54 protein-coding genes, 2 tRNA genes and 3 pseudogenes (1 of these 59 running past the window's edge) are annotated in these 55,622 nt (G+C 64.4%); 35 read left to right on the forward strand and 24 right to left on the reverse strand.

The window, feature by feature from the left end; all coding sequences use genetic code 11:
- Nucleotides 1-262 (forward strand): annotated as a pseudogene (locus G568_RS0107640) (IS5/IS1182 family transposase); the annotation flags it as partial.
- A 456-nt stretch (nt 263-718) separates the two neighbouring features.
- Here the strand turns inward: G568_RS0107640 and G568_RS0107650 are convergent.
- Nucleotides 719-2,347 (reverse strand): AMP-binding protein, encoded by a 1,629-nt coding sequence (locus G568_RS0107650; protein WP_026757475.1) that lies wholly within the window; start codon nt 2,345-2,347, stop codon nt 719-721.
- Between the two features lie 131 nt (nt 2,348-2,478).
- Between G568_RS0107650 and G568_RS0107655 the strand changes: the two genes are divergently transcribed.
- Complete coding sequence (locus G568_RS0107655; protein ID WP_026757476.1) at nt 2,479-3,129, forward strand: sulfotransferase family 2 domain-containing protein; 651 nt, start codon at nt 2,479-2,481, stop codon at nt 3,127-3,129.
- Between the two features lie 134 nt (nt 3,130-3,263).
- On the opposite strand, the gene G568_RS0107660 is transcribed toward G568_RS0107655, so the two are convergent.
- The 10 genes from G568_RS0107660 to G568_RS0107705 form a co-directional block, all read right to left on the reverse strand.
- A complete protein-coding gene (locus G568_RS0107660; protein ID WP_026757477.1) occupies nt 3,264-5,459 on the reverse strand; it encodes a 3-hydroxyacyl-CoA dehydrogenase NAD-binding domain-containing protein in 2,196 nt (731 codons plus the stop codon).
- Complete coding sequence (locus tag G568_RS0107665) at nt 5,456-5,929, reverse strand: cupin domain-containing protein (RefSeq protein ID WP_026757478.1); 474 nt, start codon at nt 5,927-5,929, stop codon at nt 5,456-5,458. Before G568_RS0107665 ends, G568_RS0107660 begins: the two co-directional genes overlap by 4 nt.
- A complete protein-coding gene (locus G568_RS0107670) occupies nt 5,929-7,140 on the reverse strand; it encodes an acetyl-CoA C-acetyltransferase (RefSeq protein ID WP_026757479.1) in 1,212 nt (403 codons plus the stop codon). The genes G568_RS0107665 and G568_RS0107670 overlap by 1 nt, the downstream gene beginning before the upstream one ends.
- 12 nt (nt 7,141-7,152) lie before the next feature.
- Complete coding sequence (locus G568_RS0107675; RefSeq protein ID WP_026757480.1) at nt 7,153-7,788, reverse strand: glutathione S-transferase family protein; 636 nt, start codon at nt 7,786-7,788, stop codon at nt 7,153-7,155.
- Between the two features lie 139 nt (nt 7,789-7,927).
- Nucleotides 7,928-9,085, reverse strand: a complete 1,158-nt coding sequence (locus G568_RS0107680; protein ID WP_026757481.1) for an acyl-CoA dehydrogenase family protein — start codon at nt 9,083-9,085, stop codon at nt 7,928-7,930.
- The gene (locus tag G568_RS0107685) at nt 9,082-9,294 is read right to left on the reverse strand and encodes a hypothetical protein (RefSeq protein ID WP_026757482.1); all 213 of its coding nucleotides are present in this window, start codon (nt 9,292-9,294) and stop codon (nt 9,082-9,084) included. The genes G568_RS0107680 and G568_RS0107685 overlap by 4 nt, the downstream gene beginning before the upstream one ends.
- Nucleotides 9,295-9,343: 49 nt before the next feature.
- Nucleotides 9,344-11,122, reverse strand: a complete 1,779-nt coding sequence (locus G568_RS0107690) for an acyl-CoA dehydrogenase C-terminal domain-containing protein (RefSeq protein ID WP_026757483.1) — start codon at nt 11,120-11,122, stop codon at nt 9,344-9,346.
- A gap of 22 nt (nt 11,123-11,144) precedes the next feature.
- Nucleotides 11,145-11,546 (reverse strand): MerR family transcriptional regulator, encoded by a 402-nt coding sequence (locus G568_RS0107695; RefSeq protein ID WP_026757484.1) that lies wholly within the window; start codon nt 11,544-11,546, stop codon nt 11,145-11,147.
- Nucleotides 11,547-11,693: 147 nt separating this feature from the next.
- Entirely contained in the window at nt 11,694-12,074 is a 381-nt protein-coding gene (locus G568_RS0107700) for a MerR family transcriptional regulator (protein WP_026757485.1), read from the reverse strand.
- 73 nt (nt 12,075-12,147) lie between these two features.
- Nucleotides 12,148-13,236, reverse strand: coding sequence for a putative manganese transporter (locus G568_RS0107705; protein ID WP_051202843.1), 1,089 nt, complete (start codon nt 13,234-13,236; stop codon nt 12,148-12,150).
- A gap of 200 nt (nt 13,237-13,436) precedes the next feature.
- Between G568_RS0107705 and G568_RS0107710 the strand changes: the two genes are divergently transcribed.
- The 3 genes from G568_RS0107710 to G568_RS0107720 are packed head-to-tail and all read left to right on the forward strand — an operon-like array spanning nt 13,437 to nt 15,698.
- Complete coding sequence (locus G568_RS0107710; RefSeq protein WP_026757487.1) at nt 13,437-13,865, forward strand: PaaI family thioesterase; 429 nt, start codon at nt 13,437-13,439, stop codon at nt 13,863-13,865.
- On the forward strand, nt 13,865-14,374 hold the full coding sequence (locus tag G568_RS0107715; protein WP_026757488.1) for a PaaI family thioesterase: 510 nt from the start codon (nt 13,865-13,867) through the stop codon (nt 14,372-14,374). Before G568_RS0107710 ends, G568_RS0107715 begins: the two co-directional genes overlap by 1 nt.
- Complete coding sequence (locus G568_RS0107720; RefSeq protein WP_026757489.1) at nt 14,367-15,698, forward strand: MATE family efflux transporter; 1,332 nt, start codon at nt 14,367-14,369, stop codon at nt 15,696-15,698. The genes G568_RS0107715 and G568_RS0107720 overlap by 8 nt, the downstream gene beginning before the upstream one ends.
- On the opposite strand, the gene arsC is transcribed toward G568_RS0107720, so the two are convergent.
- From arsC to G568_RS0107740, 4 genes are read right to left on the reverse strand one after another with little or no spacing between them, the layout of a single operon-like run.
- Entirely contained in the window at nt 15,695-16,042 is a 348-nt protein-coding gene (arsC, locus tag G568_RS0107725; protein ID WP_037373851.1) for an arsenate reductase (glutaredoxin), read from the reverse strand. The genes G568_RS0107720 and arsC overlap by 4 nt on opposite strands.
- Nucleotides 16,039-17,097, reverse strand: coding sequence for a quinone-dependent dihydroorotate dehydrogenase (locus G568_RS0107730; RefSeq protein WP_026757491.1), 1,059 nt, complete (start codon nt 17,095-17,097; stop codon nt 16,039-16,041). Before G568_RS0107730 ends, arsC begins: the two co-directional genes overlap by 4 nt.
- Nucleotides 17,094-17,432: a DUF952 domain-containing protein gene (locus G568_RS0107735; protein WP_026757492.1), complete on the reverse strand. Its 339-nt coding sequence runs from the start codon at nt 17,430-17,432 to the stop codon at nt 17,094-17,096. Before G568_RS0107735 ends, G568_RS0107730 begins: the two co-directional genes overlap by 4 nt.
- Before the next feature lie 39 nt (nt 17,433-17,471).
- Nucleotides 17,472-17,855 carry a hypothetical protein gene (locus G568_RS0107740; protein ID WP_026757493.1) on the reverse strand — a complete coding sequence of 128 codons (384 nt, stop codon included), beginning with the start codon at nt 17,853-17,855 and terminating at the stop codon, nt 17,472-17,474.
- Between the two features lie 167 nt (nt 17,856-18,022).
- On the opposite strand from G568_RS0107740, the gene G568_RS0107745 reads away from it, so the two are divergent.
- A tRNA-Gly gene (locus G568_RS0107745) sits at nt 18,023-18,096 on the forward strand.
- A 43-nt stretch (nt 18,097-18,139) separates the two neighbouring features.
- Here the strand turns inward: G568_RS0107745 and G568_RS0107750 are convergent.
- The 3 genes from G568_RS0107750 to G568_RS0107760 form a co-directional block, all read right to left on the reverse strand.
- Nucleotides 18,140-18,937 (reverse strand): ABC transporter permease, encoded by a 798-nt coding sequence (locus G568_RS0107750; RefSeq protein ID WP_026757494.1) that lies wholly within the window; start codon nt 18,935-18,937, stop codon nt 18,140-18,142.
- Nucleotides 18,930-19,697 (reverse strand): ABC transporter ATP-binding protein, encoded by a 768-nt coding sequence (locus G568_RS0107755; protein ID WP_026757495.1) that lies wholly within the window; start codon nt 19,695-19,697, stop codon nt 18,930-18,932. The genes G568_RS0107750 and G568_RS0107755 overlap by 8 nt, the downstream gene beginning before the upstream one ends.
- Before the next feature lie 80 nt (nt 19,698-19,777).
- Entirely contained in the window at nt 19,778-20,791 is a 1,014-nt protein-coding gene (locus tag G568_RS0107760; protein ID WP_026757496.1) for an ABC transporter substrate-binding protein, read from the reverse strand.
- 427 nt (nt 20,792-21,218) lie between these two features.
- On the opposite strand from G568_RS0107760, the gene G568_RS0107765 reads away from it, so the two are divergent.
- Complete coding sequence (locus tag G568_RS0107765) at nt 21,219-23,012, forward strand: ABC transporter transmembrane domain-containing protein (RefSeq protein ID WP_026757497.1); 1,794 nt, start codon at nt 21,219-21,221, stop codon at nt 23,010-23,012.
- A 418-nt stretch (nt 23,013-23,430) separates the two neighbouring features.
- The gene (locus G568_RS0107770; protein ID WP_026757498.1) at nt 23,431-25,323 is read left to right on the forward strand and encodes an acyl-CoA synthetase; all 1,893 of its coding nucleotides are present in this window, start codon (nt 23,431-23,433) and stop codon (nt 25,321-25,323) included.
- A gap of 273 nt (nt 25,324-25,596) precedes the next feature.
- Here G568_RS0107770 and G568_RS0107775 read toward each other — a convergent pair whose 3' ends face one another.
- A complete protein-coding gene (locus G568_RS0107775) occupies nt 25,597-26,079 on the reverse strand; it encodes a MarR family winged helix-turn-helix transcriptional regulator (protein ID WP_026757499.1) in 483 nt (160 codons plus the stop codon).
- Between the two features lie 274 nt (nt 26,080-26,353).
- Here G568_RS0107775 and ectA point away from each other — a divergent pair, with 274 nt between their 5' ends.
- From ectA to G568_RS18480, 4 genes are all read left to right on the forward strand, one after another.
- On the forward strand, nt 26,354-26,887 hold the full coding sequence (gene ectA / locus G568_RS0107780; protein WP_051202845.1) for a diaminobutyrate acetyltransferase: 534 nt from the start codon (nt 26,354-26,356) through the stop codon (nt 26,885-26,887).
- Between the two features lie 76 nt (nt 26,888-26,963).
- Nucleotides 26,964-28,256 carry a diaminobutyrate--2-oxoglutarate transaminase gene (gene ectB / locus G568_RS0107785; RefSeq protein WP_026757501.1) on the forward strand — a complete coding sequence of 431 codons (1,293 nt, stop codon included), beginning with the start codon at nt 26,964-26,966 and terminating at the stop codon, nt 28,254-28,256.
- Nucleotides 28,257-28,263: 7 nt separating this feature from the next.
- The gene (locus G568_RS0107790; protein WP_026757502.1) at nt 28,264-28,656 is read left to right on the forward strand and encodes an ectoine synthase; all 393 of its coding nucleotides are present in this window, start codon (nt 28,264-28,266) and stop codon (nt 28,654-28,656) included.
- An 89-nt stretch (nt 28,657-28,745) separates the two neighbouring features.
- Nucleotides 28,746-30,152, forward strand: coding sequence for an aspartate kinase (locus G568_RS18480; protein ID WP_051202857.1), 1,407 nt, complete (start codon nt 28,746-28,748; stop codon nt 30,150-30,152).
- Nucleotides 30,153-30,268: 116 nt separating this feature from the next.
- On the opposite strand, the gene G568_RS0107800 is transcribed toward G568_RS18480, so the two are convergent.
- Complete coding sequence (locus tag G568_RS0107800) at nt 30,269-31,228, reverse strand: LysR family transcriptional regulator (RefSeq protein ID WP_026757503.1); 960 nt, start codon at nt 31,226-31,228, stop codon at nt 30,269-30,271.
- A 110-nt stretch (nt 31,229-31,338) separates the two neighbouring features.
- Between G568_RS0107800 and G568_RS0107805 the strand changes: the two genes are divergently transcribed.
- From G568_RS0107805 to G568_RS18485, 5 genes are all read left to right on the forward strand, one after another.
- Complete coding sequence (locus tag G568_RS0107805) at nt 31,339-32,205, forward strand: ABC transporter permease (protein ID WP_026757504.1); 867 nt, start codon at nt 31,339-31,341, stop codon at nt 32,203-32,205.
- A gap of 13 nt (nt 32,206-32,218) precedes the next feature.
- The gene (locus G568_RS0107810) at nt 32,219-33,004 is read left to right on the forward strand and encodes an ABC transporter permease (protein WP_026757505.1); all 786 of its coding nucleotides are present in this window, start codon (nt 32,219-32,221) and stop codon (nt 33,002-33,004) included.
- Nucleotides 33,005-33,058: 54 nt separating this feature from the next.
- Nucleotides 33,059-34,201: an extracellular solute-binding protein gene (locus tag G568_RS0107815; protein WP_026757506.1), complete on the forward strand. Its 1,143-nt coding sequence runs from the start codon at nt 33,059-33,061 to the stop codon at nt 34,199-34,201.
- A gap of 66 nt (nt 34,202-34,267) precedes the next feature.
- On the forward strand, nt 34,268-35,350 hold the full coding sequence (locus tag G568_RS0107820) for an ABC transporter ATP-binding protein (RefSeq protein WP_026757507.1): 1,083 nt from the start codon (nt 34,268-34,270) through the stop codon (nt 35,348-35,350).
- 2 nt (nt 35,351-35,352) lie between these two features.
- Nucleotides 35,353-35,835: a GNAT family N-acetyltransferase gene (locus G568_RS18485; protein WP_037373853.1), complete on the forward strand. Its 483-nt coding sequence runs from the start codon at nt 35,353-35,355 to the stop codon at nt 35,833-35,835.
- Between the two features lie 52 nt (nt 35,836-35,887).
- Here the strand turns inward: G568_RS18485 and G568_RS20240 are convergent.
- From G568_RS20240 to G568_RS0107835, 3 genes and pseudogenes are all read right to left on the reverse strand, one after another.
- Nucleotides 35,888-35,992: pseudogene (locus G568_RS20240) on the reverse strand (IS110 family transposase); the annotation flags it as partial.
- 47 nt (nt 35,993-36,039) lie between these two features.
- Nucleotides 36,040-36,660 carry a class I SAM-dependent methyltransferase gene (locus G568_RS0107830; protein ID WP_026757508.1) on the reverse strand — a complete coding sequence of 207 codons (621 nt, stop codon included), beginning with the start codon at nt 36,658-36,660 and terminating at the stop codon, nt 36,040-36,042.
- Between the two features lie 168 nt (nt 36,661-36,828).
- Nucleotides 36,829-38,151, reverse strand: a complete 1,323-nt coding sequence (locus tag G568_RS0107835) for an aspartate aminotransferase family protein (RefSeq protein WP_026757509.1) — start codon at nt 38,149-38,151, stop codon at nt 36,829-36,831.
- 111 nt (nt 38,152-38,262) lie between these two features.
- On the opposite strand from G568_RS0107835, the gene G568_RS0107840 reads away from it, so the two are divergent.
- The 15 genes from G568_RS0107840 to G568_RS0107910 all read left to right on the forward strand — a co-directional run bounded on the left by G568_RS0107840 (nt 38,263) and on the right by G568_RS0107910 (nt 49,901).
- The gene (locus G568_RS0107840; protein ID WP_051202847.1) at nt 38,263-39,129 is read left to right on the forward strand and encodes a MurR/RpiR family transcriptional regulator; all 867 of its coding nucleotides are present in this window, start codon (nt 38,263-38,265) and stop codon (nt 39,127-39,129) included.
- 43 nt (nt 39,130-39,172) lie between these two features.
- Complete coding sequence (locus G568_RS0107845; protein WP_051202848.1) at nt 39,173-40,141, forward strand: TAXI family TRAP transporter solute-binding subunit; 969 nt, start codon at nt 39,173-39,175, stop codon at nt 40,139-40,141.
- 121 nt (nt 40,142-40,262) lie between these two features.
- Nucleotides 40,263-42,875 (forward strand): TRAP transporter permease, encoded by a 2,613-nt coding sequence (locus tag G568_RS0107850; RefSeq protein WP_026757512.1) that lies wholly within the window; start codon nt 40,263-40,265, stop codon nt 42,873-42,875.
- Nucleotides 42,872-43,321 (forward strand): universal stress protein, encoded by a 450-nt coding sequence (locus G568_RS0107855; protein ID WP_026757513.1) that lies wholly within the window; start codon nt 42,872-42,874, stop codon nt 43,319-43,321. Before G568_RS0107850 ends, G568_RS0107855 begins: the two co-directional genes overlap by 4 nt.
- Nucleotides 43,322-43,372: 51 nt before the next feature.
- Complete coding sequence (gene hisD, locus G568_RS0107860) at nt 43,373-44,683, forward strand: histidinol dehydrogenase (RefSeq protein ID WP_026757514.1); 1,311 nt, start codon at nt 43,373-43,375, stop codon at nt 44,681-44,683.
- Nucleotides 44,680-45,438, forward strand: coding sequence for a hypothetical protein (locus tag G568_RS0107865; RefSeq protein WP_157084331.1), 759 nt, complete (start codon nt 44,680-44,682; stop codon nt 45,436-45,438). Before hisD ends, G568_RS0107865 begins: the two co-directional genes overlap by 4 nt.
- The gene (locus G568_RS0107870) at nt 45,435-45,917 is read left to right on the forward strand and encodes a UPF0262 family protein (protein ID WP_026757516.1); all 483 of its coding nucleotides are present in this window, start codon (nt 45,435-45,437) and stop codon (nt 45,915-45,917) included. The genes G568_RS0107865 and G568_RS0107870 overlap by 4 nt, the downstream gene beginning before the upstream one ends.
- A gap of 4 nt (nt 45,918-45,921) precedes the next feature.
- Nucleotides 45,922-46,389 carry an arsenate-mycothiol transferase ArsC gene (locus G568_RS0107875; RefSeq protein ID WP_026757517.1) on the forward strand — a complete coding sequence of 156 codons (468 nt, stop codon included), beginning with the start codon at nt 45,922-45,924 and terminating at the stop codon, nt 46,387-46,389.
- Between the two features lie 5 nt (nt 46,390-46,394).
- Complete coding sequence (locus tag G568_RS0107880; protein ID WP_026757518.1) at nt 46,395-47,288, forward strand: carbon-nitrogen hydrolase family protein; 894 nt, start codon at nt 46,395-46,397, stop codon at nt 47,286-47,288.
- 70 nt (nt 47,289-47,358) lie between these two features.
- Nucleotides 47,359-47,577: a translation initiation factor IF-1 gene (infA, locus tag G568_RS0107885; RefSeq protein ID WP_005978431.1), complete on the forward strand. Its 219-nt coding sequence runs from the start codon at nt 47,359-47,361 to the stop codon at nt 47,575-47,577.
- Nucleotides 47,578-48,153, forward strand: coding sequence for a Maf family protein (locus G568_RS0107890; RefSeq protein WP_026757519.1), 576 nt, complete (start codon nt 47,578-47,580; stop codon nt 48,151-48,153). It begins immediately after the preceding gene.
- Nucleotides 48,150-49,172, forward strand: a complete 1,023-nt coding sequence (locus G568_RS0107895) for a ribonuclease E/G (protein ID WP_026757520.1) — start codon at nt 48,150-48,152, stop codon at nt 49,170-49,172. Before G568_RS0107890 ends, G568_RS0107895 begins: the two co-directional genes overlap by 4 nt.
- On the forward strand, nt 49,169-49,351 hold the full coding sequence (locus tag G568_RS0107900; protein WP_026757521.1) for a DNA gyrase inhibitor YacG: 183 nt from the start codon (nt 49,169-49,171) through the stop codon (nt 49,349-49,351). The genes G568_RS0107895 and G568_RS0107900 overlap by 4 nt, the downstream gene beginning before the upstream one ends.
- A gap of 78 nt (nt 49,352-49,429) precedes the next feature.
- Nucleotides 49,430-49,504: transfer RNA gene (locus G568_RS0107905), tRNA-Phe, on the forward strand.
- A 202-nt stretch (nt 49,505-49,706) separates the two neighbouring features.
- Nucleotides 49,707-49,901, forward strand: a complete 195-nt coding sequence (locus tag G568_RS0107910) for a helix-turn-helix transcriptional regulator (RefSeq protein ID WP_026757522.1) — start codon at nt 49,707-49,709, stop codon at nt 49,899-49,901.
- A gap of 294 nt (nt 49,902-50,195) precedes the next feature.
- On the opposite strand, the gene G568_RS0107915 is transcribed toward G568_RS0107910, so the two are convergent.
- On the reverse strand, nt 50,196-51,224 hold the full coding sequence (locus G568_RS0107915) for an IS110 family RNA-guided transposase (protein WP_026757523.1): 1,029 nt from the start codon (nt 51,222-51,224) through the stop codon (nt 50,196-50,198).
- Nucleotides 51,225-51,745: 521 nt separating this feature from the next.
- Here G568_RS0107915 and G568_RS0107930 point away from each other — a divergent pair.
- The 3 genes and pseudogenes from G568_RS0107930 to G568_RS0107945 form a co-directional block, all read left to right on the forward strand.
- Complete coding sequence (locus tag G568_RS0107930; RefSeq protein WP_026757524.1) at nt 51,746-52,786, forward strand: IS110 family RNA-guided transposase; 1,041 nt, start codon at nt 51,746-51,748, stop codon at nt 52,784-52,786.
- Between the two features lie 481 nt (nt 52,787-53,267).
- A pseudogene (istA, locus tag G568_RS18490) lies at nt 53,268-54,596 on the forward strand (IS21 family transposase); the annotation flags it as partial.
- Nucleotides 54,597-54,733: 137 nt separating this feature from the next.
- Nucleotides 54,734-55,622, forward strand: partial view of an IS256 family transposase gene (locus G568_RS0107945; protein ID WP_026757525.1) — the 5' portion only. It continues 308 nt past the right edge of the window; 889 of the gene's 1,197 nt are visible here — the first part of the coding sequence; it begins with the start codon at nt 54,734-54,736; the stop codon falls past the right edge of the window.

Here is a 55,622-nt window from a genome sequence, read left to right on the forward strand (position 1 = left end):
GTGGAAGACCGTCACCGCGGGTGCAATGGCCAGAAACGAGGCCCTGCGAGCTTCGAAATACCTCGGCCGCGCGATCTGGCGAAACTGGAGTGGATACCACCGCCGAAGCCGCGTCGAGACCAAAATGCACTGCGTGAAAATGCTGGGCCAGCGCCTCATGGCGCGGGACTTCGATCGTCAGGTTGCGGAAGTCCAAGTCCGCATCCTCGTCATGAACGGCTATACCGCGCTCGGCATACCCATAACTGAGCCCGTAGGATGAGTCTGTCTGGGGAAAGGGGGCGTCTGGCCTTCAACCAATTTGTGCAACAGAGTCATGCTGGTGCAGAAGTTTCCATCGGTCAATCTGACTTATTCCGAACTCTCGCGCCTGTCCACGACCGCTTTCATAACCGGACACGCGTCGAGTTCGATCTGGCTGCCGTCATTGGCCGAAATCCCCTCGTGCCCAGAACAGTCATTCGGATACAGCACCCTGCGCGGAATCGAGGCGCGGAGCGCCGCCGCGCATCGGTCATGCCGGAGGCATGCTTTCAGCATGACCCGCCCCCGGGGCACGGCAATTTGGTTGAGGCTTGCGCGACGCTTGGCCGGTTTTCGGGGTTGGCCGGGATAAAGTGCCCCGCACCAGTGGAGGGACGCCGCACCGCGGCCCGTCGAGGCGCGGCTTGTCGGGTGTTGGGGCAGGTCGGTTCCTATATTGGTCGTGGCGGGGCGCTCACTCCTTCTGCAGGGACTGGCGCAGTTCGAATTTCTGGATTTTCCCGGTCGAGGTTTTGGGGAGTTCCTGAAACACCACGTGCTTGGGCGTCTTGAACCCGGCCAGCCGTTCGCGTGCGTAGGCGATCAGCGTGGCCTCGTCGGCGCTATGTCCATCCTTCAGCTCGACAAAGGCGCAGGGAACCTCGCCCCATTTGTCGTCGGGCTTGGCGACCACGGCGCACAGCATGACATCGGGGTGCCCCATGAGAACGCCTTCGACCTCGACCGAGCTGATGTTTTCGCCGCCCGAGATGATGATGTCCTTGGCGCGGTCGGCAATCTGGACGTAGCCATCGGGGTGTTGCACCGCGATATCGCCGGAATGGTAGTAGCCGCCGGCGAAGGCCTCTGCCGTGGCCTTGGGGTTTTTCAGGTAGCCTTTCATCACGCCGTTGCCGCGGAACATGATCTCGCCAAGGGCCTGCCCGTCGCGGGGGGTGGGGTGCATCGTGTCTGCGTCCATGACGGTGACCTCTTCGAAGATTGGCATTGCCACGCCTTGCCGGGCCTTGCGGGCGGCGCGCGCCTCGCCTTTCAGGCCGTCCCATTTCGGTTGCCACGTGTTTTCGGTCCCGGGGCCGTAGGTTTCCGTCAGGCCATAGACATGGGTGACGTTGAAGCCCATCGGCTCAATCGCCGAAAGGGTGGCGGGGGCGGGGGGCGCGCCGGCGGTGAACACCTCGACCACGTGATCGAAATCGCGCCGCTGCTCCGCGGGGGCGTTGATGAGGGTGTTGAGGACAATGGGTGCACCGCCGAAATGGGTGACCTTTTCGTCGGCGATGGCGTCGAATATCGCAGGCGCAGTGATATCGCGGCAGCAGACCACCGTGCCGCCCACCACCGGCATCATCCACGTATGGCACCAGCCGTTGCAGTGAAACAGCGGCACGATGGTCAGGTAGCGCGGATACAACACCATGCGCCAGCTGATCACCTGTCCCATGGCGTTCAGGTAGGCGCCGCGATGGTGATACACCACGCCCTTGGGCCGGCCCGTCGTGCCCGAGGTGTAATTGAGCGCGATGGATTCCCACTCATCCTCCGGCATGATCCAGTCGAAGCCCGGATCGGCGGCGGCAAGCAGGTGTTCATATTCGTCGTAGTGCCCGGTTGCGTGGACGCCAGCAAAGTCGTCGGGCACCTCGATAACCGCAGGAGCCGGGCCCTCCATCCGCTCGAACGCCTCGGCCGCGACGGGCAGGAATTGCGGATCGACCAGCAGCACCTTGGCGCCGCCGTGATCAAGGATATAGGCGACAGTGTCGGCCTCAAGCCGCGTGTTGATGGTATTGAGCACTGCGCCGCAGGCGGGCACGCCAAAATGCGCCTCGGCCTGCGCGGGGATGTTGGGCAGCATCGTCGCCACCACGTCCCCCGGACGCACGCCCAGGGCAGACAGCGCGGAGGCCAGGCGGGTGACCCGGTCTGCATATTCGGTGTAGGTCTTGCGGTGCGAGCCATAGACTACGGCCTCGTGGCCGGCAAAAACCTCTGCCGCACGACGCAGGAATGACAGTGGCGACAGTGGAACGTGATTTGCCGCGCATTTATCCAATCCGGTCTCATTAGCCATCCAGCCCATTGTGGCCCTCCCGCATGCTGTTCTTTCCAACAGACTATGGCGCGCGGGCGGGGCAAGGGAAGGGGGCAATGCAGACCGGCGGCCCGAATGTGGGCTTTTGCTGGTGGCGCTGGTGGCATACCCTGCCGCGCATGATCATTTCACACGGGCGGCGCTACGTCTTTGTTCATATCCCCAAGACAGGTGGCACGGCGCTGGCGCTGGCGCTTGAAGGGCGGGCGATGGCCGATGATATCCTGCTGGGCGACACGCCCAAGGCGCGGCGGCGCAAGGGGCGGATCAAGGGGTTGCAGGCGAGGGGGCGGTTGTGGAAGCATTCGACACTGGCCGATATCGACGGGGTTATCACAGGCGACGAGGCGCAAGCGTTTTTCACCTTCACGCTGGTGCGCAACCCGTGGGATCGCATGGTCAGCTACTATCACTGGCTGCGTGCGCAGAGGTTTGACCACCCGCAGGTGCGGCTGGCGGGGCAGGTGGGGTTTGCGGAGTTCGTGTTGCACCGGCAGACCCGCGCGGCGATCCGGGCGGCGCCCTATGACAGCTACATGCGCGATGCGGCGGGAGTGGAGCGGTGCAGCGCGTATATCCGTCTTGGGTATCTGGAGCAGGATTGCGCCGCGCTATGGGATCACCTGGGGTTCCGGTTGGACATTCCGCGCGTCAATGCATCGGATCGTGATGCGGATTTCCGGCGCTACTACAGCGATGAGGCCGCGCAGGCAGTCGCGGAGGATTGCGGGGCGGATATCGCGCGGTTTGGCTACCGCTTCGACGGGTAGGGCGCGCGCTTGCCCACTTTTGGCAAAAAGGAAACCGCGCCCCTTGTGGGGGCGCGGTTGCTTGCTTTTCAAAGTGGGGGCGCTGCCCCCACGCCCCCGGAGTATTTGGGGCAAGATGAAGCAACGTGCGCGTCTCAGGCTGCCTGTGCCTCGGGGCCGAAGCGGCCATAGAAGCTCTGGTTCTTGTCGGCCATCTCACGCAGAAGTGCCGGGCAGGTAAAGCGCGGCCCGACCTCTTTGGTCAACTGGTCGCAACGCTCGGCCGCGTAGGGCGTGCCGAGGATGTCGAGCCACGAGAACGGCCCGCCCGACCACGGCGCGAAGCCCCAGCCGAGGATCGCGCCGACGTCGCCTTCGCGGATATCCTCAAGCACGCCTTCCTCCAGCGCGCGCACGGCCTCGAGCACTTGCGCGAACATCAGGCGGTGCTGCACCTCGATGAGGTCGGGCTGTTTCTCAAGGCGGGGATACTTGTCGGCCAGGCCGGACCAGTATCCAAGGCGTTTGCCCTTTTCGTCATAGTCAAAGAACCCGGCCTTGGATTTGCGGCCAAGGCGGCCTTCGCCCTCCATGAAGAAGATGATCTGGTCCACCTCGTCATCGGGGTAGTCATCGCCCATGGCGGCCTTGGTGGCGCGGGCGATCTTGGCGCCCAGGTCGATCGAGGTTTCGTCCACCAGTTGCAGCGGCCCCACTGGAAAGCCCAACTGCCGCGCCGCGTTGTCCACCAGCGCGGGCGCGACGCCTTCCTTGACCATGCGCATCCCTTCGTTGATGTAGGGAATGATGCAGCGGTTGGCGTAGAAAAAGCGGGCATCATTGACGGCGATCGGCGTCTTGCGGATCTGGCGCACGTAGTCCAGCGCCTTGGCCACCGCGCGATCGCCGGTTTGCTTGCCCTTGATGATCTCAACGAGCGCCATCTTCTCGACCGGCGAGAAGAAATGGATGCCGATGAACTGCTCGGGCTTGTCGCTGGCCTTGGCCAGCTCGGTGATCGGCAGGGTCGAGGTGTTGGAGGCAAAGATGCAGTCGGGGCCGACCACGTCCAGCGTGCGCCGGGTGACCTCGGCCTTGATCTTGGGGTCTTCGAACACCGCCTCGATGATCAGGTCGCAGCCTTCAAGCGCCGCGTAATCGGTGGTGGCGGTGATGCGGTCAAGGGTGGCGGTTTTCTTTTCCTCGGTCGCCTTGCCGCGCTTGATGCCCTTGTCCATGTAATCGGCGGTATAGGCCTTGCCCTTGTCGGCGGCTTCCTGATCCTGGTCGATCAGCACCACCTCCATGCCCGCCTGCGCCGAGACGAGGGTGATGCCCGCGCCCATCATGCCCGCGCCCAGAACGCCCAGCTTTTGCACGCGCTGATCAGGGGCCTCGGGCCGGTTGGCGCCCTTTTCCAGCGCTTCCTTGTTGAGGAACAGCGACCGGATCATCGCCGCCGATGACGGGTTCATCAACACGTTGGTGAACCAGCGCGCCTCGATCTTGAGGGCGGTGTCGAAGGGCACCAGCGCGCCTTCGTAGACCGCCGACAGCAGGGCCTTGGCGGCCGGGAAGGCGCCCTGCGTGCGACCGTTGACCATGGCGCTGGCGCCGACGAAGGTCTGGAAGCCCGCCGGGTTGTAGGGGGCGCCGCCGGGCATCTTGTAGCCCTTGGCGTCCCACGGCTTGACCAGGTCGTCATCCTTGGCGTTCAGGACCCAGTCGCGCGCGGCGGCCATCGGGTCTTCGACGACCTCGTCGATGATGCCGGCGCCCTTGGCCTTTTTCGGATCGACCAGCTTGCCCTCGAGCAGGTAGGGGGAGGCCCCCATCGCGCCCAGCTTGCGCACCAGCCGCGTCGTGCCGCCGGCACCGGGGAAGATGCCGACCATGATCTCGGGCAGGCCGATCTTGGCCTTGGGATTGTCGGCCGCGAATACGCGGTGCGTGGCCAGCGGCAGTTCCAGCCCGATACCGACGGCGGTGCCGGGCAGGGCGCTCGCGATCGGCTTGCCGCCCTTGTTGGTCTTGGGGTCCATGCCCGCGCGCTCGATCTTTCTCAGGGCGCCGTGCATCTGCATGATCCCCTCGAAGAGGCCGCGCGCAGGCTCGTCGCCCGCGTCCTCTTTCATCTTGGCCAGCGCATTGAGGTCCATGCCGCCCGCGAAGTCCTTCTTGGCGGAGGTGATGACGATCCCCTTTACCGCATCGTCGGCCAGCGCGTCGTCGATCAGCCCGTCCAGCGCCATCAGCGCCTCGGTGCTGAGCACGTTCATTGATTTTCCGGGGCAGTCCCAGGTGATGACGGCGACGCCATCGGCGTCTTTTGTCATTGTGAAATCAGTCATTTATCGTCTCCCTTGTAGGGTGTTCCGTCTTTGCGGGTGAAGGCTGCACCTTCCGCGGACATGGTCACTTTGAGGTCTATATCGCTATACCACGCGGCCTCTTCCGGAGTGCGGGTGCCGATCACCAGAAAGCGGGCCTCCTCGGCGGTGTGGTTGACGAGGTGATGGCCGTTGCCGTCGCCCGCCGGGAAGGTGGCGCAATCGCCGGCCTGCATGTGGTGTTCGCCGTCATCGTCGATGAGCGTGCACGCCCCGTGTATTACCATCACGAATTCGTCCTGCCGTTCGTGCCAGTGGCGCAACGAGGATTTCGCGCCCGGTGCGAGGATCACGATATTCGCACCGAACTGCGTGAGCCCGCCCGCGTCGCCAACGCGCAGCGAGGAGCGCCCCGCCATTTCGGCATCATAAGGCGCCGGATAGATCGAGCCGGTGCGCGGTGTGACGCGGCTTAGGTCGATCTTTGGCATCACACCCTCTCGATGATGGTTGCGGCGCCCATGCCGGACGCAACGCACAGCGTGGCCAGCCCGGTGCCCTTGCCGGTGCGCTCCAACTCGTCCAGCAGCGTGCCGATGATCATGGCGCCGGTCGCGCCGAGCGGATGGCCCATGGCGATGGCGCCGCCGTTCACGTTGACCTTGTCATGATCCACGTCGAAGGCCTGCATGAAGCGCAGCACGACGGCCGAGAATGCCTCGTTCACCTCGAACAGGTCGATGTCGGAAATCGACATGCCGCTTTCGCGGAGGATCTTTTCGGTCGTCGGCACCGGGCCGGTCAGCATGATGGTCGGGTCGGTGCCGATCTTGGCGGTGGCGCGGATGCGTGCGCGCGGCTTGAGGCCCCATTTCTCGCCAAACTCGCGGCTGCCGATCAGCAGGCCGGCGGCGCCATCGACGATGCCACTGGAGTTGCCGGCGTGGTGGACGTGCTCGATCCGCTCAAGGTGCGGGTACTTGAGCTGTGCAACCTTGTCGAAGCCCGGCATCGTCTCGCCCATGTCCTTGAACGAGGGCTTGAGCGCGCCAAGGCTTTGCATGTCCGTCTCGGGGCGCATGTGTTCGTCGTGCTCAAGTATGGGCAGGCCGTTCTGGTCGCGCACGGTGAGGATGGAGCTCGCAAACCGGCCGTCGTCCCACGCTGCCTTTGCGCGGCGCTGCGATTCCACCGCAAGGCTATCCACGTCGTCGCGGCTGAAGCCATACTCGGTTGCGATGATGTCGGCGCTGATGCCCTGCGGCACGAAATAGGTGTCCATGGCAAGGCTGGGGTCCACGGCGATGGCCGCGCCGTCGCTGCCCATGGGCACGCGGCCCATCATCTCGACCCCGCCGGCGATATAGCCATCGCCCGCGCCGCCGCGTACCTGGTTGGCGGCCAGGTTCACGGCCTCCATGCCGCTGGCGCAGAAACGGTTGATCGCCAGGCCGGGGATCGATTGATCGAGCGAAGAGCCCAGAACCGCGCTGCGCGCAAGGCAGCCGCCCTGTTCCATCACCTGCGTGACGTTGCCCCAGATCACGTCCTCGACGGCGTGCCCCTCAAGGTTGTTGCGCTCGCGCAATGCATCCAGAACGCCGGTGCTGAGCCGTACCGAGGTCACCTCGTGCAGGGCGCCATCCTTGCGGCCCTTGCCGCGCGGCGTTCGAAGGGCGTCGTAGATATAGGCATCTGTCATGATTGGTCCTCCTCAGGCCCGGTCGGAAGGGTTGCCGGGCATCAAGTCATACGGGTGTTTCCAGCCCGGCTGTTCGCTGATCCGGGTCAGCCAGGCGTCTATGTGGGGCCAGTCGGCCCGATCGAAGCCAAACGGTTCGGTGTAAAAGAGATACCCGCAGCAGGCGATATCGGCGGTGGTGATCCGGTCCCCGACCAGCCAATCCTTGTCCGACAGCTCCTTGTCGAGCACCTTGTAGGCGGCGCGCAGGCGCCCTTGCAGAAAGGCGATCACGTCGTCGGAGCGTTTTTCGGGCGGCAGGAAATTCATGATGAAGCGGGTGGTGCCGGCCTGTCCGGACAGTTTGTGATTGTCCCACAAGATCCAGCGCAGGATCTCGCGCCGCTCGTTGGCGGAGTGGCCGCCCAGCTTGGAGGCGCGGGTGCTGATGAAATCCTGGATGACGCCCGATTGGCTCAGTACCAGATCGCCGTCGACCATCACGGGCACCTCGCCCATCGAATTGATCGCCAGGAATTCCGGGCTGCGATGCTCGCCTTTGAAGAAGTCCACAAAGACCGGCTCCCACTCGAGCCCCGCCAGTTGAAGGGTCAGCGCCGCCTTGTAGGCATTGCCGCTCTCGCCGAAGCAATAGAGCTTGATAGTCATGTTCCGTCCTCCGTTTTGGTGGGGGTTTCACACCCCCACACCCCCGTGGAGTATTTCCGGCAAGATGAAGCATGTGAGATTTCATCTTGCCTAAAATACTCCCGCCGGAGGCGTCCCTCGTGTGCCGATAGCGCATCGTTCATGACGATTTCCCTTGGGTGAAACTGCGCGCGATCAGTTCTTTCATGATTTCGTTGGTTCCACCATAGATCCGCTGAACGCGGGCGTCGGTCCACATTTCCGCGATCGCGTATTCCTGCATGAACCCGTAGCCGCCATGCAGTTGCAGGCACTCGTCCAGCACCTCGCCTTGCGTGTCGGTTGTCCAGTATTTCGCCATGGCCGCCTTTTCCACCGACAGCGCGCCGCGCAGGTGTTCGCAGATGCATTCATCGAGGAAAGCGCGGGCCACTTTCGTGCGGGTGAGGCATTCGGCCAGCTTGAAGCGCGTGTTCTGGAATTGCGTCAGCGGCCCGCCGAACGCCTCTCTCTCGTTGCAATAGGCGATCGTGCGCTCGACCGCGCCTTCCATCGCTCCGACCGCGCCACATGCGATGATCAGCCGTTCTTGGGGCAGTTGGCTCATCATTTGGGGAAACCCTTGGCCCTCGGCGGCGCCGAGGATGTTTTCGGGCGGTATTTCGACGTTGTCGAAGAACAGCTCGGACGTATCGGCGGCGTGCATGCCCACCTTTTCAAGGTTGCGCCCGCGCGTGAACCCGTCGGCTTGATCCGTTTCGACCACGACCAGCGACGTGCCCTTGGCGCCCGCGGCCGGGTCGGTCTTGGCCGCGACGATGATGAGGTCGGCATGTTGCCCGTTCGAGATGAACGTTTTCTGCCCGCTTAGCCGGTAGGAGTTTCCCTCGCGCACCGCGCGGGTCTTGATCGCCTGCAGATCCGAGCCAGTACCTGGCTCGGTCATGGCCAGAGCACCCACCATTTCGCCGCTGACCATCTTGGGCAGCCAGCGTTGCTTTTGCTCTTCGGTGCCGTAGGCGAGGATGTAATGCGCCACGATGCCGGAATGGATGGGGTTGCCCCAGCTTGCGAAATTGGCACGGGGGTGTTCCATGCAGATCACCGCCTCGTGCCCGAAATCGCCGCCCGCGCCGCCGTATTCCACGGGGATGGAGGGGCACAGCAGGCCCAGTTCGCCCGCGCGGTTCCATGCATCGCGGTCCATCTCGCCTTGCTTGCGCCAGCGCTCGAACTGGGGGGTCCATTCCTCGGCGATGAAGCGCGCGGCCATATCGGCCAGCATCCGGTGCTCTTCGGTCATCCATTGCGATGTCATTTCTTGCGCGCCTCCAGTTCGGAATTGAACAGCCGCAAGCGGTGCGTGAAGCTGTCCTCGTCTATGACACTGTTGAAGTTTTCGAACAGGAAGGACAGCAATTCGCCCTCATCAAGGCCCGCTTGGGACGATAGCGCGCGGAGGCGGCGATAGCCGTCTTCGGTCATCGCGACGGGAAACCGGCGGGTCAGGCGAAAGCGCTTGGGCATTGATCCTCCGACGCTTGGGGCGCGCGGTATGCGGCCGCCCCTTTGGGTTTCAGAACTGTTCGGCGTCCAGCGCCATGACCGTGCTGCCGCCGGAGTTGATCCGCGCCAGGTGCATTGCCGTGGCGGGCAGGCGGCGCGCCATGTAGTAGCGCCCGGTGGCCAGCTTGGTTTCATAAAATGCGGTGTCGCCCGCGCCTGCGTCCAGTGCCTCTTGCGCGGCCTTGGCCATTTGCGCCCACATCAGGCCAAGGCAAACGTGGCCAAAGAGGTGCATGAAATCATACGAGCCCGAGAGCGCATCGTTGGGGTTCTTCATGCCGTGCTGCATGAAGTACATGCCGGCGGCTTGCAGGTCTTTCGAGGCGGCCTTGAGCGGGTCGAGGAAATCGGCCTTGAGGGCCTCGTTGTCTTCGTTTTCCTTGATGAAGCTTTTCACCAGGTCGAAAAACGCCATCACGTGCTTGCCGTTGTCTGTGGCCAGCTTGCGGCCCACGAGATCCAGCGCCTGGATGCCGTTGGCGCCCTCGTAGATCATCGCGATGCGGGCGTCGCGGGCGTACTGCGACATGCCCCATTCCTCGATATAGCCGTGCCCGCCGTAGACCTGTTGCGCGAGGATCGTCATGTCGAACCCCTCGTCGGTGAGGAACCCCTTGATCACCGGGGTCATCAGGCTGATCAAGCCATCGGCGTCTTCGTCGTCCATTCGGTGGGACCGGTCGATCAGCATCGCCCCCCACAGCATGAAGGCGCGCGCCCCCTCGACAAAGCTTTTCTGATCCAGAAGCGCCCGGCGGATATCGGGGTGCACGATCAGCGGATCGGCCGGCCCGTCGGGGTTTTCCGGCCCGGTCACGGCGCGCCCTTGCAGGCGGTCCTTGGCGTAATCGACAGCGTTCTGATACGCGATACCGGCCTGAGCAAGACCCTGCATGCCAACGCCGATGCGGGCCTCGTTCATCATGGTGAACATGGCGCGCATGCCCTTGTGCTCTTCGCCCAAAAGGTACCCGGTCGCCTCGTCATAGTTCATCACGCAGGTGGCGTTGCCGTGAATGCCCATCTTGTCCTCGATCTTGCCGCAGGACACGCCGTTGCGATCGCCAAGCGTGCCGTCGTCCTTCACAAGGAACTTGGGCACGATGAACAGCGATACGCCCTTGATCCCGTCGGGGCCGCCGGGGATCTTGGCCAGAACCAGGTGCACGATATTGTCGGCCAGGTCGTGTTCGCCCGCCGAGATAAAGATCTTTTCGCCCGACAGCTTGTAGCTGCCATCGTCCTGCGGCACGGCCTTGGTGCGCATCAGGCCCAGGTCGGTGCCGCAATGCGGTTCGGTCAGGTTCATCGTGCCGGTCCATTCGCAGGACACCATCTTGGGCAGGTAGGTTTCCTTTTGCGCCTCCGTGCCATGCGCCAGGATGGCCGAGGCCGCGCCGTGGGTCAGGCCCTGGTACATGGTGAACGCCTGGTTCGCGGCCGAGAACATCTCGCCCACGGCGGTGCCCATGACATAGGGCATGCCTTGGCCGCCGTATTCCTCGGGCATGTCCAGCCCCGTCCAGCCGCCTTCGCGCACCTGATCGAAGGCCGCCTTGAACCTGTCGGGCGTGCGCACGACCCCGTTTTCAAGCCGACACCCTTGCGTATCGCCCACCTGGTTGAGCGGGGCCAGCACCTCGGAAGTCAGCTTGCCGGCCTCGTCGATCACCGCGGCGGTAAAGTCGGCCTCAAGGTCGTCATAGCCGGGGACATCGGATTGCGAAACCTTGAGAAGATCGTGCAGGACGAACTGCATGTCCTTGATCGGTGCGGAGTAACTGGGCATCGGTGTCTCCCTTCGGGCGGGCCTATTCGGCGGCGCGTTTCGGTTGGCGGATCGAGGCAAGCATCTTCTCGCCCCATGTCATCTGTTCGCGCAGGTCCGCGATCGCGGTGTTGATCTCGTCGCGCTGGCGCTCAAGATCGCGCAACCGCTCCTGCGCGATGTCGTAGGTGCGCATCAGCTGTGTCTGCTGCGCGTCGCCCATATCGTACAGGTCCAATAGTTGACGAATTTCTTCCAGGCTAAAGCCAAACCGCTTGCCGCGCAGGATCAGCTTGAGCCGCGCGCGGTCGCGCTTGGTGAACAGGCGCTTCTGCCCCTCGCGTATGGGGGCAAGTAGCTCTTTCGCCTCGTAGAAACGCAAGGTGCGGGGCGTTACATCGAACGCATCGCACATCTCGCGAATTGTCATGGTATGGTCCGGCATCGTCTTCTCCGCTGGCGTCTGTCAAATGCAGAGGTGTGTCTGTTGCGCCGTCGATACAACACCTCGCCTGCTTGACGTAACCACAACGCCACGTCACTTTCACGGTTGACGTAGCATAACGTAACGTCAACTTCGCGCAGGCAAGGATCAGCCTTCGCGCCGGTGTAGCTCGTCGGCGGTGTCGTCGCGCAGGCGCTTCAGCTCTTGCATGGCCTCTTCAAGCTGTGCGCGCTGCTCGGCAAGTTCGGTAAGCTGCCGGTCGGCCATCGTGATCCATGCACGCATCTGCGCGACGGTGCCTTCCTTCTCATAGATCAGGAGCCACTGGCGGATTTCCTCAAGCGGGTAGCCGAACTTGCGCCCGCGCAGGATCAAGGTCATGCGGGCAATCTCGCGCGGGCCGTAAAAGCGGGTACGCCCTTCGCGTTCGGGCTGGAGAAGCTCGATATACTCGTAATAGCGCAGCGTGCGCGGCGTCACGTCGAATTTCGCGCACATTTCCTTGAACGACAGGCGAGGCTGCGACATCGTTGGGCCCTTCTTCCGGTTGCCCTTATCCTGCATCGGCACGGCGGCTTTGGCCAGCCCCCGTGCCACCCGATCAGGACATAAAGCCAGGCGCCAGGAAGTAAAACCCGTAGGCGACAATCAGGGCCGGAATGGCCGAGTAGACAGTCGCCAGAACCGCCGCGCGCGGATTGAGTGCGATCGCGGGGAACAACGCGTCGCCATCGTTTGAGATCGCGTTCCCCATCAGCACCGAAAACGGAACCACGCCGTTGATATACAGCGTTGTCACAAGGATTTGCGGGCCGCAGCCGGGAACGAACCCGATCAGTATGCCGATCAGGGGCATGACCGGCATCACCGTCTGGAACATCACTTCAAGGTCCAGACCTGCAAATTCGACCGCGTATTCGTAGGCCATGAAGGCCCCGATCACCCAGACCCCGATGAAACTGGTTTCCTCGGCCATGCGCGTTGTGGGGGTGTCCTTTGCGTTCGTCATCGCCTGCAACGGTGATGTCGCCCAGATCGCCAGTCCGGCAGCGGTGCCAGCAAGGCCCAGTACCAATGGCAATGTCGCACCGAACAGGGCGCTGGTATCGATATTGATCAGGTCCGCAACGCCGATAACGAGGCCGGGCACCGCGAGCAGCAGGTAGATCACGTCGCGCGGGCGGAGTTTGCCGAAAAGGTAAGGCGCCTCGCAGTGTCCATTTGGCGTTGCGTTCAGCTCGTCGCCGCGCAGCCAATCGATCACCCACCCCGAGATGACCCCGACAACCAGCGACAAGGGCAAGACAACCACCGCCGCGTCGGGGCGGGTCGCGATCAGCAGGAAGGCCGCATCGCCCATTGTCGCGGTCAACGCGGCCACTACCGCGCCAAACCGGACGTTGCCGGACGAATAGGCGGCCACCACGACGACGGCCCCGCCGCAGCCCGGCGTTGCCCCCATGAGCGCCGCGATCGGCGCCTGTGCCCGGCGGGTCGCCTTGAGCGCCTCGCCGATGTCGAAACGGAACAGTCTTTCGGACCCGTAGAACAGCAACAGCGTCGCCGCCACGAAGACCGAGACGCCGAAATACGCATCGACCATCAGGCCACGTGTCACCACGCCCAAATGGCCGGGAGCCAGTGCCGCGAGCATCAGTGCCGTCGCGATCAGCAGGCGTTTCGGTTGCATCGGGGGGCGGCTTGTCGAAACTCCCGGCGCTTCGCGCGTCAGTTCTACGGCAGAAGCGGCTGTGGTGTCGGTGGGCGGCATGGGGTCCTCGCGCGATGTTGGCTTTTATTGCGAATGATTATCAATAACGGAAAATAGCACTTGCATCCCAAAAGGCAAGCCCGAATAACTCGGGCGTATCCGGCATAGGAGTACCCGCAATGACCAAGGGTCCCGACAAGACGAAAATGGCGCGTCAGTTCACCGAGGCGATCCCGCACGCCAAGGCGCTGGGGATGGAGTTTACCCACCTCGCCGACGGCGTGGCCGAGATGCGTCTTCCCTATGACAGCCGTTTCATTGGCGACCCCGAAACCGGTGTTATGCATGGCGGCGCGGTCTATGCGCTGCTTGATACCTGCTGTGGCGCGGCGGTGATGAGCCACCCCGCCAACCCCGGCGCCACGGCCACAATCGGGTTGAGGGTCGACTACATGCGCGCCGCAACCCCGGGGGAGGCGATACGGACGCGCGCCGAATGCTATCACGTCACCCGCTCGGTCGCCTTTGTGCGGGCCACGGCGTTGGACGATGACGACGATCGCCCGGTTGCCACCGCGACGGGCACCTTTACCGTGGAGGGCACATAATGGCACGTCCCCGCCCCGAACCCGTTCAGGTGGTCAAGCAGCGCCGCGATGCGGCCTTGCGCGCGTTGGTGCATGGCGTGCCGTATATCCAATACCTCGGCATCGAGTTCGACCGCCGCGGCGATGAGCTGACGGCGGTTCTGCCGTTCGATGAGAAGCTGATCGGCAACCCGCTTTTGCCCGCGATCCACGGCGGCGTGACCGCCGCCTTTCTCGAGGTGACGGCGGTGATCGGCCTGAGTTGGGCAACCCTTTGGGAAGAGATCGAAAGTGGCAAGCTTGATCCCGAGCAATTGATCGACGGCAAGCTGCCGCGCCTGCCCAAGACCATAGATTTCACCGTGGACTACCTGCGGTCGGGGCTGCCGCGCGATGCCTATGCGCGCGCGCAGGTCAACCGCTCGGGGCGGCGCTATGCGTCGGTTCATGTCGAGGCGTGGCAGGACAACAAGGCCCGAGCATTCGCGCAGGCCACGGGTCATTTCCTCATGCCCGCGCGCGATGGCTGAACCCGTCGCGGCATCGCCCGCCGACATCACGCATGCGCGGGTTCTCAAGATCGCGCTGCCGATTGTGCTGTCGAATGCGACGGTGCCCATCCTCGGCGCGGTGGATACCGGCGTGGTTGGCCAGCTGGGGCAGGCGGCCCCGATCGGCGCGGTCGGTGTCGGGGCGATTGTCATCACCGCCATATACTGGATCTTCGGGTTCCTGCGGATGGGCACCACCGGCCTGACCAGCCAGGCGCAGGGCGCGGGGCGGCGCGGCGAGGTGGCTGCGTTGCTGACCCGTGTGCTGATGATCGGGATGGCCGGGGGGCTCTTGGTTATCGCGCTCCAGGGGCCGATCTTCGGGGGTGCGTTCGTCGTTGCCCCCGCCAGCGCCGAGGTCGAGGAACTGGCGCGGTCCTACATGGGCGTGCGGGTGTTCAGTGCCCCCGCCGCCATCGCGATCTACGGCGTGACCGGGTGGCTGATCGCGTTGGAGCGTACGCGCGCCGTTCTGGTCATACAGGTCTGGATGAACGGGCTGAACATTCTGCTGGATCTATGGTTTGTCCTTGGCCTGGGTTGGGGTGTGCAGGGCGTGGCGCTGGCGACTTTCATGGCGGAATGGTCGGGGCTGGCGCTGGCGCTTTGGATGTGCCGCGATGCGTTCCGCGTGCCGGCCTGGCGCGATTGGCCCCGCGTGTTCGACGGGGCGGCCCTGAGCCGGATGGCGGCGGTGAACACCGATATCCTGATCCGCTCGCTACTGTTACAGGCGATACTCGTGTCTTTCATGCTACTTGGTGCGGGGTTTGGCGATGTGACGCTGGCAGGCAACCAGGTGTTGCTGCAATTTCTGCATATCACCGCCTATGCATTGGACGGCTTTGCCTTCGCGGTCGAGGCGTTGGTGGGGCAGGCCCTGGGCGCGCGCAACGCCTTCAGCCTGCGCCGCAGCGCGCTATTGGCCAGCATCTGGGGCGGTGGCAGTGCGCTGGCGCTGGCGGTGGTGTTCGCGGTGGCGGGGGGGATGATCATCGACATCATGACCACCGCAGAAGAGGTGCGCGCCGCGGCACGCAGTTACCTGCCCTACATGGTGGCGGCGCCGATCGTGGGCTTGGCGCCTTGGATGCTGGACGGGATATTCATCGGGGCTACCCGGTCGCGCGACATGCGCAACATGATGGCGGTGAGTTTCGTGATCTACCTGGTGGGCGTGCTGACGTTGGTGCCGATGATGGGCAACCATGGCTTGTGGCTGGCGCTGTTGATCTCGTTTGTCGCGCGGGGGCTGACGTTGGGGTTGCGCTACCCTGCGCTGGAGCGGTCGGCACAGGGCTAGGCGGATGCAACATCGAGAACCCGTTCGGGCGGGCGGCCTATGACTGCCGCGCCGCCCGCAATGGCAATGGGCCGCTCGATCAGCTTGGGCCGGGCTGCCATGGCGGCGATCAGGGTGTTCGCGTCATCGCTTGCAGACAGGCCCATGGCGGTGAACTCGGGCTCTTTGACGCGCATCATGTCGATCGGCTGCAGGCCAAGCATGCCGATCAGGGCGCGCAGTTCCGCCTGATCCGGGGCGTCTTCCAGGTAGCGGCGCACATCGATTTGATGTCCGGCATCCTCAAGCAGCTTGAGCGCGGCGCGCGACTTGGAGCAGCGCGGATTGTGCCACAGCGTGATCATTGCCAGTCGGCCCGCCCCGTTCCCACGGCCTCGGCCACGTTGGCAAAGCCGTCGCGTTCCAACAGGCGGTCAAGCCCGCGCGCGATGTCCCCGACCAGCGATAGCCCCCGGTAGACCAGCGCCGAGTAGAGCTGCACCGCGCTGGCACCGGCGCGGATCTTCTCGTAGGCGTCGCCGGCACTGCCGACACCGCCAACACCGATCAGCGGGATTTCTCCGTCGGTCAGCGCCGATAGCCGCGCCAGCACGCGCGTGGATCGCTCGAACAGCGGCGCGCCCGACAGGCCGCCCGCCTCGGTCGCGTGGGGGCTGTTCAGGCCGTCGCGCGCCAGCGTTGTATTGGTCGCGATGATCCCCTGAACCCCGGCCTCGCGCGCGACGGCGGCGATATCGGACAGCTCTGCGTCGGACAGGTCCGGCGCGATCTTGAGGAACACGGGGATCGGGCGGGGCAGGGCGGCCCGCGCCGCCATCACGCCCGCCAGCAACTCGGCAAGCGCCGCGCGGCCCTGTAGATCGCGCAGCTTTTCAGTGTTGGGCGAGGACACGTTGACCGTCGCGAAATCCAGGTGCTGCCCGCAATGCGACAGCACCCGCGCGAAATCCCCGGCGCGGTCTTCGCTATCCTTGTTGGCGCCAAGGTTCAGGCCGATCACCGCATCCTTGGGCCGCCGCGACAGCCGTTCGCCGATCGCGTGCATTCCGTCGTTGTTGAAGCCGAACCGGTTGATCACGGCGCGATCTTGGGACAGGCGAAACAGGCGCGGGCGCGGGTTGCCGGGCTGCGGGCGCGGGGTGGCTGCGCCCACCTCGACAAAGCCAAAGCCCGCCCGCGACAGCGGCGATAGCGCCACGGCGTTCTTGTCGAAACCCGCCGCAAGGCCGATCGGGTTGGCCAGGTCCAGATCGGCCACGTGGCAGCGCAGGCGCTCGGACGTGATGACCCCCGGCAGCGGCACCGCCCCCAGACGCAGCGCGGCGATGGCAAGCCCGTGGGCGCGTTCCGGATCGATGCAGCGCAGGGCGGCGCTCCCGATCTTGTCCAGGGCGCTCATTCCATGCCCTCGGGGAAGGAATGCGCGCCGTCCCGGAGCGGGAGCGGCGCGGACCATGCCACCTCGGACAGGGTCAAGGTTCGGTACAGATGCGGGAAAAGATCGCCGCCGCGCGACGGCTCCCACGCCAGGTCGGGGCCAAGGCGATCGGCGTCGAACGCGGCGAGGGTCAGATCGGTGTCGCCCGCGAAATGCTTGGCTGCGGTCTCCGACGCCTGCGCGGCGGTGGATAGGTGGATGAACCCATCCGCCAGATCGATCGGCGCGCCGTTGGTGACGCCGTCGCGCTGGAACTGCGCCCACTCATCGGCGCGGAATATCTTGTAGATCAACATGCTATTCCAATGCCCCCCGCGCGTGCGGCGGTCAAGGGGTCAGGGGCTGAGGGTTGCATCGAAGGACAGTGCCGAGCGCCCATCCGCAGTGTCTGGTGCGATGCTGATCGTGGCGTTTTCAATTCCCGACCCTGAGAATTGAACCTGCTGGCTTTCCAGTTCCGTTGAAGAGGCTTCGACGTTGAACCCTTCGTCTTCGAGGGCCGTGCGCCAGCGTTCCAGCAATTCGGTCGAGTCTTCCTCGGTCGATATGCGGAAGACACGGATCGAGCTTCCGATCGCGCGGTCGGTCACGACTTCGATATCGCCGGGCATTTCCAGAACCTCTGGAATCCAGTCTTGCACCTCGATCTCGTTGCCGGCGTGTGCCGGCAGCGTGAGCAGGAGCACGGCGGCGGCGACCGGTAGAAGCTTGGCAAACATGGCGTGTCCTTCGGTTGGCCTTTGTGAAACGCTTCTGGAACGCTAGTGTTCCATACCCTGTAATTCAAGCGGCGACTGCAGGGCGGCGATCCGTCGCCCAATCCCTGCCAATCAGGCTGCATTTGCTCTTGTCATCGGGCCCGGACGGGCCGTATAGAGGACCTCGCGCGGGTGTAGCTCAATGGTAGAGCAGAAGCCTTCCAAGCTTACGACGTGGGTTCGATTCCCATCACCCGCTCCACCACTTCCCCTATATATACCGCGAACGGTGGCGGCGTGGCCAGCTAGACGCGCCAGCTTAGCAATCGGCGCTCCACCCATGCGATGCCCGAGCTGGTCAGCACCCCGAGCGCGGACAGAATCACCACGCCCGCGAACAGGCGCTCCAGATCATAAAGCGAGCCGGCCTCGAGGATGTAGGCGCCGATGCCGTGTTGCGCGCCCAGCATCTCCGCCGCGACCAGCAGGATGATCCCGATCGCGATGCTGACGCGCAGCCCCGACAGGATGCCGGGCAGGGCGCCGGGCAGGACGATCTTGCGCACGATGGACCACCACGACAGGCCGAAGCTTTGGCCCATGCGGATCAGGGTGCGATCCACGTTATCGACCGCCCCGTAGGTTGAGACCACGGTGGGCGTGAAGGTGCCGAGGGCGATCAGGGCGTATTTGCTGCCCTCGTCGATGCCGAACCAGATCACGAAGAGCGGCAGCAGCGCGATCTTGGGGATCGGGAAAAGGGCCGCGACAAGGGGCACGAGGCCCGCGCGGATCAGGCTGAAAAGCCCGATCAGCACCCCCACGGCGATGCCGGCACTGACGCCCATGGCGGCGCCGATAATCAGGCGCGACAGCGACGGCAGAAGGTGTGCCCACAGAAGGCCCGTCTGCCACAAGTCGCCGAAGGTGATCAGCACGTCGGAAGGGCGCGGCAGCGTCAGGTTGGAGATCCAGCCGGCGCGGGTGCCCCATTCGATGAGGGCGATCAGGACCACGAAGGTCGCGATGCCGACGCCGCGGATATGAACCGGGCGGAAGCCGCCGCCGCGGTAGGGGACGGGGCGGGGGGAGTTATCAGACATCGGCCAGCTCCGCGTCGGCGGCGGCGGCCTCGTCGCGCATGACTTGCCACAGGCGGGCCTGGTGGGCCTCGAGAACGGGATCTCCGAGGCGGCGCTCGGCCAGGGGGGTATCGATTTCAACGACCTCCTGGATGGTGCCGGGGCGGCGCGAAAGGACCACGATCCGGTGCCCGAGGCGGACCGCCTCGGCGAGGTTATGGGTCACGTAGACGGCGGTGAAGGGGGCGCGTTCCCACAGGGAAATAAGGTCGTCCATCAGCAATTCGCGGGTCTGGCTGTCGAGGGCCGAGAGGGGTTCGTCCATCAGCATGACCGCCGGCGTGACGGCCAGTGCGCGGGCGATCGCAACGCGCTGTTTCATGCCGCCCGAGAGCTGCTTGGGCAGGGCATCGCGGAAATCAGTCAGCCGGGTGCGGGCCAGAACGTCGTCGATGATCGCGCGTGATTCACTGCGGGACAGGTTCGTATCCTCCAGAACCAATTGGATGTTTCCGGTCACGCTGCGCCATGGGAGAAGGGCGAAGTCCTGAAAGATGTAAGTCAGCGGGTTGAGGCATCCGGGCGGTTGCGGGCCCTGTTGCAGGACCGCGCCGCTATCGGGGGCTTCGAGCCCGCCGAGGAACCGCAACAGGGTGGACTTGCCGCAGCCCGAGGGCCCGACGATGCAGACGATCTGCCCCTCGGGGATCGTCAGGTTGATATCCGAGAGCACCTCGACATCGCCGTAGCGATGCGAGATCGCATCGAGCCTCAGTTCCATTTCAAGGGGCCTTTCGGGTGATGGGCGGAACCGCCGCCATGAACAGGCCGCGGCGGCGGTTCCGGTCGGGTGTCATGGCGTTACATGGTTTCCACGTAGGAGGCGTCGACGAGCGTCTCCATCGTGACCGACGGCTTGACCAGGTTCTCGGATTTGAACCAATCCAGTTGATCCTGCACCGAAGTGGTGTTGAGCGCCGCACCCGCGTTGATGCGCATCGCGCCGTTGCGGATCGAGGGGGCCGCTTTTTCATATGGGCGGTCTGTATAGACATACTTGTGAATCAGGCGCACCATCTCTTCGGCGGCATCCTCGCCGGCGGTCTTGTCAACGAGGGCGGCGTTGAAATCATCCGCGCCGCGCGCGAAGGCCGACAGGAACGCCTCGGTCTTGGCGCGCTCGTTGGCGGCGTTTTCGGCCGAGGTGAACACGGTCGTGACCTGGTAGTCGGGCAGGTAATCGGCGACATCGCCGATGATCTGCACCGCGTCGCCGCCGGCCAGCGCCTTGGCGATATGCGGCACGATCGACCATGCATCGACCTGCCCCGATTTCATCGCCCCGATGATCGCGCCGACCTTTTGCAGTGGCACGAACTCCATCTCGGCACCCTCGGCGGCGGCGATTTTCGATCCCATGTAGTGGAACGACGAGCCCGCCTGCGTCATGGCAAAGCGCTTGCCGTCCAGCATTTCGGGGCTGGTCAGGCCGGCGTCGAACGCGGCGTTGGAGGCCAGGATTTTCTGCCCGTCGATGCCGGGCTCTTCGCTCAGGGCGCCGCCGATCACCTTGGCCGCGCCTTTCTCGGCCAGGCTGATGAGGCCGCCCGATATCGCGGTGACGGCGTAATCGGCATCTCCCGAGGCGATGGCGACGGCCATCGGTTGCGCCGCCTGGAAGAATTTGAATTCGACGTCAAGGCCGGCGTCCTTGAAATAGCCGCGCTCGAACGCGACGAACGAGGCGGCGTGGCTGGTGAAGCGCAGCGCGCCGACGGTCATCTTGGTGTCGGCCAGTGCCGGGCTGCCGAGAATCGGCAGGCTTGCGGCCCCGCCCAGAAGGCCCATGGCCCCGCGGCGTGTGAGTGTCGTCATTGGTCTGTCCTCCCCTGAAACGTCAGCGGCTTGGGGCGCCGCGCAACCCGGCACCGTCCGCAAAGCGCGAACAGTGCCGGGGGAGTTTGCGATTCAATGCCGGGGGAAATCAACCCGTCTTTGGCGGCGGGGTAGGGGAAATGTTTGGGGGGGAGCCGCAAGGTAATTTCACGGCGACACAGTGTAAGCCGGGCGAGCGCCAGCCCGTGGGGTGGTGCTGCAACGGTTTGGTGATGCATTTTATCCCGCCAAATACCTCCAACCTATCCATGGCGGTGCACCATTTCTGAAGCGCCAGCCCGCCGGGACGGGCGGGTGCTCACCCCGCGCCTTGCGGCGCTATTCGGGCGGGGGTGTTCACCCGGCTGCTTGCCCTGCGCGCGCCGAGCCTCTAAACCCCGTGCGCAGGATCAAGGAAGGACCGCACATGGCCGCGCCCCAGACCAGCGACACGCAGGACCGCGAGAAATCACGCGATATTGGCGCGCTTGCCGCGCTGTGGCCGTTCCTGAGGCCGTATCGCGGGTTGATGGCGGCGGCGATACTGGCGCTGATCCTGACGGCGTCGGTGTCGTTGATCCTGCCGATGGCGGTGCGCCGGGTGGTGGATAATTTCGGCACGCAGGATGCCGCCCTTCTGGACAAGTATTTCGCCGCCGCGCTGGCGATCGCGGGGTTGCTGGCGCTGGGCACGGGGCTGCGCTATGCGCTGGTGACGCGGCTGGGCGAGCGGGTGGTCGCCGATATCCGCAAGGCGGTGTTCGACCGCGTGATAGGAATGAGCCCGGCCTATTTCGAAAAGATCATGACCGGCGAGGTGCTTAGCCGCGTCACCACCGATACGACGCTGATCCTGTCGGTGATCGGCTCGTCCATATCCATCGCGCTGCGCAATGTGCTGCTGCTGGTGGGGGGGCTGGCGCTGATGATGGTGACGTCGGCCAAGCTGACCGGGCTGGTGCTGTTGCTGGTGCCGGTGGTGGTGGTGCCGATCCTGGTGCTGGGGCGGCGCCTGAGGGCGCTGAGCCGGGAAAACCAGGACTGGATCGCGGCCAGCTCGGGTAGCGCGTCCGAGGCGCTATTGAGCGTGCAGACGGTGCAGGCGTTCACCAACGAGGCGCCGACGCGGGCGGCGTTTTCCGATGTCACCGAGAAAAGCTATGACGCGGCGCGCAAGCGGATTACCACCCGCGCGGTGATGACGGTGATCGTGATTTTCCTGGTGTTCTCGGGGATCGTGGGGGTGCTGTGGATCGGCGCGAACGACGTGCGCGCGGGGGCAATGAGCGCCGGGGCGCTGGTGCAATTCGTGATCTATGCGGTGCTTGTGGCGGGCGCGGTCGGTGCGCTATCCGAGATCTGGGGCGAGTTGCAGCGCGCCGCCGGCGCGACCGAGCGGCTGGTCGAGCTGTTGCAGGCCCGCGATGCGGTGACCGACCCGGCAGAGCCGTTGCCGGTGCCCGATCCGGTGCGCGGGGGGATCACCTTCGAGGGGGTCAGCCTGCGCTACCCGTCGCGGCCCGATAGTCCGGCGCTGGACGGTGTGGACCTGGACATCGCGCCGGGCGAGACGGTGGCGCTGGTCGGCCCGTCGGGGGCGGGCAAGACGACGATCGTGCAGTCGATCCTGCGATTTTATGATCCGAGCGAGGGGCGCGTTCTACTGGACGGTGTGGACCTGTCGCAGATGCGGCGGCGCGATTTCCGCGCGCACCTGGCGCTGGTGCCGCAGGACCCGGTGATTTTCGCCACCACCGCGCGGGAGAACATCCGCTTTGGCCGCCCCGATGCCAGCGACGCGCAGGTCGAGGCCGCCGCGCGCGCCGCCGCCGCGCACGAGTTCATCATGGCGCTGCCGGGCGGCTATGACGCGCAACTGGGCGAGCGGGGCGTGATGCTGTCGGGCGGGCAGAAACAGCGCGTTGCTATCGCCCGCGCGATTCTGCGAGATGCGCCGGTGCTGCTGCTGGACGAGGCGACCTCGGCGCTGGACGCCGAGAGCGAGCGCGCCGTGCAAGCCGCCGTCGAGGACATGGCACGCACGCGCACCACGATCATCGTCGCGCACCGCCTGGCAACGGTGAAGAAGGCCGACCGCATCGTGGTGATGGACCAGGGCCGCATCGTGGCACAGGGCACGCATGACGCGCTGGTGGCCGAGGACGGCCTTTATGCGCGGCTGGCGCGGCTGCAGTTCACTGACGGCATCGCCGCGCAATAGCGGGGCAGAGGGCCGGGGCTGGCTGCTTGGGCGGGGGATGACATTTGCCGCCTTTAGCGCCCGGCCCCGCCGGGCCGCGACCGACCTCCCCCCGGAGGTCGCGTTGGCGATGGTGTATGCCGCCTGAACCGTCATAGGGGCTTCAAGGTGCCGCCTTGCACCACCGTTGCGAACGCGCCCTCCAGGTCGGTCGCGGCCCTAAGTTCCGGATATGACATCCGCCACCGTCACGCCCGGCCCCGCCGGGCGCCGCCCTGTGTAGTGTGCAACCCGCAACCCGTCCCTCGCCGCGCCGCTTTGACGTTGCGCCACCTGCCGGTGGGCGGGCTTGCGCGGGGCGGCAAAGCCTTTCACACTGCGTGCATGGAAACCGGGCATGCACGCGGGGAGGCGGGCATGCCGCAAGGGAGGAGCATCAATGGGCTTTGCATCGGTACAGGATTCGATCGCGATCGAAAACGAAATGCCTTGGGCGGAGCGCGATGTGCCGCGCACGCTCTATCAGATGCTGACGCAGACCCGCGATGCCTTTGGCAGCAAGAACGCGGCGACGTTCCAGCTGTTGAGCGGTCCGACCGACAAGGCCGAAACGCTTAGCTGGAACGAGCTGCACGCGCGCACCTGCCAGGCGGCGAACCTGTTTCGCGACCTCGGGATCGGCGAGGATGACGTCGTCGCCTGCATCCTGCCCAACAGTAACGAGACCATCCTGACCATCCTGGGCGGCGCCATCGCGGGGATCATCAACCCGATCAATCCGCTGCTGGAGCCCGAGCAGATCGGCGCCATCCTGCGCGAGACCAAGGCAAAGGTTGTGGTCACGCTCAAGGCGTTTCCCAAGACCGATGTCGCGCAAAAGACCGCCGAGGCGGTGCGCCATGCGCCGGGCGTGCATACGGTGCTCGAGGTGGACCTGAACCGGTACCTGACCTTTCCCAAGAACATGATCGTGCCGTTGGTGCGGCCCAAGAACCCCGGCAATCACCACGCGGACGTGAAGGATTTCAACCGCGAGATGTCGGCGCAGCCACGCGAGTTGGCGTTTGAGGATGCCAAGGAGGACCGGGTGGCGGCCTATTTCCACACCGGCGGCACCACCGGCATGCCCAAGGTGGCGCAGCACCGCTATTCGGGGATCGTTTATAACGGGTGGCTGGGCGGCACGCTTCTCTACACGCCCGAGGATAACGTGATTTGCCCGCTGCCGCTGTTTCACGTGTTTGCCTGCCACGTGATCCTGATGGCGTGCATCAAGTCGGGCGCGCATGTGGTGTTCCCGACGCCTGCGGGATATCGCGGCGATGGGGTGTTCGACAATTTCTGGAAGTTGATCGAGCGGTGGAAGATCACCTTTATCATCACGGTGCCCACGGCGATCAGCGCGCTGATGCAGCGGCCGGTGGATGCGGATGTGTCCAGCGTGAAAACCGCGTTTTCAGGTTCGGCGCCATTGCCGCTTGAGCTGTTTCGCCGGTTCGAGGAGGCCAGCGGCGTGACCATCGTGGAGGGCTACGGCCTGACCGAGGCGACCTGTTTGGTGAGCGTGAACCCGGTTGACGGCGAAAAGAAGGTCGGATCGGTCGGGGTGCGGTTTCCGTACACCGATGTGAAGATCTACCTTGAGAAGGACGGCAAGCCGGTGGAATGCGGCGTGGACGAGGTGGGCGAGATCTGTGTCTCGAACCCGGGCGTGAACGCGCCGGCCACCTATACCGAGGCCGACAAGAACAAGAAGCTCTATTATTACGAGAACTACCTGCGCACCGGCGATCTGGGCCGGATCGACGGCGATGGCTACTTGTGGATCACGGGGCGGGCCAAGGACCTGATCATTCGCGGCGGGCACAATATCGACCCGGCCGATATCGAGGATGCGCTGCTGTCGCATCACGACGTGGCCTTCGCCGGCGCGATCGGGCAACCCGACGCGCATGCCGGCGAGGTGCCCTGCGCCTATGTCGAGGTGATCGAGGGGGGCACGGTGACGGCGGAGCAGTTGATGGAGCACGCGCGCGTGCACGTGCACGAGCGCGCGGCCTACCCCAAGCATATCGAGGTGCTGGACGAGCTGCCCAAGACCGCCGTGGGCAAGGTGTTCAAGCCCGAGCTGCGCAAGCTGGCGATCCGGCGCGTCTATAACGCCGCGCTGGAAGAGGCCGGCCTGGCGGCGCAGGTGTTCGAGGTGATCGACGACAAGAAGCGCGGCCTGGTCGCGCGGGTGGCCAAGACGGGCGAGGTGGACGACGCCAGCGTCGGCCATGTCCTGGGCGGCTTTACCCGGCCATGGGAATGGGCCGAGGGGCAGGGGTAAAGCATTTCCAGAAACGCGCGAAATCGAGGCGCGTAGCGCCGCCGCGCATCGCCGGGCCGCCCGTCGCCCCAAAGGGGCGCCACCCTTCATCGGCACGCCTCTGGCGTGACGGCACGGCGATTTGGCTGGCACCTGCGCAACGCTCATAGGGTTTTCGGATTTGGCCGGGATAAAGTGCCCCGCACCAGCGTAGGATCGCCGCACCGCGGTCCATCGATGCGCGGCTCCCGACGATTTCAGAGGCGACCTCGGGAACGGCCGCCGCGCGCCGGGTCAAACCTTGCCGTGGCTGCTGATCTCGCCCACCGTCAGGACCGGGGAGGCGTCTATTTCCTCGGCATCGAGCATGCCGGCCAGCCGCTCGAGGACCGAGACCATCATCGCCTGTTCCCAATCGTCCATCGCCTCGAACTGCTGCACGTAGCGTTGTTGCAGCGGATCGGGGGCGTCGTCGACCTTGGCGTGCCCTTCGGCGGTAACCATGAGGTTGGTTTGCCGCCGGTCAGTTTCCGAGCGTTGCCGCGTCAGCAGGCCCTTGCGCTCGAGCTTGTTGATCAGGGCGGTGATGGTGGCCTGGGTCACGCCCATCCTGTCCGACAGCTCCTTCGGGGTGGAGCGGCCGCTTTCGGCGACGATCTGCAAGACCCGCAACTGCACCGCCGTCAGCCCCGCTTCCTTGGCCAATCTGCGGCCGTACAGCTCGGTCGCGCGCAGGATTCGGCGAAGGGCGATCAGGCTTTTGTCGGTGCGATCCATGGGGCCTCCTGATTTCGAGTGAACAGCCAAGTTTTGCAGGGTTTTGGCATGTCTTTCAATGCTTTTGGGGCCTCACCCCCACCAAAGGGGGCAAATCTTGTTAAACTGTTAGCCATACGAATGAGTTTCGGGGCTTGATTATGTGCCATACTAAGCAAATATCCAGCAAAATAAGGGCGAATATGGAGGTAGGTCAAAAAATGCTTAGAAGGTTGAAATGATCCTCGGTCCTCCCTATACTTAGTCTAACGAAACAATATGAGGGCCGCATCCTATGCGCGACTTTGTTGGAAAACCGAACAGCGATACCATCACGCTTCGTCAGCCAGATGGCGCCGACGGCGCCGCTGTGTGGGAGCTGATCCGGGCCTGCAAGCCGCTGGATGAGAACTCCATGTACTGCAACCTGATCCAGTGCGATCACTTTGCCGAAACCTGCGTGCTGGCCGAACTTGACGGGGAACCCGTCGGGTGGATCTCGGCCTATGTGCGCCCGGACGATTTCGAGACGCTTTTCGTCTGGCAGGTTGCCGTTTCCGAGGCCGCACGCGGCCGCGGGCTGGGCCAGCTCATGCTTGAGGACCTGCTGGAGCGGGACGCCTGCGACGAGGTGACCAGGCTGCAAACCACGATCACGCGTGACAACGACGCGTCCTGGGGCCTGTTCAAGAAGTTCGCCCGCGTCATGGGCGGCGCCCTCAGCCACGAAGCGCACTACACGCGCGAAGACCACTTTGACGGACACCACGCGACCGAGCACATGGTCACGATCCGTCTGCCCGCGGGCGAGGCCAAGCGCGCCGCCTGATCCAGACGGATCGGGCCGCCGCGCGCGGTGCCTGCCGCTGCTCGCACACAAACTTTCCCAACCAAAAGGTAATACCATGTCGACTGACACGTCAGCCGAAACCAATATCTTCATGCGCCGCGAATCCGAGGCACGCAGCTACTGCCGCAGCTTCGATACGGTGTTTACGTCCGCGCAAGGCTCGGAAATGACCGATGCGCAAGGGACCAGCTATATCGACTTCCTGGCGGGGTGCTCGTCGCTAAACTACGGGCACAACGACCCGGACATGAAGCAGGCGCTGGTCGATCATGTGATGGCCGATGGCATCGCCCATGGCCTGGACATGTACACCGACACCAAGGCACGGTTCCTGGAGACCTTCGAGAACCTGATCCTGCGTCCGCGCGGGATGGATCACAAGGTGATGATGACCGGCCCCACCGGCACCAACGCCGTCGAGGCGGCGATGAAGCTGGCCCGCAAGGTGACGGGGCGCAAGAACATCATCGCGTTCACCAACGGCTTTCACGGCATGACGCTGGGCGCGCTTGCCGCGACCGGCAACGCCGGCAAGCGCGCCGGTGGCGGCGACGTGACCCTGTCGGATGTCACGCGCATGCCCTACGAGGGCGCGCTCGGCAAGGATGTCGATACCCTGGCGATGATCGAGGCGCTGCTGGACAACCCATCGAGCGGCATCGACGCGCCGGCGGCCTTCATCGTGGAGCCCGTGCAGGGCGAGGGCGGCCTGAACGCCGCGTCCAAGGAATGGATGCAAGGCATTGCGCGGATCGCCAAGAAGCACGGTGCGCTGCTTATCGCCGACGATATCCAGGCGGGCTGCGGACGTACCGGAGGCTTCTTCAGCTTCGAAGAATTCGGCATTGAGCCGGACCTGATCCCGCTGGCCAAGAGCCTTTCGGGCATGGGCCTGCCGTTCGCGGCGCTGCTGCTGAAGCCGGAACTGGACATATGGAAGCCCGCCGAGCACAATGGCACCTTCCGGGGCAACACCCATGCCTTTGTGACAGCGCGTGTCGCGCTTGAGAAATTCTGGGCCGACGACGCATTCCAGAAAGATGTCGCGCGCAAGGCGGGCCTCCTGGAAAAGCGTCTGGGCGAGATCGCGGGCCACATTTCGGGCGCCAGCCTGAAGGGCCGCGGCATGATGCGCGGTATCGATGTCGGCTCGGGCGAGCTGGCCTCGGAGATCTGCGCCACCTGCTTTGAGCAGGGGCTTATAATCGAAACCTCGGGCGCGCATGACGAGGTGGTCAAGGTGCTGGCACCGCTGACGACGCCGGATGCGCTCCTGGAACGCGGGCTGGACATCCTGGCGGCTGCTGTCGCCAAGGCCGTCGCGCCCAACAAGATAGCTGCGGAGTAACACAGACATGATCGTGCGCGACTTCAACGACCTGACCAACACCGACCGCACCGTCTCGGATGCGCAATGGACATCCGTGCGGATGCTGTTGGCCGATGACGGTATGGGGTTCTCGTTCCATATCACCTTTCTCGAGGCCGGTTCGGAACACACGTTCCACTACAAGAACCACTTCGAGAGCGTCTACTGCATGCAAGGCAAGGGATCGATCACCGATCTGGCCACCGGCGAGACCTACGAGATCAAGCCGGGCGTGATGTACGCGCTGAATGAACATGACAAGCACACGCTGCGCGCCGACGAGGAACTCGTCATGGCCTGCTGCTTCAACCCGCCCGTGACGGGCAAGGAAGTGCACCAGGCCGATGGCTCTTATGCCGCCGCGGCGGAAGATGCGTGAGACAAAGGAGCGCCGGAGGCTGCAACGCCCCGGCGAGTGATCAGTTGAATTATACCAACCACACAGTCGAAAAGATCGGCGGCACCTCGATGAGCCGCGTGAACGAGCTTGTCGATACGCTTTTCGTGGGCAACCGCGAGCCGTCCGAGATCTACAACCGGATCTTCGTGGTGTCGGCTTTTGGTGGCATCACCAACCTGCTGCTGGAGCACAAGAAAACCGGCAAGCCGGGGGTTTACGCGCTGTTCACCAGCGCCGATGACGATCACGGCTGGATGGATGCGCTGAACCGGGTCGCGCAAGCGATGACCGAGGCGCATAACCAGGTGCTGGACAGCAACGCCGATCAGCGCGAAGCCGATGATTTCATCCGCGAGCGGATAGAGGGCGCGCGCTCGTGCCTGATCGATTTGCAGCGGCTGTGTTCCTACGGCCATTTCCGCCTGAGCCAGCACATGGAGATCATCCGCGAGCTGCTATCGGGCCTGGGCGAGGCGCATTCGGCCTTCGTGACCACGCTGCTGCTGCGGCGCGCAGGCGTCGAGGCGCGGTTCATCGACCTGTCCGGCTGGCGCGACGAGCGCGAGATGGACCTGGACGCGCGTATCCGCGACGGCTTCGACGGCGCGGACCCGGCCGACGAGATCCTGATCACCACCGGCTACGCACAGTGCCGCGAGGGGCTGATGCAGGAATTCGACCGCGGCTATTCCGAGGTGACGTTCAGCCGGATCGCGGCGCTCACCGGCGCGCGCGAGGCGATCATCCACAAGGAATTCCACCTGTCCTCGGCCGACCCGAAACAGGTGGGCGAGGGCGCCGTGCGCAAGCTGGGCCACACCAACTACGACGTGGCCGATCAACTGTCGAACATGGGGATGGAGGCGATCCACCCCCGCGCCGCCAAGACCCTGCGCCAGGCCAGCGTGCCGCTGCGCGTGACCAACGCGTTCGAGCCGCACGACCCCGGCACCCTGATCGACGAGAACCCGGCGGACACCCCCGCGGCCGAAATCGTGACCGGCCTGGACGTGCACGCGCTGGAACTGTTCGAACAGGACATGGTCGGCGTCAAGGGCTATGACGCGCGCATCCTTGACGTGCTGACACGGCACAACGTGCGCATCGTGTCCAAGACCTCGAACGCCAACACGATCACCCATTTCGTCGAGGCGCCGCTCAAGATCATGCGCCGGGTCGAGCGCGACCTGCACGCGGCCTACCCCTCGGCGGACGTGACCGTGCGCGCGCTATCGCTCGCCTCGGTCATCGGACGCGACCTCAAGGGGCTGCACGTCCTTAGCCGCGGCATGACCGCGCTAGAGGAAAACGGCATCGAGGCGCTGTCGGCACAACAAACGCCGCGTATGGTGGACGTGCAGTTCGTGGTGCAACGCGACGACCTCGATGAGGCGATCCGCACCCTGCACGGGCTGTTCTTCGCCGATGAAAACAGCGATGCACCAGTCAGCGAGACACCGCGGCAGGCCGCTTGAGCCGGCCCTGCGCAGGGCTTCATCTTGCCCCAAATACTCCCGCCGGAGGCACCCGAGACACCCGCCACCGGCGGGTGTCGAGACATCATGCGCGCGCGCAAGCGCGCTCCGCTGTCTTAGCGGTAGGTGCGGGCACTGATCGGGGTTGCTTCGACCTCGGCCAGGATCCGCGTCAGGAACCTGTCCTCGGCCCGGCTGAAGCGCGTCGCGGGGTTCCACACGATCTGCACGTCGATTTCCGGCAGTTTCTCGTGCGGCGGCAGTTGCCACAGCAGCCCGTCGCGCACGTCGCGTTTGACGGCATGCACCGGCAGCGGCCCCACGCCCAGCCCCGCGATGATCATGCGGCGGACCTCCTCAAGGTGGCTTGAGGTGCCGATGATGGTATCTCCCAGCCCCGCCTCGGCGCGCATCAGCGTCACGGGTTTGAGCACATCCTGCAGGCGGTCCGTCTCGAAACTGACCGAGGGCTGCCCGTCGAGATCGTGAATGCTCAGGTCCGCGCGCCCGAACAGCGGATGACCGGGCCCGCAGAAGAGGCCAAAGAACTCCCGATAAAGGCAGCGATATTCAAGGCGCGGGTTGCGGTGGCGCACAAGGCAGATGGCCAGCGACGCGCTTTTGTCGGCGACGCGGCCGATGGCGTCGGCGCTCGATAGCACGTCGATGGTCAGGTTGGCCTTGGGGTGGGCGGTGTGGAACTCTGTCAGGACCTGGTCGAACAGGGGGCACACGACGTGGCTGGCGACCGCGATCTTGACGTGGCCGGTGACCTCGTCGGTGATGTCGCGGATCAGCGTCGACAGCCGCAGGATCGAGCCCTGGATATCCACCGCCTCGCGCTGCAAGAGCCGCCCCGCATCGGTCAGGCGAAAGGTGCCGGGGGTGCGATCGATCAGCTTCTTGCCGATCCTGTCCTCCAGCCGCTTGAGCGCGGTTGAAACGGTGGGCTGCTTGAGGCGCAGTTTATGCGCCGCGTCGGTGACCGATCGGGATTCGGACAGAACAATGAACGTTCGCAGCAGGTTCCAGTCAAGCTCGCGCACGAGGCGTTCGGGGGGCAGGGGTGCGGTCATAGTTCCAAACTATATTTACAATTCTTATTATCTATTTGATCTATGACGGGGTGCCGGGTCAACCTCAATCAAAAGACGTAAAGAAACCAAAGAGAAAACGGGGAGACCAGATGTCGGTCGAAGCACGCGAGGCGCGGCAGCCGTGGATATTGCTGTCACCGGCGCTGACTGCGGTATTTCTTCTGCTTTTCGTGCCGTTGCTGTTCATTGTCGTCTATTCGTTCTGGCTGCGCACGGCGACGGGTGCGGATCAGGTCGGCTTTTTCCTGGACAACTGGCGCGAGGCGCTGAGCGATGCGTTTTACCGCGACATCCTTCTGTTCACGCTAAAGATCGCGACGATCACGACGCTGGTTTGCGCCCTGATGGGGTATCCGGCGGCCTATGTCATCGCGCGCTCCAAGGGCAACAAGGCGCTGTTGCTGCTGCTGCTGATGCTGCCGTTCTGGATCAGCTACATCATCCGCACGATGAGCTGGATCAACATCCTGGGTGTGTCCGGCGCGCTGAACACCGCGCTGCTGTATGTCGGGGTGATCGATGAGCCGATCCAGATGCTGTATAACCAGACGACCGTGATCCTGGGCCTGGTGCATTTCCTGCTGCCGTTCATGATCCTCAACGTCTTTGTCAGCCTCGAAGGTATCGACACCAACCTTGAGGATGCGGCCAATTCGCTGGGCGCGACGCGCTGGCAGGCGTTCTTGCAAGTGACGCTGCCGCTGTCGCTGCCGGGCTTGGCGGCGGGCGGTTTGCTGTGCTTCGTGCTGGGGGCGGGGACGTATATCACGCCGCTGGTTCTGGGCGGTCCGAGCGACGCGATGTTCGCCAACCTGGTGTTCGAGGCGATCATTACGCAGCTCAACTGGCCGCTGGGATCGGCGCTGTCGCTGATGCTGCTGGCGGTGCTGGGGGCGCTGGTGATGGTCTACAACCGCTACCTTGGAATGGCACAACTGATGAAGGGACTGGGCTGATATGGGGGGCACCATGGGATGGCATCTTCTGCGCGGCTGGACGGTTCTGGTGTACCTGTTCATGTTCCTGCCGGTCGCGGTGGTGGTGTTGCTAAGCTTCAACGCGTCGCAATTCGGAAGCTTCCCGATGACCGGATTTTCGTTCCGGTGGTTCGTGGAACTGGCCAATAACGACGCGATCCTGCGCGCCTTTCAGACGTCTTTCGTGCTGGGGCTGATGACGGCGGCGATCTCGACCACGCTGGGCGTTCTGGCCAGTCTTGCGCTGGTGCGCTACCGGGTACCGGGGAGCAACTATATCTCGACGCTGCTGATCGCGCCGATCCTTGTGCCCGAGGTGGTGCTGGCGGTGGCGCTGTTGCTGTTCCTGAACTTCCTCGGGATCAACAAGAGCTTTACGCTGCTGCTGTTCGGGCACGTGATCTTTACCCTGCCATTCGTGATCCTGGTGGTGCAGGCACGCCTGGTCAGCATCAAGCGCGATATCGAGGAAGCCGCGATGAGCCTGGGCGCCAGCCCGCGCCAGACGTTTTTCCAGATCACGCTGCCGCTGATGCTGCCGGCGGTTCTGGCGGGCGCGCTTTTCGCCTTTACCATCAGTTTCGACGATATCACCGGCACGCTGTTTTGGAAGCCCGGCGGGGTGGAGACCGTGCCGACGCAGATTTTTGCTATGCTGCGAAATTCGATCAGCCCCGAGATCAACGCCCTTGGAACGGTGATGATCCTGCTGACCGTGGGCCTGCCCCTGCTGGGGATGGGCATTGCACGGACCCTTTCCCAAAAGCGCGGCGGATAGAACCGCGCATCTTTTCACAAGTAGTCTGACAAGGAGATCAAGATGACCAGGAAAATGGACAACACAACCAGATACGAGCGCCTGCGCGAGCGTTACATGAACGGCGATCTGGAGCGGCGCAGCTTCCTTGGCCTGATCGGGGCTGCGGGGCTGGCATACGGCGTGCAGACGCCCTTTGCCAAGTTCGCCAACGCGCAGACCGTCAGCCAGGTCCGGTTCGACGGGTGGGGCGGCGTCGTCAGCGAGGCCCTGCGCGAGAACGCGTTTCAGCCGTTCGAGAAGGAGACCGGCATCGAAGTGGTCGATGGCACCTTTGGCGGCGGCGACGAGTATATCAGCCGCGTGAAGGCCAGCCAGCCGGGCGAGTACAACATCGCGCACCTGTCGGGCGTGTTCGATTACGCGCGGTATCACAACCTCGGGCTCAGCACGACGCTGAACGAGGACAACATCCCGAACCTGAAATACGTCATTCCCAAGCTGGTGGACGTGTTCCGCAATGTCACCGACGGCAAGCTGAGCTGCGTACCGTATGACTATGGCACCACCGGGATCGCCTATAACCGCAAGCACATCTCGGACGAGGAGGCGAAGGAAAAGGGCGCCAAGCTGTTGATTGACGAGGCCTACAAGGACAAGATCGCCGGCTGGTCCGATTGGCGCACTCGGATGTGGTACGCGGCCCTGCAGACCGGGCAGATGCCAAACAACATCGAGGACGAAGAGGCCGCGTGGGACGCGGTGCGCAAGCATCGCGACCTGAGCCTGAAGTATTGGGGTTCGGGTGCCGAGCTGATGAGCCTTCTGGCGGAAGAAGAGATCTATGCCACCGAAGGCTGGTCCGGCCGCATCTACGCACTGCAGGAGCAGGGCCACGATATCGGCTACATGGACCCGCCGAACGGCTTTGGCTGGCAGGAATGCATGTTCGTTCTCAAGGGCAGCCCGATGGAGGCCAGCGAGGAGTTGCTGAACTTCATGCTGGCGCCCGAGACGGCCATCGCGGTGGCCGAGGGGCAGAACTATCCGCCGGCGCTTGACCCGACCAAGGTCGATCTGGGCGACAAGATCCCGACGCTGCCGGCGTTTGATCCGACCGGTAAGCTGGACGGTCTGACCTTTGCCGACCCGGACTACTGGAACGGCCACGAGCAGGACTGGTCGAAGGAATTCGGCCGCGTGCAAAAGGGCTACTGAACCTGAACCCTCCCCGTGCCGCCGTCGGCGGCGCGGGGATTATCCGATCGCAAGGGGGATCGTCACTTGAGTTCCGTTCACCTGAACAACATCGTTAAACGCTTCGGGGCCGTGACCGCGGTGCAAAAGACGTCGCTGGAAATCCAGGAGGGGGCGTTCGTGACCCTGCTGGGGCCGTCGGGCTGTGGAAAGACAACCAATCTGCGCATGATCGCGGGGCTGCTCGATCCGACCGAGGGCGAGATCCTGATCGATGGCAAGCGCGTCAACGACGTGCCGATCCACAAGCGCAACCTGGGCCTTGTGTTTCAAAACTACGCGTTGTTCCCGCACAAGACCGTGGCGGAAAACGTGGCTTTCGGGTTGAAATACCGTGACGTGCCGTCATCGGACATATCGCGCCGCGTGACCGAGGCGCTGGAGCTGGTGCAACTGCCCGACGTGGGCGAGCGGTACCCCAAGGAGCTGTCGGGCGGGCAGCAGCAGCGCATCGCGCTGGCGCGGGCGATCGTGATCGAGCCTGACGTTTTGTTGCTCGATGAGCCGCTTTCGGCGCTGGATGCCAACCTGCGCGAGGATATGCGCGTGGAGTTGAAACGCATCCAGGAGCGGATCGGCGTGACCACGGTATTCGTTACGCATGACCAATCCGAGGCGCTGGCGATGTCCGACCAGATCGTCGTGATGAGCGCCGGCCGCGTCGAGCAGGTGGGCGCACCCGAAGAGGTTTACAACACGCCCGCGTCCGAGTTCGTGGCCAATTTCCTTGGCGCGTCGAACATCCTTGCGGCCGAGTGCAAGAGCCGCAGCGCCGAGGGGGTCGAACTGGAGACGCCGATATTCGGCAAGCTGGTCGTGCCGGCCGAAAAGGCGCCGAACCTGGGCGGCGCGGGGCCTGCGAAACTGGTGATCCGGGCCGAGAAGCTGCTGGTGGCGGCGAAGGATGCGGCGGCGCCGGACGGCGTGATCAGCGTGCCCGCCACGATCGAGGCGGTCGATTACCAGGGGCAGGCGGTGCGTTACTTCGTGCGCGCGGGCGAGGCGCAACTTCAGGCGATCAACATGATAGACCAGCGCCCGTTCGCCGCCGGCGACGAGGTGAACCTGCGCCTGCGCCCGATCGATTGCGCCGCGCTGCCTGATCAATAGGCATGGGCGCAGGCGGTATTTCGCTACGCCTGGCGGAGCGGGGAGATGCGGAGCGCCTGCACGAGGCGCTCTGCGCGCTCTCGCGCGATCTGGGCGACATGCACGGCGCCGGGGCGGACGACCTCGTGCGCGCCGCGTTTGGGCCCGCACCGGTGTTTCGCGCGCAACTGGCCGAGGGCGGGCCGGGCCCGCTTTGGGGTGTGGCGGTGTATTCGCCGGTGTTCTCGACCACGCGGGCGGCGGCAGGGGCGTATGTGTCGGACCTGTGGGTGTCGCCGCGTGCGCGCGGTGCGGGGCTGGGCCAGCGCCTGCTGTCGGCGGCGGCACGCGATGCGGCACGGCACTGGGGCGCGGCGTTCGTCAAGCTGACGGTCTATGACGACAACCCAGATGCGCAGCGGTTCTACGCGCGGCTCGGCTTTGTGCCCGCGCGAGGCGAGACGGTGTTCACCCTTGACCGCGAGGGAATGGCGAGGCTTGGCTAGGGTGCGGCCGGTGGTGATGGGCCCCTTGCGCGGAATCGAGTATCCGTCCGTGTCAATCGGGTTTTGGGTGCCATGTCCTGTCCTCGCGGATGAGTGTGTTGGCGAGTTGAACGAGTTTTCGCATGAGTGCGGTGAGCGCGACCTTGTGAGGTTTTCCGGTTTCTCAGCCGGTTGCTACTGGCCACCCCGTTGAAACGTCGTGCTTCACGCGTCCGCGTCGCGCTCGAACACGGCCCAGGTGAAGGGTTGCGGCACGTCGCCCGGGGTGTGGTGCACCTCGCGGAACGTGCGCAGCAGGTGAAACCCGTCCCCCAGTTGCGCCAGCAGATCGGGCGCGGCGTATTTGCGCACCGGCAGCCCGCTGCATTTGTCCGGCCCATCGGGCGCGAAGGTGGCCAGGATTGCCAGCCCCCCGGGGCGAAGCGCCTGCCGCAACGCAGCGATATAGGCCGACCGCTGCGCGGCATCGATGAGAAAATGAAACACCGCCCGGTCGTGCCACACGTCATAGGTGCGATCCGGTTGCCATTCGGTCAGGTCGGCGACGATCCATGTGACCTGCGCGGCCTGTTTGCCCAGCCGGGCCTGTGCATGATCAAGGGCGGCGCCGGAGATGTCCAGAACGCTCACGTCCTGCCAGCCGCGCTCAAGAAGGGTATCGACAAGGCGCGAGGCGCCGCCGCCGACATCGATCAGCGCGCGGTGCTCCGGGCCGCAGGCCGCCAGCGCATCAAGCGAGGGGCGCGGATCCTCCTGGTGCCAGCTGACGCTTTCGGGTGCCTTGCGGCGATAGACATCTTCCCAGTGCGACGGGGCGTTTGACATGCTGCGTCTCCTTTCGGCGATCCCTAACATATCGCATCAAGCGCGGAACCGCGAGGCCTCAGACCGAATGCTTGGGGACGGGGCCGGGCGCGGCCCGGGCTTGCAGCCCGCGCCAAGGGGGACAAGGACCAGCCGCGCGGATTTGCCCTTGAGCCTACTTTCGGCGGGTTATCCAAGCACCTGCCGCAGGCTTTTGTCCAGTATCCCGACCAGCTCGTCGATATCGGCGTCCTCGATGATGAAGGGCGGGGCCAGCAGGATGTGATCGCCCGATTGCCCGTCGATGGTGCCGCCCATCGGGTAGCAGATCAGCCCGTTGTCGAACGTCGCCTTCTTGAGCGCCTTGTGCACGGCGCGGCTTGGATCGAAGGGCTGTTTGGTGTCGCGGTCCGCGACCAGCTCGATCCCGCGGAACAGGCCGCGTCCGCGGATATCGCCCACGTGGGGGTGCTGGCCGAAGGCGTCGTGCAGGGCGGCGTCGAGCCGCTCGCCCATCGGGGCGACGTGCGACAGCAGGCCGTCATCGATCAGCCGCGACAGCACCGCGCCGGCGCCGGCGGCGGCGGCGGGGTGGCCGATATAGGTGTGGCCGTGCTGAAAGAACCCCGAGCCGCCTTCGATGGCGGCGTAGATGTCGCCACTGCACAGCATCGCGCCGATGGGTTGATACCCGGCGCCGAGGCCCTTGGCGACGGTGATGATATCGGGGCGCACGCCGTCTTGTTCGCAGGCGAACAAAGTGCCGGTGCGTCCCATGCCGCACATGACCTCGTCCAAAATCAGCAGCACGCCGTGGCGATCGCAAATCTCGCGCACGCGTTTGAAATAACCCTCGACCGGGGGCACGGCGCCGGCGGTGGCGCCGACGACGGGTTCGGCCACGAAGGCCATCACCGTTTCGGGGCCAAGGCGGGTGATCTCGGTCTCAAGCTCATCCGCAACGCGCTGACCGTAGTCCCACGCGGATTCGCCCTCGGTGCGGCCGCGGTATTCATAGCAGGGCGCGATATGGGTGGTTTCGATCATCATCGGGGCGAACGGTGTGCGGCGCCACATGTTGCCACCCGTCGCCAGCGCGCCCAGCGTGTTGCCGTGATAGCTTTGGCGGCGGGCAATGATGCGGTGGCGCTGTGGCTGCCCGATCTCCAGGTAGTACTGCCGTGCGAGTTTCAGCGCCGCCTCGACCGCCTCGGACCCGCCCGAGACGAGATAGACCCGCTCCAGCCCCTCGGGGGCGTGCGCGATCAGCGCATCGGCAAGCGATTCGGCCGGATCCGAGGTGAAGAAGCTGGTGTGGGCGAAGGCGACCTTGTCGAGCTGCGCCTTGATCGCATCGGTGACCGCCGCATCCGAATGCCCAAGGCACGACACCGCCGCGCCGCCTGATCCGTCCAGGTAGCGCTTGCCGGTGGTGTCATAAAGGTGCGGCCCCTTGCCATAAGCGACGGTCGGTGGGGTGGCTTTGGTGTGGCGCGGAAAGATGTGGGACATGGATCACCCTGAAGGAAATGGATTCTTCGAGTGAAACATATGTTTCAAATATTGACAACAGATAAAACGGATGGAACGGTATATTCCACCGTAGCCCGAACCGGAGAGCAGATGCAGAAATCGACGACGATCAAGGATCGCATCGCCGAGGGGTATGACGGCCTCAGCGACCGGCTGAGGGCGGCGGCGGATTTCGTGGCCGACAACCCGGTGGATGTTGCGACGCGTTCGCTCAGGTCCATTTCGACGGCGTCGGGCCTGGCGCCGGCGACGTTTTCGCGGCTGGCGCGGGCGCTGGGCTTCGACGACTACGAGGCGATGCGCGAGTTGAGCCGGACCGCGGTTGGGCGGCGCTATGTGAGTTTCTCGCAGCGCGCGCAGCAATTGCAGAGCGAAGCGGTCGCGGCCGAGCCGCTGTTGCAGCGGCAGGCGGCGGCCTGCATCGCCAATATCGACAGCATGAGCCAGACAATAGACCCCGTGCGCCTTGAGCGGGCGGTGGAGGCGCTGCATGCTGCGCGCCGGGTCGTGTTGTTCGGGGCGTGCGGATCGACCGGGCTGATTGATTACATGGCCTATATGGGGCGCTATTTCTCACCCGATTGGCAGGTGGCGGGGCGCGGCGGTGCGGCGCTTGGCGCGACGATGGCGGAGCTGTCGGAGCGCGATGCGGTCTTGATCATCACCAAGCCGCCGTTTGCGCGCCGGGCGATCCTGTCGGCGGAAATGGCGGCGGCGCAGGGGGCGGCGGTGATCGTGCTGAGCGATACCCATACCTGCCCAGCCTTGAAATATGCAACTGCGGGGTTCATCCTTCCTTCCGACAGTCCGCAGTTCTTTTCATCGTACGCAGCGACGCTGGTGCTGGTGGAAACCATCATCGGCATGCTCGTGGCGCGAGCCGGGCCAGACGCGATGAACCGCATCGCCGAGGTCGAGGCGCGCAATCACCGCCTGGACGAATACTGGCGGGTGTAACCATCCAAGAACCAACCACTTATCAACCAAGGGAGACAGTCACATGTTCAACAAGTTCAAATTTACCGCAGTCGCGGTGGCCCTCGGGGCGCTGACGGCGCCGGCCGCATCGGCCGAAGAGTTCATCACCATCGGCACCGGCGGCGTTACCGGCGTGTATTACCCCACGGGCGGCGCCATCTGCCGTCTGGTCAACAAGGGCCGCAAGGAACACGGCATTCGCTGCTCGGTCGAATCGACCGGCGGGTCGGTCTATAACATCAACACCATCCGCGCCGGCGAGCTGGAATTCGGCGTGGCGCAGTCGGATTGGCAATACCATGCCTATAACGGGTCGGCCCGGTTCGAAGAGGACGGGGCGTTCGAGGGCCTGCGCGCGGTGTTCTCGGTTCATCCCGAGCCGTTTACCGTGGTGGCGCGTGCCGATTCCGGGATCAAGGATTTCGCCGATCTCAAGGGCAAGCGCGTGAACATCGGCAATCCCGGATCGGGCCAGCGCGGCACGATGGAGGTTCTGATGGACGCGATGGGCTGGACCACCGACGATTTCGAGCTGGCGACCGAGCTGAAATCCGCCGAGCAGAGCCAGGCGCTGTGCGACAACCAGATCGATGCGATGGTGTTTACCGTTGGGCACCCCTCGGGCTCGATCCAGGAGGCGACCACCGCCTGTGACAGCGTGCTGGTCAACGTGACCGGCGACGCGGTGGACAAGCTGGTGAGTGACAACCCCTATTACCGCGTGGCGACCGTCCCCGGCGGCATGTATCGCGGTAACCCCGACGACACCACGACATTCGGTGTCGGCGCGACCTTCGTCACCTCGACGGATGTGTCCGAGAAGGCGGTCTATACCGTGGTCAAGTCGGTCTTTGAGAATTTCGAGGACTTCAAGGGTCTGCACCCTGCATTTTCGGTTCTCAAGAAGGAAGAGATGATCAAGGACGGCCTGTCGGCGCCGCTGCACGAAGGGGCGGCAAAATACTATCGCGAACAGGGCTGGATGGAGTAACCTGATCCCGTCCGGGCGCCCCGTTGCAGGGGCGCCCAACGATCCCGTGCGGGGCGGTAGACGCCCCGCGCCATTAGATGCGCCGATAAAAACGGGCGCCAAGATCAGGGGGACGGTGTGAATGTCGAAGAAGGATGAGAACGGCGGCGGCCTGTCCGAAGAGGCGCTACAGGAGTTGGTCGCGGCCAGCGATTCAGGCGCCCGTAGCCCGGCCGGGGCGGTTGGGCGGATGCTGGCGGTTGTGGCGCTGGTTTGGTCGCTGTTCCAGGTGCTGCTGGCATCGCCGCTGGCCAATTACGTGTTGCCCGGCGATATCGTCAACAATTCGCGGCAGATCCACCTCGCCTTTGCGATGTTCCTTGCCTACACGGCCTATCCGGCCCTTGCCTCAAGCCCGAGGCGCTATATTCCGGTGCACGATTGGGTGCTGGCCGGGGCGGGGGCGCTGATCTCGCTTTACGGCTATTTCTTTTATGACAAGATCGTGCAGTCGGGCGGTTTGGCCGATGACGTGGACAAGTGGTTTGCGCTGGCCGGTCTGATCCTGCTGTTCGAGGCGGCGCGCCGGGCGCTGGGCCCCGCGATGGCGATCGTCGCGACTGTTTTCCTGGCTTATGTGTTCTTTGGCTCGTCCGAATGGGTGCCCGATGTGATCCGGTGGAAGGGGGCATCGCTACAAAAGGCAATGAGCCACATGTGGATCACGTCCGAGGGCGTGTTCGGCATCGCGCTGGGCGTCTCGACCAAGTTCGTCTTTCTGTTCGTGCTGTTTGGTGCGCTGCTGGATAAGGCGGGCGCGGGCAACTATTTCATCAAGATGGCGTTTGGCGCGCTGGGCCATTTGCGCGGCGGGCCGGCCAAGGCGGCGGTTGTCGGCTCGGCGGCGACGGGGCTGATTTCGGGCTCGTCCATCGCCAACGTGGTCACGACCGGCACCTTCACCATCCCGTTGATGCGGCGGGTCGGCTTTAGCAACGAAAAGGCCGGCGCGGTCGAGGTGGCCAGTTCCGTCAATGGGCAGATCATGCCGCCGGTGATGGGCGCGGCGGCGTTTCTGATGGTGGAATATGTCGGCATTTCCTATGTCGAGGTGATCACCCACGCCTTCCTGCCGGCGGCGATCAGCTATATCGCGCTGGTTTATATCGTGCATATCGAGGCGGTGAAGAACAACATGCCCACGCTGGGCGATCGCACCGTCAGCCTGGGCAAGACGGTTGGCGGCATGTTCGGCTTTTTCGCGGGGTTCGCGGCGCTGTGCTACGCGGTGCAATACCCGGTCGGCTGGGTCGTGGCGCTGGTGCCCGAGGGGGCGGCGTGGGTTCTGGCGCTTCTGGTGGGGCTGGCTTATGTCGCGCTGCTGGCGCTGGCGGCGCAGGCGCCCGACCTGGAGCCGGATGACCCCAATTCCGAGGACGTGCGCCTGCCGGTGGTGTCGGAGATTTACAAGGCGGGGCTGTATTACCTGCTGCCGATCGTCGTTCTGGTTTATTTCCTGATGATCGAGCGCAAGTCGCCTGGCCTGTCGGCGTTCTGGGCGACGATGCTGATGTTCGTGATCTTGCTGACGCAGCGCCCGATCAAGGCGATGTTCCGCGGCCAGAGCGAGATCGCCAATGCCGCGGCGGCGGGGGTGCTTGACCTGGTGGCGGGCCTGATTGCGGGGGCGCGCAACATGATCGGCATCGGCTTGGCCACCGCGGCGGCGGGGGTGATCGTGGGCACCGTGACCCTGACCGGGATCGGGCAGGTGATGGCCAGCCTTGTGGAATTCATGTCGGGTGGCAACCTGATCCTGATGCTGCTGTTCGTCGGTATCCTGAGCCTGATCTTGGGCATGGGCCTGCCGACGACGGCGAATTATATCGTCGTCAGCTCGCTCATGGCGGGGGTGGTGGTGCAACTGGGCGCGGAATCGGGGCTGATCGTGCCGTTGATCGCGGTGCACCTGTTCGTGTTCTATTTCGGCATCATGGCGGATGTGACGCCCCCTGTGGGCCTGGCCAGTTTCGCCGCCGCGGCGGTGTCGGGGGGCGATGCGATCCGCACCGGATTCACCGCCTTTTTCTATTCGCTGCGCACTGTCGCGTTGCCGTTCGTGTTCATCTTCAACACCGATCTGCTGTTGATAGACGTGACATGGGTGCAGGGGGTGACGGTGTTCATCGTGGCCACCATTGCGATACTGGTGTTCACGTCGGGCACGATGGGGTGGTTCGTGACGCGCAACCGCATCTATGAAAGCGTGGCGTTGATCGCGATTGCCTTCGTGCTGTTCCGGCCCGATTACGTGATGGACAGGATGGTGCCGCCCTACCGGCAGGCGCCGCCGATGGAGATCGTGCAGACGCTGGATGCGATGCAGGTCGGCGACGAATTACGCGTTGTCGTCTCGGGCCCCGATTTCGATACGTTCGAGCCGAAGGATGTCAGCCTGCTGCTGAACGTGGAAAAAGACGCCCCCGGCGCCGAGCGGGCCGAGCGGATGGGCTTTATCCTGATGCCCGAGGACGGGGTGATGAAGCTCGATCAGCCGATGTTCGGCACGCCGATCGAAAGCGATCTGTCGGGGTTCGATTTCTACGGCGACGATCCGGTGCGGATCACGCAGGTCAAGGTTCCGGCGGAGCAGCCCCCGCAGGAGCTGGTCTTCATCCCGGCCTTGTTGCTGCTGGGTGGGATTGCGTATTTGCAACTCCTGCGGCAACGCAAACAGAAGGAAGTGCCAGCATGAGCAACTCGATCCTTTGCGCCATTGACATCAACCAGCCCGAAAACGACGCGGAGGTTTTGCGCGTTGCCCATAAACTGGCGCGGCTGGACGATGCGCGCCTGGATGTCATCACCGTGGTGCCCGATTTCGGGATGAGCATCGTGGGCGGCTATTTCGACAAGGATTTCCACGACAAGGCGGTGGCGCATGCGCGCGAGCTGCTGGAGACCCTCGTGCGCGACACGATCGGCGAGGAGGCCAACAGGGGCGTGCGCCACGTCGTCGCCACCGGCAAGGCCTACGAGGAAATCCTGCACGCCGCGCGCGAGGCCGGCAGCGACCTGATCGTGATCGGCTCGCATAAACCCGAGTTGCGCGATTATCTGCTGGGCCCGAACGCGGCGCGGGTTGTGCGGCATTCGGATTGCTCGGTCTACGTGGTGCGCCCCGCCGCCGGGAGGGCTTGAGGCGCGGGGCGCGGCCCGCTATGTCCGGTCGGGAAACCCGCCGGAGGGACCATGCCCCAGATACTTGACGCGACCCAACCCGATTTCGAAGCTGCCTTTGCCGCGCTACTGAGTGCCAAGCGCGAGGACAGCCCCGATGTGGATGACATCGTGGCGGGCATCATCGCCGATGTGCGCGCGCGCGGCGACGCGGCCCTGATCGAGCTGACCGAGCGGTTTGACCGCCTGAGCCTGAGCGCCGCGACCCTGGCCTTCACCGCCAAGGATATCGACGCTGAAATCGCCAAGGTGCCCCAGGCCGACCGCGACGCGCTGGAGCTGGCGGCAGACCGCATCCGCGCCTACCACGCGCGGCAGATCCCCGACGATCAAAGCTGGACCGACCCGGAGGGGGCGACGCTTGGCTGGCGGTGGACGCCGGTTTCGGCGGCGGGACTGTATGTGCCGGGGGGCTTGGCATCCTACCCGTCATCGGTCCTGATGAACGCGATCCCGGCGCGGGTGGCAGGGGTTGAGCGACTGGCCATCGCGGTGCCCACGCCCGATGGTACGGCCAATCCGCTGGTGCTCATGGCGGCGCGGCTGGCGGGGGTGGACGAGGTGTACCGCATCGGCGGCGCACAGGCGATTGCGGCGCTGGCTTATGGCACCGAGACGATTGCGCCGGTGGACAAGATCACCGGCCCCGGCAACGCATTTGTCGCGGCCGCCAAGCGGCGGGTGTTCGGCAAGGTGGGCATCGACATGATCGCCGGGCCGTCCGAGATCCTGATCGTGGCGGACGCCGATAACGATCCCGATTGGCTGGCGCTGGACCTGTTGGCGCAGGCCGAGCATGACGAAAGCGCGCAATCCATCCTGATCACCGACGATCCGGCGCTGGCCCGCGCCGTCGAGGCGGCGGTTGCCAAGCGTCTTGAAACGCTTGAGCGGCGCGATATCGCGGCGGCAAGCTGGCGTGATTTCGGGGCCATAATCACGGTTCCGGGCCTAGAGCGGGCGGCCGATCTGGCCAACCGGATCGCGCCCGAACACCTTGAGCTTTGCGTGGCCGAGGCGGAGGCGCTATCGGACAAGATACAGCACGCCGGCGCGATCTTTCTTGGGCCTTGGACGCCCGAGGCGATCGGCGATTACGTCGGCGGGCCGAACCACGTGCTGCCGACCTCGCGCTCGGCGCGGTTCTCGTCGGGGTTGTCGGTGATGGATTTCATGAAGCGCACGACCCTGGCGCGGATGACGCCCGCCGCCCTTGGCGCGATTGGCCCCGCTGCCGAGACGCTTGCCACCTCCGAGAGCCTGCAGGCGCACGGGCTAAGCGTGCGCGCGCGGCTTGATAAGCTCAACAACGGAGAGAGATGACACGAGACGAGGCGAAACGATCCGCTGCGATTGCCGCAGGCACTATTGCGCTGGTGATGGGGCTTTTGTGCTTGCTGTGGGCGCTTGGAGCGGGCGGGCCTGCGCCGCTACGGCAAGGGGTGCTGTGCGGGGCGCTGTTCCTGATGGCGTTTGACGTGCTGGCGGGAACTGCGGCGATGCGCGGGCCGCGGCGGCCGGATAATCCCGCCCTTTTGGTGCATGCGTTCTACGCGGGCTGGGTATTCATGGCGACGGGTGTCCTGGCGCAATGGCAGGGGCCTGCGACGGCCAATGGCCTTATCCTGATCTGGGCGGTTGGTGGCGTTGCGTTCGGCCTGATCGCGGCGATGTTGCCGACATGGGTGCGGCCGGTCGATTTGCCCGGCATCGATGATCCCAGTCTGCGCATCATGCGCGACCGGCGCGGCAGGATGCTTTACCACGGGTGGCCTTTTCTTTCGGTGCTCCTGCTGGCGGGGCCGCTGTTGGATACGATTGCGAGCGGGCCGACCCTGCGATCGCTGGCGCTGCCGCTGGTGATTGTGCCGTTCCTGTTGTCGCCGTTGCGGCCCGAGCGGGGGTACTGGACGCCTCTGGCGCGGCGCATGCGGTATGATTGCGCTGGCGCTGGTGGTGGTGGCGCTGTTCGTCGTCTGAGTGCGCGTCGGAGTGATTGTGCCTCCGGGCCATCGCGGCTATCCATGGCGGATGGCCTTGGCCATCGACGAGACGAGCACAGCGAAAGCATCCCATGACCGCCCGCATCAGCCATATCGAACTGGACGACCGAAACCTGCCGCCGCCGACGCCGGAGATTGAGCAGGAGCGCAAGGTCGCGATGTATGACCTGCTGGAGGACAACAGCTTTGGCCTGCCGGCGCGGGACGGGCGCGATGTGCCCGATGGGCCGTACCGTGTTGCCCTGTCGATCCGCGAGCGCCGCCTGGTTTTCGACATCACCACCGAGGCGCAGGACCAGGTGGCCGAGTTCCACCTGTCGTTGTCGCCGTTTAGGCAGGTGGTCAAGGATTACTGGGCGATCTGCGAAAGCTATTTCGACGCGGTCAAGAATATGCCGCCCAGCCAGATCGAGACGATCGACATGGCCCGCCGGGGTATCCACAACGAGGGCGCGCGCATCCTGCAGGAGCGGCTGGAGGGCAAGGCCGAGGTCGATGCCGACACCGCGCGGCGCCTGTTCACCCTGATTTGCGTTCTGCATTACGGAGGGTGACCGCGTGGCAGAGGCGCTTCCACAGTCGGTTCTGTTTTGCTGCGACCACAACGCGGTACGCTCGCCGATGGCGGAAGGCATCATGAAGAAGTTCTACGGCAGCGATACCTACGTCCAATCGGTCGGGGTCGCGGACGACATGGAGATCGACGGCTTTTCAATCGCCGTGTGCAACGAGATCGGCGTCGAGCTGTCGCGCCACCGCACGCGTAGCTTTGACGAGATGGAGCAATGGGGCGATGATCTGTCGTCGTTCGATCTGATCGTGGCGCTGTCACCGGCCAGCCAGCGGCGCGCGCTTGATTTGACGCGCTATTTTCACCTGCATGTCGAATACTGGCCGATCATGGACCCGACCGGATTGGGCGAGACGCGCGAGGACAAGCTGTCGGCCTACCGCCAGACGCGCGACCAGATCGTGCAGCACCTGACCCGCAAATGGGGCCCGCCCATGACAGAGGATACACTATGACATCCATCATCGTTGCGACCGCCGCCTATCCGCTGAACGAGTTCAAGGATTGGTCCGATTACGAGGCCAAGCTGACCCGCTGGGTTTCCGAGGCGGCGGGGCAGGGGGCCGATCTGTTGGTGTTCCCGGAATATGGCGCGATGGAACTGGCCAGCCTTGCGGGCGCGCAGGTGTCCGCCGATCCGGCAGGATCGATCGCGGCGGTATCGGCGCGAGTGGAGGCGGCAAATGCCCTGCATTCCGCGCTGGCGGGGCGGTTCGGAGTGCATATCCTTGGCGCGTCGGGGCCGGTCGAGACCGGCGAGGGCGTGGTCAACCGCGCCTGTTTTTTCGCCCCCGATGGCAGTGTGTCGCACCAGGACAAGCAGATCATGACCCGGTTCGAGCGCGATGAATGGGGCATCATCGGTGGCGGCCCCTTGCGGGTCTTTGACACCGCGCTTGGCCGTATCGGGGTGCTGATCTGCTATGACAGCGAGTTTCCCCTTCTGGCGCGGACCCTGGCCGAGGCGGGGGCCGAGATCATCCTGGTGCCCAGTTGCACCGAGGCGTTGGAGGGGTATTGGCGCGTGCGTATCGGCGCGATGGCGCGGGCCCTTGAAAATCAATGCGTTACGGTGATGGCGTCGCTGACGGGCACGGCGCCGCGGCTCTACTCGGTCGAGGAAAACACCGGCCGCGGCGGGGTATTCGGCCCCTCTGATCGCGGCTTCCCGGCAACCGGGGTGATCGCCGAGGGACAGCATGACGCGCCCGGCTGGACATTTGCGCGGATCGATCTGGACGCCGTTCGAACGGTGCGGGCGGATGGCAATGTCCTGAACATGGCGCACTGGCCCGAGCAGGCGCCGCGCATGGGCAAGATTGAACAGATCGCGCTACGCCAAGATTCCCCTTGAAAATCGCCGCGAACAGGCCCATTTATCGCGCGTCCCGCACAGTGGCGGGATGTTTATCGAAGGAGAGACCATGGCCAAGGAAGATACGCTCGAATTTCCCGGTGTCGTGAAGGAACTCCTGCCCAATGCGACGTTTCGGGTCGAGCTGGAAAACGGCCATGAGATCATCGCACACACGGCAGGCAAGATGCGCAAGAACCGCATCCGTGTTCTGGCAGGCGACAAGGTGCAGGTGGAAATGACCCCCTATGATCTGACCAAGGGTCGGATCAATTACCGCTTCAAGTAAATGCGTCTGATCCTGGGATCGGCCAGTCCGCGCCGCAAGCAATTGCTGGCGCAAATCGGCGTTGAGCCAGATGACGTGCGCCCCCCGGATATCGACGAGACGCCGCAGCCGCGAGAGCTGCCGCGCCCCTATTGCCAGCGCATGGCGCGGCAAAAGGCGCAGGCCGTGGCGACAGGTGACGGCGAGGTTGTGCTATGCGCCGATACAACCGTGGCGCTTGGCCGCCGCATCCTGGGCAAACCAGCCGATGCGGGCGAGGCGGCGCAGTTCCTGCTGGCCCTGTCGGGGCGGCGTCACAAGGTGATCACCGCCGTGGCAGTGCGCTGCGGCGATGAGCTGTGGCAGCGCGAGGTAACGACCACCGTGCGTATGAAGCGCCTGTCCGACCCCGAGTTGAATGCCTACCTCGCTAGCGACGACTGGAAGGGCAAGGCAGGCGGCTACGGCATTCAGGGCATGGCGGGCGCGTTCATCCCGTGGGTCAACGGCTCGTTCACCGCCGTGGTCGGCTTGCCCCTGACCGAGACGGCGGGCCTGTTGCATGCGGCGGGCTACCCGGTTTGGAGACAGGCATGAAGGGACGTCAGATCATTCTGGACCACTTGGGCGGGCGCGAGGCGGCCGCGCTGATGGTGGACGGGCGTCTTGACGATCTGCTGATCGGGGACGAGGGCGCGTGCCCGGGCGCCATATACCGCGCCAAGGCCGACCGGCCGGTCAAGGGGATGGGGGGCATGTTCCTGTCCATTCCCGGCGGCACCGCCTTTGTGCGGCAGGTGCGCGGCATTTCCCCCGGTCAGCCGTTGCTGGTGCAGGTGACCGGCCATGCCGAGCCGGGCAAGGCCACCCCCGTGACCGCCAAGATCCTGTTCAAGAGCCGCTACGCCATCGTCACCCCGGACGCGCCGGGCCTGAACCTCAGCCGCCGGATCCGCGACGACGATATGCGCGACACCCTGCTGGCCATCGCGCACGAGGTCATGGACGGAAACGATATGGGCCTGATCCTGCGCTCGTCCTGCGCGCAGGCAAACCCCGATGAGATCGCCGAGGATATCGCCGCCATGGCCGACCTGGCCGGCGCCGTGACATCGGACTTGCCCGGCGAGCCGGAGCTGCTGGTCGCGGGCGACGGCGCGCATGCTCTGGCGTGGCGCGACTGGTCCGACCCGGCCGAGGTGATCGATGCGCCCGGCAGCTTTGACAGCCACGGCGTTCTGGACGCGATCGAGGCGCTGCGCAGCGCGCATGTGCCGCTTGCGGCGAAGGCGTCGATCTATGTCGAGGCGACGCGCGCCCTGGTCGCGGTCGATGTCAACACCGGCCCCGATACCAGCCTGGCGGCAGGCCTCAAGGCCAACATAGCCGCCGCGCGCGAGCTACCACGCCAGCTGCGCCTGCGCGGTCTTGGCGGGCAGATCACTATGGACCTGGCCCCCATGCCCAAGAAGGAACGGCGCGTGTTCGAGGACACCCTGCGTGCGGCGTTCCGCGCCGACGCGATCGAGACGACGCTGGCGGGCTGGACCCCGCTAGGCCACTACGAGCTACAGCGCCAAAGACAGCGCCAGCCCCTGACGGAGGTCCTGCCATGAGCTGCCCCATCTGTGCCGCGCCGACGGAGGCACGGTTCCGCCCGTTCTGCTCGCGCCGCTGCGCGGACCGCGATCTTGGCAAGTGGCTGACGGGCGGCTACGCGATCCCCTCGCACGATCCGGACGACATCGAGGAAGCCATCGAGGCAACCGAACAAGCACTTCAAAACCCCCAATGAATTTTTTGCCAAACCCTCTGGACAGCCCCCCGCACCTCGCCTAGAACGCATCCATCCCGAAGGACATCCTTCACCCGTGCCCGGGTAGCTCAGGGGTAGAGCAGTGGATTGAAAATCCTCGTGTCGGTGGTTCGATTCCGCCCCCGGGCACCATTTGTAAGCCCCTGTAATATATGGGATTTTTAGCGATTACCATGCCAGTGAGCTTTGACTGTTGTTGCTTCGGGACGACAGCGGGACGACAGACTTCCCTCCCTTGATAAATTGCATCAAACACGATTAGTGGCATATCCGCGTTTCCGGCGAAACCGGATCAACATCATTTTCTCTCCAGTTCACCAACCGGAGAAGAAGAATGGACCACGAAGATACCCGCCACGACGTTCTGCTGCCTATCAACGCGGTCTGTGAAATCGTGGCGCGCTCCAAGGCAAGCATCTACCGCGACATCAAACGCGGAACGTTTCCTGCACCGCAGAAACAAGGTGGCTCGAGCCGCTGGCGCCGCTCTCTCATCATGAAAGTAGTTGCAGGCAAGTACCCGGCTTGATGGATGGGCATAGGCTTGTCTTCTGTGGTTGCCGCCCGTGATGCAAGAAATTTCTGACCCTATTGGCGTGTGATCGAGTGCGGTCTTCTGTCAGGCCTCGTTGTGTGGCATTCCAGAAGCCAAGGGCCGGTATGGTGATCAGCGGATCGGGTCCAAATCTTATGCGCGAGCTTCATAGCTCCAAGACAAGCACTGGTTTTCCCAATCCGGATCTATTCGATCGTTGCGCCCATTCAGGTCGTCGCCTTCTCACACTCCCCGTTGCACCGATACTGGCTGGTTACGGCACGACGCTCATGCCGCTGTTGCCAGTACCGGATCCCTGTAATCCTCGTTTTTCGTCAAGATGGCCCAGATCTGCCGCGCCATCTTGTTGGCCAGCGCGATCGCGACCAGCATCTTCGGTTTGCGCGCCAGCATCCGGCCAAGCCAGCTGTCAGGCGGGATCTTGTGGCGCGCGCGACCCATGATCCGGGTCATCGCCCCGATGATCAGAAGCCGCCGGATGTCGGTCTGACCGGCCTTCGATATTCGCCCCAAGCGTTCCTTGCCGCCGGAAGAGTGCTGTCGCGGCACCAGTCCCAGCCAGGCTGCGAAATCCCGGCCACGTTTGAACTGCGCCATGTCGGGCGCAAAAGCCTCGACCGCAAGCGCCGTCAGAGGCCCGACCCCCGGCATGGTCTGCAGCCGGCGCGCTGTATCGGTCCCAGCCGCCAACTCCTTCAGAGCTTTCGTCTTCGCGTCGATCCTGTCAGTCTTCTCGGCAATCTGTGCCAGCAGGTCGTGGCATTCCGCGGTGATCAGCGCCGGCAGGTCGCAGGTGGGATCCTCAATCAGCGCCTCGATCCGCTTGAGATGGCCGATGCCGGCGGGAAAGACATGCCCATACTCGTAGAGCATCGCCCGCAACGCGTTCACCAGTTCGGTGCGCTGATGCACCAGGCGCTCACGACCGCGGAACAGCATCGCCCTGGCCTGCTGATCCTCCGTCTTGGGGGAGACGAACCGCATCTCGGGCTGGCGCGCGGCGATCACGATCGCCTCGGCATCGGCCGCGTCGTTTTTCTGGCGCTTCACGAAAGGCTTGACGTATTGCGGCGCAATAAGCTTGGCGTCATGTCCCAGCTTCGCCATCTCGCGCGCCCAGTAGCTGGCGCTGCCGCAGGCCTCGAGCACGACCAGGCAGGACGGGCGTTCAGCCATGAACCGCCGAAATTGCTCGCGCGTCAGCTTCTTGCGAAACGTCACATGGCCCGTCATCGTCGCACCGTGGAGCTGGAAAACACGTTTTGCCAAGTCCACCCCGATTATCGTATCCTTCATTTTGCCGTCCTCTCCGCTTCGTGGTTCTCAGACCACCATCTTGGCACATTGCGATGCCGTCTGGGGAGGGCGGCAACCACCCCATCTTATGCTGAACCCGGCTCCTGACATATGAAGGAGCCGCTGCCCGCCACGCCATTTATGGTGGGCAGCGGCGGCGGTCGGATCGTGAAGCGCTGGGTCACAAAGGACCGTTTCTGAGTTTGATCGACCGCCGTCTTCACCAAAGGGCCTGAACGGATACGCGTGTCGCAAATCACGCATGACAAGCATAGGACATGGCGATGATGACAGATCATATTGAGAACGGCGGTGCGAAAGTCGGCCACGGTAGCGGCGGGATGAGCCTGCTGCGGGCGGCGTAAAAGATGCCGTAATGTGGCTGGCTCCGTGTCGTCACCGTTTCGGCTTGTCGTGACTGTGGAGGTGAGGTGTCGTTGCCCTTGGCACGCGATGCATGCTTACGGGGTCTTGCCGTGAGGCGCGCCCCAATCCTGAACACGGAATGAAAGGGCAACGACATGGATCTGTTTATCGGACTCGACGTCTCGCTGGCAAGCACCGCGATCTGCGTTCTGAACGCGCATGGAAAGGTGATGAAAGAGACAACAGTGGCGAGTGAGCCGGAGGCGTTGGCGGGGTTTCTTGGCGACCTTTGCGGCAATGTGATCGCAGTAGGTTTGGAAGCTGGACCGCTTTCACAATGGCTGCACAAGCACCTGACGGACGCCGACTTCGAGATCGTGCTGATGGAAACCCGGCAGGTGAAGGGCGCGCTGAAGGCGATGCCGATCAAGACAGATCGCCGGGACGCGCTTGGCATTGCCCGGCTTCTGCAGATGGGCTGGTTCCGCCCAGTGCATTGCAAGTCGGTGTCTGCCCAGGAGATGCGGGCGGTTCTGACGGCGCGCAAATCGATCCAGCAGGCCTGTCTCAATCTCGAGTTGTCGGTACGGGGCGTTCTGCGCAACTTCGGACTGAAGATGGGCAAGGTCGCCAAAGGCCGTTTCGAGGCCAGGGTCCGGGAACTGTCCGTGGGCAACTCGATGCTGGAGGCCGCCGCAGACCCGATCCTGAGAGCGCGGGCGGCATTGCGAAGCGAATTGGCCGGATTGGAAAAATTAACCCGGGATCATGCCGGATCCGACCCGGTCTGCCGCTTGATGATGACCATGCCCGGTGTTGGCGCGATCGTGGCGCTCACGGTCAAATCGGCCATCGACGATCCGGAGCGTTTCCACTCCTCGAAGGATGTCGGTCCATGGGTCGGGTTGACGCCGAGACGGGAGCAGTCCGGCGAGCACGACATTGTCGGCCAGATCACCCGGGCGGGGGATGTCGCGCTGCGCACCGCGCTTTACCGGGCGGCGACGGTGATGCTGAACCGTGGACGGTCCAACTGGCTGAGCGCCTGGGCGATGCGGGTGGCAAAACGGCGCGGCAAGAAGCGGGCGACTGTGGCTCTGGCGCGGCGCATTGGCGTGGTCCTCCACCGCATGTGGTGCGACGGAAGCGACTTCCGTTTCACCCGGGCGGCGGCGATGTCGACGTCGGCAGCGTAAGCGCGGAGGAACGATTGGGCCATTCAGCAGAAGGAGAGTTGGGCCGCGCTTGATGACGCTGTCGCACCGAGGTCCCAAACCGGGACGCGGTCCCCGATGATGCCGCTGGACGACTTGTTTCCGAACGCTTGCGTTCGAGAACGCTCAAAAGATAGGCACTCGGGAGCTGCACTTGAACCAGGCATGATGTGGCGGCCAGCGCGCTGACCACGGACGGAAGCATCATCCCGGTTCGGGAAATTATCCTTGAAGCTCCAGCCCAAACTCGGCCGCAACGACCTTGAAACCGGGATGTCGGACGGGCGCTGGTGCCGCTTCGATGCATGATATCTCCGCCTCGCCAGCGCCTCCGTTTCGCGTGTGGTCGGCCATATCGCGCAGCAATCGTTTGATTTTTGCGCACTTGACAGCAACGGCCCCATTACGGAAGTCGTCCACCTTTACCCTTTCTGGCGACAGGGAGGGCGGGAGGATTTTCACCGTGGATTTGTATCGGAAAGTTCGGCTGGCCTGTGCTGAGGGCATGAGCCAGCGAGAAGCGGCGCGGCATTTCAACATCTCGCGCGACAGCGTAGCCAAGATGATGGCGTTCTCGGTCCCACCCGGATATCGACGGACGGCACCGGTCAAACGACCGAAGCTGGATGCCTTCACTGGGATTATCGACGCGTGGCTGGACGGGGATCGTGAGACCCGCCCCAAGCAGCGCCATACCGCCAAGCGCGTGTATGACCGGTTGCGCGAGGAGCACGGTTTCACCGGCGGCTACACGATCATCAAGGACTATATCCGGGAGCGCGAGCACCGTGGACGTGAGGTGTTCGTGCCGCTCGCCCACCCGCCCGGGGATGCCCAGGCGGATTTCGGGGAGGCCATGGTGATCATCGATGGCGTCGAGCAGAAGGCCCATTTCTTCGTCCTGGATCTGCCGCACAGCGATGCCTGCTTCGTGCGGGCCTATCCCGCGGCGACGGCGGAGGCGTGGATGGACGGCCATGTCCACGCCTTTGCCTTCTTCGGCGGTGTGCCGCAGTCGGTGCTCTATGACAACGACCGCTGTCTGGTCTCGAAGATCCTGGCGGACGGGACGCGCAAGCGCGCCACGCTGTTCAGCGCCCTGCAGTCGCATTACCTGCTTCGGGATTGCTACGGGCGGCCCGGCAAAGGTAACGACAAGGGCAACGCGGAGGGCCTGGTTGGCTACTCCCGCCGCAACTTCATGGTGGCGATCCCACGTTTTGCGACCTGGGACGCGTTCAACGCCGACCTGGAGGATCAGTGCCGCAAGCGCCAGGCGGATGTCCTGCGCGGCCAGTCCGAGACCATCGGTCAACGCCTCGCGCGGGATCTGGCGGTGATGTCCGAACTTCCCGCGGCACCGTTCGATGCTTGTGATCAGGCTACCGGACGGGTCAGCTCCCAGGCACTGGTTCGCTACAAGACCAATGATTACTCGGTGCCGGTCGCCTATGGCTACCGCGATGTCTGGATCCGCGGCTATGTCGGAGAGGTGGTCATCGGCTGCGGTGGCGAGGTCATCGCGCGTCATCCACGCTGCCATGATCGCGAGGACATGGTCTTCGATCCGGTTCACTACCTTCCGCTGATCGAAAGGAAGATCAACGCTCTGGACCAGGCAGCCCCCTTGGCGGAATGGAACCTGCCACCCGAGTTCGCGACCCTGCGCCGCCTGATGGAGGCGCGGATGATCAAGGCGGGACGTCGCGAATACGTCCAGGTTTTGCGCCTTTTGGAGACCTTCGGGATCGATGACCTCCACGCCGCCGTGAAGAAGGCCCTGCAATTGGGGGGTAGTGTCCCACCGGGTGGTGTAGGAGGCCGCGCGCGAAGCCCCTGGCGTAGCGCAGCGCGCGGCCGGGGCTGGCGGCCACCGCGCTTCTTCCTAGTCTGAGGTTGTTGAAGCCAACGACAACGAAGGAGAGCACGATGACCGACACCATGATCGACCTTCCGGGCGCGATCGCCAAGAGCGATGATGCTGATTTTCTGCGCGAGCTGATCCAGGACGCCGCGCAGCGACTGATGGACATCGAAGTGGCCGCTGTTTGCGGCGCAGGACACGGCGAGCGCAGCCCGGACCGCGAGAACCAGCGCAACGGATACCGACCGCGCCAGTGGGATACTCGGGCAGGCACCATCGGCCTGAACATCCCAAAGCTGCGCAAGGGCAGCTATTTCCCCACGTTCCTGGAACCGCGCCGGACGGCCGAGAAGGCGTTGATGGCGGTGATACAGGAGGCCTACATCCACGGGGTCTCGACCCGCGCCGTCGATGACCTGGTGCGCGCGATGGGGCTGACGGGCACCTCCAAGAGCCATGTCTCGCGGCTGTGCGAGGAGATCGACGAACGGGTGCAGGCGTTCCTGAACAGGCCCCTCGAGGGGGACTGGCCGTTCCTCTGGCTGGACGCCACCTACGTGAAGCTGCGCGAGGGCGGACGCATCGTCTCCATGGCGGTGATAGTGGCCGTCGCGATCATCACCGACGGGCGGCGCGAGATCCTCGGGATCACGGTTATGCCCTCGGAGGCCGAGACGTTCTGGGCCGACTTCCTGCGGTCTCTCACCCGCCGCGGCCTGCGCGGTGTTCAACTGGTGATCAGCGACGCCCATGAGGGCCTCAAGGCTGCTGCGCGCAAGGTCCTGGGAGCCGGATGGCAACGCTGCCGCGTCCATTTCCAGCGCAACCTGCTCGCCCGCGTGGGCAAGACCAACAAGCCGGTGGTCAGCGCCGTGGTGAAGACCGTCTTTGCCGAAAAGAACCGCGATCAGGCCCATGCCCGCTGGCGCGAGGTGGCCGACAACCTTCGTGACC

It is taken from the genome of Sediminimonas qiaohouensis DSM 21189 (genome assembly GCF_000423645.1).
Lineage (GTDB): Bacteria > Pseudomonadota > Alphaproteobacteria > Rhodobacterales > Rhodobacteraceae > Sediminimonas > Sediminimonas qiaohouensis.

Coding starts and splice junctions, on each gene's coding strand:
- G568_RS0107650 (WP_026757475.1), bottom strand. CDS start 2,347: ATGGGCTGGATGGCTAATGAGACCGGATTGGATAAATGCGCGGCAAAT.
- G568_RS0107655 (WP_026757476.1), top strand. CDS start 2,479: ATGATCATTTCACACGGGCGGCGCTACGTCTTTGTTCATATCCCCAAG.
- G568_RS0107660 (WP_026757477.1), bottom strand. CDS start 5,459: ATGACTGATTTCACAATGACAAAAGACGCCGATGGCGTCGCCGTCATC.
- G568_RS0107665 (WP_026757478.1), bottom strand. CDS start 5,929: ATGCCAAAGATCGACCTAAGCCGCGTCACACCGCGCACCGGCTCGATC.
- G568_RS0107670 (WP_026757479.1), bottom strand. CDS start 7,140: ATGACAGATGCCTATATCTACGACGCCCTTCGAACGCCGCGCGGCAAG.
- G568_RS0107675 (WP_026757480.1), bottom strand. CDS start 7,788: ATGACTATCAAGCTCTATTGCTTCGGCGAGAGCGGCAATGCCTACAAG.
- G568_RS0107680 (WP_026757481.1), bottom strand. CDS start 9,085: ATGACATCGCAATGGATGACCGAAGAGCACCGGATGCTGGCCGATATG.
- G568_RS0107685 (WP_026757482.1), bottom strand. CDS start 9,294: ATGCCCAAGCGCTTTCGCCTGACCCGCCGGTTTCCCGTCGCGATGACC.
- G568_RS0107690 (WP_026757483.1), bottom strand. CDS start 11,122: ATGCCCAGTTACTCCGCACCGATCAAGGACATGCAGTTCGTCCTGCAC.
- G568_RS0107695 (WP_026757484.1), bottom strand. CDS start 11,546: ATGCCGGACCATACCATGACAATTCGCGAGATGTGCGATGCGTTCGAT.
- G568_RS0107700 (WP_026757485.1), bottom strand. CDS start 12,074: ATGTCGCAGCCTCGCCTGTCGTTCAAGGAAATGTGCGCGAAATTCGAC.
- G568_RS0107705 (WP_051202843.1), bottom strand. CDS start 13,236: ATGCAACCGAAACGCCTGCTGATCGCGACGGCACTGATGCTCGCGGCA.
- G568_RS0107710 (WP_026757487.1), top strand. CDS start 13,437: ATGACCAAGGGTCCCGACAAGACGAAAATGGCGCGTCAGTTCACCGAG.
- G568_RS0107715 (WP_026757488.1), top strand. CDS start 13,865: ATGGCACGTCCCCGCCCCGAACCCGTTCAGGTGGTCAAGCAGCGCCGC.
- G568_RS0107720 (WP_026757489.1), top strand. CDS start 14,367: ATGGCTGAACCCGTCGCGGCATCGCCCGCCGACATCACGCATGCGCGG.
- arsC (WP_037373851.1), bottom strand. CDS start 16,042: ATGATCACGCTGTGGCACAATCCGCGCTGCTCCAAGTCGCGCGCCGCG.
- G568_RS0107730 (WP_026757491.1), bottom strand. CDS start 17,097: ATGAGCGCCCTGGACAAGATCGGGAGCGCCGCCCTGCGCTGCATCGAT.
- G568_RS0107735 (WP_026757492.1), bottom strand. CDS start 17,432: ATGTTGATCTACAAGATATTCCGCGCCGATGAGTGGGCGCAGTTCCAG.
- G568_RS0107740 (WP_026757493.1), bottom strand. CDS start 17,855: ATGTTTGCCAAGCTTCTACCGGTCGCCGCCGCCGTGCTCCTGCTCACG.
- G568_RS0107750 (WP_026757494.1), bottom strand. CDS start 18,937: ATGTCTGATAACTCCCCCCGCCCCGTCCCCTACCGCGGCGGCGGCTTC.
- G568_RS0107755 (WP_026757495.1), bottom strand. CDS start 19,697: ATGGAACTGAGGCTCGATGCGATCTCGCATCGCTACGGCGATGTCGAG.
- G568_RS0107760 (WP_026757496.1), bottom strand. CDS start 20,791: ATGACGACACTCACACGCCGCGGGGCCATGGGCCTTCTGGGCGGGGCC.
- G568_RS0107765 (WP_026757497.1), top strand. CDS start 21,219: ATGGCCGCGCCCCAGACCAGCGACACGCAGGACCGCGAGAAATCACGC.
- G568_RS0107770 (WP_026757498.1), top strand. CDS start 23,431: ATGGGCTTTGCATCGGTACAGGATTCGATCGCGATCGAAAACGAAATG.
- G568_RS0107775 (WP_026757499.1), bottom strand. CDS start 26,079: ATGGATCGCACCGACAAAAGCCTGATCGCCCTTCGCCGAATCCTGCGC.
- ectA (WP_051202845.1), top strand. CDS start 26,354: ATGCGCGACTTTGTTGGAAAACCGAACAGCGATACCATCACGCTTCGT.
- ectB (WP_026757501.1), top strand. CDS start 26,964: ATGTCGACTGACACGTCAGCCGAAACCAATATCTTCATGCGCCGCGAA.
- G568_RS0107790 (WP_026757502.1), top strand. CDS start 28,264: ATGATCGTGCGCGACTTCAACGACCTGACCAACACCGACCGCACCGTC.
- G568_RS18480 (WP_051202857.1), top strand. CDS start 28,746: ATGAGCCGCGTGAACGAGCTTGTCGATACGCTTTTCGTGGGCAACCGC.
- G568_RS0107800 (WP_026757503.1), bottom strand. CDS start 31,228: ATGACCGCACCCCTGCCCCCCGAACGCCTCGTGCGCGAGCTTGACTGG.
- G568_RS0107805 (WP_026757504.1), top strand. CDS start 31,339: ATGTCGGTCGAAGCACGCGAGGCGCGGCAGCCGTGGATATTGCTGTCA.
- G568_RS0107810 (WP_026757505.1), top strand. CDS start 32,219: ATGGGATGGCATCTTCTGCGCGGCTGGACGGTTCTGGTGTACCTGTTC.
- G568_RS0107815 (WP_026757506.1), top strand. CDS start 33,059: ATGGACAACACAACCAGATACGAGCGCCTGCGCGAGCGTTACATGAAC.
- G568_RS18485 (WP_037373853.1), top strand. CDS start 35,353: ATGGGCGCAGGCGGTATTTCGCTACGCCTGGCGGAGCGGGGAGATGCG.
- G568_RS0107830 (WP_026757508.1), bottom strand. CDS start 36,660: ATGTCAAACGCCCCGTCGCACTGGGAAGATGTCTATCGCCGCAAGGCA.
- G568_RS0107835 (WP_026757509.1), bottom strand. CDS start 38,151: ATGTCCCACATCTTTCCGCGCCACACCAAAGCCACCCCACCGACCGTC.
- G568_RS0107840 (WP_051202847.1), top strand. CDS start 38,263: ATGCAGAAATCGACGACGATCAAGGATCGCATCGCCGAGGGGTATGAC.
- G568_RS0107845 (WP_051202848.1), top strand. CDS start 39,173: ATGTTCAACAAGTTCAAATTTACCGCAGTCGCGGTGGCCCTCGGGGCG.
- G568_RS0107850 (WP_026757512.1), top strand. CDS start 40,263: ATGTCGAAGAAGGATGAGAACGGCGGCGGCCTGTCCGAAGAGGCGCTA.
- G568_RS0107855 (WP_026757513.1), top strand. CDS start 42,872: ATGAGCAACTCGATCCTTTGCGCCATTGACATCAACCAGCCCGAAAAC.
- hisD (WP_026757514.1), top strand. CDS start 43,373: ATGCCCCAGATACTTGACGCGACCCAACCCGATTTCGAAGCTGCCTTT.
- G568_RS0107865 (WP_157084331.1), top strand. CDS start 44,680: ATGACACGAGACGAGGCGAAACGATCCGCTGCGATTGCCGCAGGCACT.
- G568_RS0107870 (WP_026757516.1), top strand. CDS start 45,435: ATGACCGCCCGCATCAGCCATATCGAACTGGACGACCGAAACCTGCCG.
- infA (WP_005978431.1), top strand. CDS start 47,359: ATGGCCAAGGAAGATACGCTCGAATTTCCCGGTGTCGTGAAGGAACTC.
- G568_RS0107890 (WP_026757519.1), top strand. CDS start 47,578: ATGCGTCTGATCCTGGGATCGGCCAGTCCGCGCCGCAAGCAATTGCTG.
- G568_RS0107895 (WP_026757520.1), top strand. CDS start 48,150: ATGAAGGGACGTCAGATCATTCTGGACCACTTGGGCGGGCGCGAGGCG.
- G568_RS0107900 (WP_026757521.1), top strand. CDS start 49,169: ATGAGCTGCCCCATCTGTGCCGCGCCGACGGAGGCACGGTTCCGCCCG.
- G568_RS0107910 (WP_026757522.1), top strand. CDS start 49,707: ATGGACCACGAAGATACCCGCCACGACGTTCTGCTGCCTATCAACGCG.
- G568_RS0107915 (WP_026757523.1), bottom strand. CDS start 51,224: ATGAAGGATACGATAATCGGGGTGGACTTGGCAAAACGTGTTTTCCAG.
- G568_RS0107930 (WP_026757524.1), top strand. CDS start 51,746: ATGGATCTGTTTATCGGACTCGACGTCTCGCTGGCAAGCACCGCGATC.